We start from the raw sequence: 50,735 nt of genomic DNA, 5'->3' as shown, positions 1-50,735 counted from the left end.
TCAGGGCGTTGTCCACGGCGATCTTGCCGAGCTGGGACGGCTGCTGCGCCACGGACGCGTACAGCGTGCCGCCCTCGACCGCCTTCAGTCCGTCATCGGTCGGGGCCTTCGCACGTCCACGGAGTCTGCGAGAGCGCCGCCGCCACGGCACCAGGAGGATGGCGATCACGCCCTGATACCGCACATGCATCTGATACGGCACACGCATCACAGGCCCTGCCACAGCACACGCCGCACGGCACCGACCGCGGACACCAAAAACCCCCGGCCTACTGACCGGGGGTCTTCGTGCTGGTGGGGCTAACAGGATTTGAACCTGTGGCCTCATCCTTATCAGGGATGCGCTCTAACCAACTGAGCTATAGCCCCGCCGCGCTCTGCGGTGTGTGTCCCGCGCGCTGACTCCTGAAGATTAGCGCACGACATGGGCAGTCCCAAAATCGGTTGTCGGAGCACCGTCAGCGGGACACCCGCAGCACGTCGGAGGGACGTCACTCGTCCTCGGCGAGCGTCAGCTCGACACCGCCCACGAACCCCGCGGAGAGGTTGTAGATGAACGCGCCGAGCGTCGCGAGGGCCGTCGCCAGGACGACGTCGATGACCGCGATGATCGACGTGAACATCAGGACGTTGGGCAGCGACAGGAAGGCCTGCAGGTCGAAGCCGTTGGACTCGTTCGAGCCGGTCGCCTCGGAGATCGTGCCGCCGACCGTGGAGAAGACGCCCATGGCGTCCATGACCATCCACAGCACGGCCGCCGCCACGATCGTGCAGATGCCGAGCGCGATGGAGAGCAGGAAGCTGACCTTCATCACCGACCACGGGTCGGCCTTCGCCACCCGCAGCCGCGCCTTGCGGACCCGGGGCGTGGTGCGCGCGCCCGTGCGCGGACGCCGTACGGCAGCCGCGGCGGCACCGGGAGCCGCCCCCTGCTGCGCCGGGTAGGCCTGCGGCGGGTGGTACGGCCCGGCCGGCTGCTGCGTCTGCCGCTCCCCCGGGAGCGGGGAGGCCGTGGCGCCGCCCTGCTCCTCCGCGGCCGGCTGCGGCTGCGGCTGGGCGCCGGAAGCCGCCGGGGCCGCGCCGCCCTTCTGCTGCTGTGTCTGCGGACCTCGCGTGTCCGTCACAGTTCCCCCCTGGGATTCCTGCCCGTCAGGCGAGGGCTCGTCCTTGGTCGGGGACTTGATCGCCTTCAGGTTGGTCGTGTGCGGGTCCGCCGCACGCGCGGCGGAGCCACGGCCGCCGTCGTCCGTGTCCGTACCCGTCGAGGTACCGCTCGGTCCGGCGCCCGTGGCTCCGCTCACGCTGACTCACTCCTCGTGCCTACTCGGCCGAGGGCGCCTCACCCTCGTCCGTGCCGGTGACAGCGGCACCCTCGGCGGACTCGTCGACGACCACGTCGCCGTCGACCTCCTCCGCCTCGCGTCCCGCCTCGGCGTTGCGAGCGATGCCCACGACGGCATCGCGCTTGCCCAGATTGATCAGTTGGACGCCCATGGTGTCACGGCCGGTTTCCCTGATCTCGTTGACTCGCGTACGAATCACACCGCCCGACAGCGTGATGGCGAGGATCTCGTCGGTCTCCTCGACCACCAGCGCGCCGACGAGGGATCCGCGATCCTCGACGATCTTGGCGGCCTTGATGCCGAGGCCGCCGCGACCCTGGACGCGGTACTCGTCGACGGCGGTCCGCTTCGCGTACCCGCCGTCCGTGGCAGTGAACACGAACGTACCGGGTCGAACAACATTCATCGAGAGCAGCTCGTCACCCTCGCGGAAGCTCATGCCCTTCACACCGGAGGTGGCACGGCCCATGGGGCGCAGCGTTTCGTCGGATGCGGTGAACCTGATCGACTGCGCCTTCTTGCTGATCAGAAGCAGATCGTCGTCGGACGAGACGAGTTCGGCACCGATCAGTTCGTCGTCCGAACCGTCCTCCATCGAGCGGAGGTTGATCGCAATCACACCGCCGGAACGGGGCGAATCGTAATCCTTCAGAGGCGTCTTCTTCACAAGTCCGGCCTTGGTGGCGAGCACCAGGTACGGAACGGCCTCGTAGTCGCGGATCGCCAGGATCTCGGCGATGGCCTCGTCCGGCTGGAAGGCCAGCAGGTTGGCGACGTGCTGACCGCGCGCGTCCCGGCCGGCGTCGGGCAGCTCGTAGCCCTTGACGCGGTAGACGCGGCCCTTGTTGGTGAAGAACAGCAGCCAGTGGTGCGTGGTGGACACGAAGAAGTGGTCGACGATGTCGTCTTCCTTGAGCTTCGTGCCCCGGACGCCCTTGCCGCCGCGCTTCTGGGCGCGGTAGTCGTCGGTCTTGGTGCGCTTGATGTAGCCGCCCCGGGTGACCGTGACGACGATGTCCTCCTCGGCGATCAGGTCCTCGATGGACATGTCGCCCTCGTAGGGGATCAGCTTCGTCTTGCGGTCGTCGCCGTACTTCTCGACGAGTGCGGTCAGTTCCGCGCTGACGATGCCCCGCTGGCGGACCGGGGAGGCCAGGATCTCGTTGTACTCGTTGATCTTCGCCTGGAGTTCGTCGTGCTCCTGGACGATCTTCTGGCGCTCCAGGGCGGCCAGTCGGCGCAGCTGCATCTCGAGGATGGCGTTGGCCTGGATCTCGTCGATCTCCAGCAGGCTCATCAGGCCGCCGCGGGCGATCTCGACGGTGTCGCTGCGCCGGATCAGCGCGATGACCTCGTCGATGGCGTCCAGGGCCTTCAGCAGACCGCGCAGGATGTGCGCCCGCTCCTCGGCCTTGCGCAGCCGGAAGCGCGTGCGGCGGACGATGACCTCGATCTGGTGCGTCACCCAGTGGCGGATGAACGCGTCGAGCGAGAGCGTGCGCGGCACGCCGTCCACCAGCGCCAGCATGTTGGCGCCGAAGTTCGTCTGCAGGTCGGTGTGCTTGTAGAGGTTGTTCAGCACGACCTTGGCGACCGCGTCCCGCTTCAGCACGATGACCAGGCGCTGGCCCGTGCGCGAGGAGGTCTCGTCGCGGACGTCCGCGATGCCGCCGATCTTGCCGTCCTTGACGAGGTCGGCGATCTTCTGGGCGAGGTTGTCCGGGTTGACCTGGTACGGGAGTTCGGTGACCACCAGGCACTGGCGGTTCTGGATCTCCTCGACCTCGACGACCGCGCGCATGGTGATGGAGCCGCGGCCGGTGCGGTACGCCTCCTCGATGCCCCGGCGGCCGACGACGAGCGCGCCGGTCGGGAAGTCCGGGCCCTTGATGCGCTCGATGAGCGCGTCCAGCAGTTCCTCGTGCGAGGCCTCCGGGTTCTCCAGGTACCACTGGGCACCGGCGGCGACCTCGCGCAGGTTGTGCGGCGGGATGTTGGTCGCCATGCCGACCGCGATGCCGGCCGAGCCGTTGATCAGCAGGTTCGGGAAGCGGGCCGGCAGGACGGTCGGCTCCTGGGAGCGGCCGTCGTAGTTGTCCGTGAAGTCGACGGTCTCCTCGTCGATGTCACGGACCATCTCCATCGACAGCGGCGCCATCTTGCACTCGGTGTACCGCATGGCCGCGGCCGGGTCGTTGCCCGGGGAGCCGAAGTTGCCGTTGGAGTCGACGAGCGGCATGCGCATCGACCACGACTGGGCGAGGCGCACGAGAGCGTCGTAGATGGAGGAGTCGCCGTGCGGGTGGTAGTTGCCCATGACGTCGCCGACGACGCGGGCGCACTTGTAGAAGCCGCGCTCGGGGCGGTAGCCGCCGTCGTACATGGCGTACAGCACGCGGCGGTGGACGGGCTTGAGGCCGTCACGGACGTCCGGCAGCGCACGCGAGACGATGACGGACATCGCGTAGTCGAGGTACGAGCGCTGCATCTCCGTCTCGAGCCCGACGGGCTCGACGCGCATGGCCAGGGCGTCACCCTCGGGCGTCGTCACGGGAGTGTTCTCGTCGGTCATTGCTGGTGAAGGTCCTTCCTGGTGCGGTCAGCTGAGACCGACTCAGATGTCGAGGAAGCGGACGTCCTTGGCGTTGCGCTGGATGAACGCGCGGCGGGCCTCGACGTCCTCGCCCATGAGGACCGAGAACAGGTCGTCGGCCTGGGCGGCGTCGTCGAGCGTGACCTGGCCGAGGACGCGGTGCTCCTGGTCCATGGTCGTGATGCGCAGCTCCTCGGCGTTCATCTCGCCGAGACCCTTGAAGCGCTGGACCGAGTCCTCGCGGATGCGCTTGCCGGCCTGGCGGCCCATCTCGATCAGGGCGTCGCGCTCGCGGTCGGAGTACGCGTACTCGAAGTCGTCCTTGCCCCACTTGATCTTGTAGAGCGGCGGACGGGAGAGGTACACGTGCCCGGCCTCGACCAGGGGCCGCATGAAGCGGAACAGGAAGGTCAGCAGCAGGGTGTTGATGTGCTGGCCGTCGACGTCGGCGTCCGCCATCAGGATGATCTTGTGGTAGCGGAGCTTCTCGATGTCGAAGTCCTCGTGCACGCCCGTGCCGAACGCGGAGATCATCGCCTGGATCTCCTGGTTCTGCAGGATGCGGTCGATGCGCGCCTTCTCGACGTTGAGGATCTTGCCGCGGATCGGGAGGATCGCCTGGTACTGCGGGTTGCGGCCGGACTTGGCCGAGCCGCCGGCGGAGTCACCCTCGACGATGAAGATCTCGCACTTGGTCGGGTCGTTCGACTGGCAGTCCGAGAGCTTGCCCGGCAGGGACGCCGTCTCCAGCAGGCCCTTGCGGCGGGTGAGGTCGCGGGCCTTGCGGGCCGCCACGCGCGCGGTGGCCGCCGCGATGCCCTTGCGGATGATGTCCGCGGCCTCGTTCGGGTTGCGGTCGAGCCAGTCCGCGAGGTGCTCGTAGACGACCTTCTGGACGAAGGTCTTGGCCTCGGTGTTGCCCAGCTTGGTCTTCGTCTGGCCCTCGAACTGGGGCTCGCTCAGCTTGACCGAGATGATCGCGGTCAGACCCTCGCGGATGTCGTCGCCCGTGAGGTTGTCGTCCTTCTCGCGGAGCAGCTTCTTGTCGCGCGCGTACTTGTTGATCAGCGAGGTCAGCGCGGCCCGGAAGCCCTCTTCGTGCGTACCGCCCTCGTGGGTGTGGATGATGTTGGCGAACGAGTACACGCCCTCGGTGTAGCCGCCGTTCCACTGCATGGCGACCTCGAGGGACAGCTGCCTGTCCTTGTCCTCGGCCTCCAGGTCGATGACGGTGGGGTGGACCGCCTCGCCCTTGCGGGAGTTGAGGTACTTCACGAAGTCGACGATGCCGCCCTCGTAGTGGTACGTGACGGTCTTGACGTCGGCGGTCTCGTCCGCGCCCGCCTCGTCCGCCCCGGACGTGGCCTTCGCAGACTCGCGCTCGTCCGTGAGCTTGATCGTCAGGCCCTTGTTGAGGAACGCCATCTCCTGGAAGCGCCGCGAGAGCGTCTCGAAGGAGTAGTCGGTGGTTTCGAAGATGTCGCCGTCGGCCCAGAAGGTGACCGACGTGCCGGTCTCCTCGGTGGCCTCGTGCTGGGCGAGCGGCGCCGTGGGGACGCCCATCTTGTACTCCTGCGTCCAGCGGTGACCGTCGGTCTTCACCTCGACGGAGACCTTGCTGGACAGGGCGTTCACGACGGAGACGCCGACGCCGTGCAGACCACCGGAGACCGCGTAGCCGCCGCCGCCGAACTTGCCGCCCGCGTGCAGCACGGTCAGCACGACCTCGAGGGCCGGCTTGCCCTCGGACGGGACGATGCCCACCGGGATGCCACGGCCGTTGTCGACGACCCGCACACCGCCGTCGGCGAGGATCGTCACGTCGATCGTGTCCGCGTGCCCGGCCAGCGCCTCGTCGACGGAGTTGTCGACGACCTCGTACACGAGGTGGTGCAGGCCGCGCTCACCGGTCGAGCCGATGTACATGCCGGGTCGCTTGCGGACCGCGTCCAGACCCTCGAGGACGGTGATGGCACTGGCGTCGTACGAGGCGGTGACCTCGCCGTTGGAGGTGATCGCCTCGCCGGTCACGCCTGCGTCGGTGGACGGGATGTTCTCGTTGGGGTTGCCGGAATCGGCCACGAAGCGCCCTTTCTGGCACAGCACGAGCCAGGCTCGTCGGCGGGTTGCCGGAGCGGCTGCGGCATGTTGCGTTGGTAAGCCTTGATCAGCGTTGCTCAGCTTTTCCCGGACGGTCCCCAGCGAGTGGGGCGGGATTGCTTCCAGTCTACCGGTAGCACTGACACTGATGGGGGTTTGCCGGTACCTGAGTCCGCATGTGCCGCCCTCGACGGGTCTTGTCCGACTCCCGATATGCGGATGGGGGCTCCAAGAGGCTCACGGAGCCACTCAGCGCTTCCGGCCGTCAACCCTTGGCTACTTCGGAGTCAGGTCGCGATTCGCAACCGTGTGCGGTGCCGCGAAGCGAGGTCCGCGCCCGCCGAACCGGCCCCTCAAGACGTGACGTAAGTCACCTGTAGGTGTCGCCAGGACCACTGCTGCCGGGGGCACGCAAGGGGCCGTAACGGCGGGTGGGACCGCCGGGTCCCATGACCTTGATCTGCCGCACCGTGCCGTGGCCCAGGTCCTCGTTGAGACGGGCGACCAGGGTGGGCGCGAGGAGCCGGAGGTTCGTCGCCCAGGCCGTCGAGTCGCAGCGCACGGTCAGCACGCGCTCGTCCTCGTCGTACCGCTCCGGCTCGCAGTGCTTGGCCACGTCCTCCCCGACGATCTGCGGCCAGCGGCCCATCACCCCGCCCACCGCGGCAGGGGCCTCCCAGCCGCGCTCGGTGATCAGCCGGTTGATCGCGGAGCCGAGCGCCATGGGGTCGCGGCCGTCGGCGCGCGCGCCGGAGCGCAGTCCGCCACCGCGGCGCGCCTGCTTCTTCTGCTGCGCCGCGTCGCCACGCGCGCGTGCGGCCTCCTTCGCCGCGCGGAGCGCCACGCGCGCGAGATCCACCCCGGACGGCTCGGGGTTCTTCTTCGGCTCCCCGGGGTTCTTCTTCGGTTCCTGTGGGCTCATACGCGCTCCACCGTCCCCTCGGACACGGCGAACCGCGCGCCGGTCAGCACGTGCGGTACGTCGTCGTCGACCGCGGCGGTCACCAGGACCTGCTCGCCGGGCGCGACCAGCTCGGCGAGGCGCTCACGGCGGCGGGTGTCCAGCTCGGCGAAGACGTCGTCGAGCACCAGCACGGGCTCGTTGCCCTCGGCTCGGAGCAGGTCGTAAGAGGCCAGGCGCAGCGCCAGCGCGTAGGACCAGGACTCGCCGTGGGACGCGTAGCCCTTGGCGGGCAGCTGGCCGAGCTTCAGCTGGAGGTCGTCCCGGTGCGGGCCGACCAGCGTGACGCCCCGCTCGATCTCCTGCTTGCGCGCCTCGGCGAGCGCGGCCATCAGCTGCTCGAACAGATCCTCGCGCGTGTGCGCCTCGCCCGGCGCGGACGGCTTGTACTCCAGCGCGATCGGGCCGCCGCCGGGGGCCAGTTGCTCGTACGCCTTGTCGGCCAGTGGCTGGATCGTGGCGATCAGATCCAGCCGCTGGGCGAGCAACTCGGCGCCGGCACGCGCGAGGTGCTGGTCCCACACGTCGAGCGTGGACATGTCCATGCTGCGGCCGCCGTGCCGACGGGCCAGCGCCGCCGACTTCAGCAGGGTGTTGCGCTGCTTGAGGACCCGGTCGTAGTCGGAACGGACCCCGGCCATGCGCGGAGAGCGGGCGGTGATCAGCTCGTCGAGGAAGCGGCGCCGCTCACCGGGATCGCCCTTGACCAGGGCGAGATCCTCCGGCGCGAACAGCACGGTCCGTACGATCCCCAGCACGTCACGCGGTCTGACCTGCGAGGACCGGTTGATCCGGGCCCGGTTGGCGCGCCCCGGGTTCAGCTCCAGCTCGACCAGCTGCTGCCGGTCGCCCTGCCGGACCTGGGCCCGGATGATCGCGCGCTCGGCGCCCATGCGGACCAGGGGAGCGTCGGAGGAGACCCGGTGGCTGCCGAGAGTGGCGAGATAGCCGACGGCCTCGACGAGGTTGGTCTTGCCCTGCCCGTTCGGCCCCACGAAGGCCGTCACCCCCGGGTCGAGCGGGACCTCGACCCGGGAATAGGAGCGGAAGTCGGCCAGCGACAGATGCGTGACGTGCATGGTCGTTTCGCCGACCTCCCAGGACCTCGGTGGTGCTTACTTCTTCTCGACCGCGTGGCCGCCGAACTGGTTCCGCAGCGCCGCGATCATCTTCATCTGGGGCGAGTCCTCCTGCCGGGAGGCGAACCGCGCGAACAGCGACGCGGTGATCGCCGGCAGCGGCACCGCGTTGTCGATGGCGGCTTCCACAGTCCAGCGTCCCTCGCCGGAGTCCTGTGCATAACCCCGGAGGCCGTCCAGGTGCTCGTCCTCGTCGAGCGCGTTGACCGCGAGGTCGAGCAGCCAGGAGCGGATGACCGTGCCCTCCTGCCAGGAGCGGAAGACCTCCCGGACGTCGGTCACCGACTCGACCTTCTCCAGCAGCTCCCAGCCCTCGGCGTAAGCCTGCATCATCGCGTACTCGATGCCGTTGTGGACCATCTTCGCGAAGTGGCCGGCGCCGACCTTGCCGGCGTGCACCGAACCGAAGTCGCCTTCCGGCTTGAGTGCGTCGAAGACCGGCTGCACCTTGGCGACGTTCTCCGGGTCGCCGCCGTACATGAGCGCGTAGCCGTTCTCCAGGCCCCAGACGCCGCCGGAGACACCGCAGTCGACGAAGCCGATGCCCTTGGCCGCCAGCTCCTCGGCGTGCTTCTCGTCGTCCGTCCAGCGGGAGTTGCCGCCGTCCACGACGACGTCGCCCGGCTCCAGCAGCTCGGCGAGCTCGTCGATGGTGGACTGGGTGGGCTCGCCCGCCGGGACCATCACCCAGACCACGCGCGGCCCGCTCAGCTTGCCCACAAGCTCCTGCAGGCTGTGGACATCGGCGAGGTCCGGGTTGCGGTCGTATCCGAAGACGGTGTGGCCCGCGCGGCGGATCCGCTCGCGCATGTTGCCGCCCATCTTGCCGAGGCCGACGAGACCGAGCTCCATCAGTTGTGTTCCTTAGGTTCTGCGACGTGGCGTGGCGGCACGTTCGTACCGCCAGGCACTTTCGTACCCACGTCCGAGCCTAGACCCGGACGCTCGCGCACATCTGTGGGCATACGCGCTCAGTCGCACGCCCTCACCTGCGGATTTGCCCCCAGCCTGTGGACAACGACTCCCGAGGAGAGCCTCAGCCGCTGAGGCGCACCGGCATGATCAGGTACTTGTAGGCCTCGTCCGCCTCGGCGTCCAGCGCGGGCTTGCCGCTGAGCAGCGCCGGCTTCGTCGACGTCGTGAAGGACAGCTGGGCCACCGGGGAGTCGATCGCGCTCAGGCCGTCCAGCAGGAACGTCGGGTTGAACGCGATCGAGATGTCGTCGCCGTCGAGCTGCGCGTCGACCCTTTCCACAGCCTGTGCGTCGTCGCTGGAACCGGCCTCCAGGATGAGCACGCCCTGCTCGAAGCTCAGCCGCACCGGGGTGTTGCGCTCGGCGACCAGGGCCACGCGCTTGACGGCCTCCACGAAGGGGGCCGTCTCGATCACGGCGACGCTGTTGAACTCCGTCGGGAACAGCGTGCGGTACTTCGGGAGGTCGCCCTCCAGCAGGCGGGTCGTCGTACGGCGGCCGGCGCCCTCGAAGCCGATCAGGCCCTCGCCCGAGCCCGAGCCGGACAGCGCCAGGGTGACCTGGTCGCCGCTCGTCAGAGCCTTGGCGGTGTCCAGGAGCGTCTTGGCGGGGACCAGGGCGACCGCGGAGGCCTCCGGGTTCTCCGGCTTCCACAGGAACTCGCGGACCGCGAAGCGGTAGCGGTCGGTGGACGCCAGCGTGACCGTGTCGCCCTCGATCTCGATGCGGACACCCGTGAGGACGGGCAGCGTGTCGTCACGGCCCGCCGCGATGGCCACCTGCGCGGCAGCGGAGGCGAAGACCTCGCCCGGGACCGTGCCCGTCGCGTTCGGCATCTGCGGCAGGGCCGGGTACTCCTCCACAGGCAGGGTGTGGAGTGTGAACCGCGAGGAGCCGCAGACCACCGTCGCCCGTACACCGTCTGTGGAAATCTCCACCGGGCGGTTCGGGAGCGCGCGGCAGATGTCCGCGAGCAGGCGGCCCGAGACCAGGACCGTGCCCTCCTCCTCGACCTCCGTCTCCACCGACACGCGTGCGGAGACCTCGTAGTCGAAGCTGGACAGGCTCAGCTGGCCGTCCTCGGCCTTCAGCAGCAGGCCGGCGAGGACCGGCGCCGGCGGACGGGCCGGGAGGCTGCGTGCCGCCCAGGCCACTGCCTCCGCGAGTACGTCGCGTTCCACCCGGATCTTCACTGTTGCCGCCTCCTGCTGTTGCCGGCGCTTCTCGCTCTGCCTGGCCCTCGTCGTCTGTCTCGGTGTCGACGGTCCCCGGGATGGGGAGGACACCGGGGACCAGTCTGACGCACGGCACTGACAGTAGGTGCCTCTCGGGGTCAAGTCGTGACGAGGGGCGGTCGGGCACCGGAGAGCGAGTTGTGCACAGGACCCGCTTCGAAACGAATTCCGCTCTCTCTCTAGTCGGACGTAGTAGTAGGGCCTGTGGATACCGTGGATAACCACGTTTTCCCAGCTCAGAGCGGAAATTTTGTCCACCGGGCCTGTGGGCGCGAGCAGTGGACAACCTGGTGTCGCTGTGGAGAACGGAAAGTTCTGCACACCCCGTGCACAGGGTGAGGCGAGTTCTCCCCAGCGCTGTCCCCAGCTTTACCCACCTTTCCCACAGACCAACCCGGCAGCTTCGTGTGACGCCTTTCACTCGACCCGGTGAGGGGGCGCGTCGGGTTGCCGAACAGTGGACAGGCATGTGGAGAAGCCGCTGATCGCTGGGGACAACCGACCACAGCCTGTGGGTTGCCCGTGGACAACTCGGTGCACAGCCTGTGGATCCCCGCTTCGTCCACAGTCTGTGGAGATCGTCCGTCCACGGATCCACAACCACCTGAGCTGGTCTGATGGTCTTTCAACAGCGCTCCCTGTGGACACGATCTGGACAACTCCCCGGTCCCCAGGATGTGGACGGCAGAAAGTCCGCGAATCTGTGGAGGGGGGCCGTAACGCGGCGGGTATTCGAACAGGGGGTTGCGATCGGGTGTCCGCCGCGGAGGCAGACATACGGAGGCGGAGGCAGGACGGCATACGGAGGCGGAGGCAGGACGGCATACGGAGGCGGAGGCAGGACGGCATACGAAGAGGGCGCCCCCTGAAGCCTCAGGAGGCGCCCTCAGCGGCGTACCGCCGGCGCTGTCAGCCGTTCTTGATGCGGTTGGTCAGCTCCGTGACCTGGTTGTAGATGGAGCGGCGCTCGGCCATCAGATTGCGGATCTTGCGGTCCGCGTGCATCACCGTCGTGTGGTCGCGGCCGCCGAACAGCGCGCCGATCTTCGGCAGCGACAGGTCCGTCAGCTCACGGCACAGGTACATGGCGATCTGCCGGGCTGTGACGAGGGCGCGGCCGCGGGAGGTGCCGCACAGGTCCTCCACGGTCAGCCCGAAGTAGTCCGCCGTCGCGCTCATGATGGCCGTGGACGTGATCTCGGGAGCCGAGTCATCGCCGCCGGGGATGAGGTCCTTGAGGACGATCTCCGTCAGCCCCAGGTCCACCGGCTGCCGGTTGAGCGAGGCGAACGCCGTGACGCGGATCAGCGCGCCCTCCAGCTCGCGGATGTTCCGCGAGATCCGGGACGCGATGAACTCCAGGACCTCCGGTGGCGCGTTCAGCTGCTCCTGCACCGCCTTCTTGCGGAGGATCGCGATGCGCGTCTCCAGCTCGGGCGGCTGGACGTCGGTGATCAGGCCCCACTCGAAACGGTTCCGCAGCCGGTCCTCCAGCGTCACCAGCTGCTTGGGCGGCCGGTCGCTGGACAGCACGATCTGCTTGTTGGCGTTGTGCAGCGTGTTGAAGGTGTGGAAGAACTCCTCCTGCGTCGACTCCTTGTCCGCCAGGAACTGGATGTCGTCGACGAGCAGGATGTCCATCTCGCGGTACCGCTTGCGGAAGCTGTCGCCCTTGCCGTCGCGGATGGAGTTGATGAACTCGTTGGTGAACTCCTCCGAGCTCACGTACCGCACCCGCGTGCCCGGGTAGAGACTGCGCGCGTAGTGCCCGATGGCGTGCAGCAGGTGCGTCTTGCCGAGCCCGGATTCCCCGTAGATGAAGAGCGGGTTGTACGCCTTCGCCGGCGCCTCCGCGACGGCGACCGCGGCCGCGTGCGCGAAGCGGTTGGAGGCGCCGATGACGAACGTGTCGAAGAGGTACTTGGGGTTCAGGCGGGCGGTGGGCTCGCCCGGGCCGGTCGCGGGCGCCGGCTGCGCGGCCAGCGGGCCGGGCGCGCCGGTCGTGGGCAGGTTCGGGCCGACCGGGCCGCCCCGGTGCACGTGCCCCGAGCCGGGCGGCGGCTCCGGCAGTTCCCGTCGGACCGGGTCACGCTGATCGTAGTCGGGGCGTGACGGCTCGTAGTCGGAGCGCGGCGGCTCGTAGGAGGGGCGCTCCATGGGCTGCGGACGGTAGTCCTGCGAGCCGTAGGACTGCTCCTTGGGGGCTCCGTAGGAATCCGGGGAGCCGTACTTGTCCTGATGGGCGTAGGAGTCCTGAGGGGTGTACGAGTCCTGTCCGCCGTAGGAGGAGTCCTGTGGGGGTGACGCGTACGGGTCACGCTCGGGGAAGCCGAGGCGCTGCTGCTGCCAGCCGTAGTCGTCCTGTCCCGGCCGCGGCCAGGCGCCGGGCTCGGGACGCTGGTACTCGGACGGGTAGGCCGGGCGGGCCGTCGGCAGCTGATCTGCGCGCGTAGGCGGATGCTGGTCGCCCGCCGTTCCCGGCAGCTGCTCGGCGCGGTGGCGGCCGTATCCCTCATAGCCGTCGCGGTCCTGGCGGGCGTCGTACGCGTCGCGGTCCGGGCGGCTGTCGTAGGCGTCACGTTCCTGGCCGCGGCTGTCGTAAGCGTCACGTTCCTGGCCGCGGCCGTCATAGCCCTCGCGGTCCTGGCGGTCCTGGCGGGCGTCGTACGCGTCACGGTCCTGGCGGCTGTCGTATCCGTCGCGGTCCTGGCGCGCGGAGGGGAGCTCGGGCTCCTCGTAGCGCTGCTGGGGGCGGGCGGGGGGTGCCGGTGTGGCCGGGGGGTCGCCCGCGGAGTCGTCGACGGTGATCGCGATCCGGATCGGGCGGCCGCACTCGCGGCTCAGCGTCTCGCTGACGATCGGCGCCAGCCGGCCCTCGAGCACGCCTTTCGCGAATTCGTTCGGTACGGCGAGCAGGGCGGTGTCCGCGACCAGCGCGAGCGGTTGACAGCGCCTGATCCAGTGCTCGTCCTTCACCTCGACACCCTGGCCGCGGCCCTCCCCGAGGAGCTGCTCCAATACGCGTGGCCACACTGCGGCAAGATCGGCAGGTACGTCAGCCACAGGGCACGCTCTCTCACAGGTCCCACGAACGTGTGGTTCTGGGACGGGTCGGGATGTAAATCGGGTGGGGCAGGGATAAGGGAACGAATCGGAGTTCCGTCACGGTAGTCAGGGCGGCCGGTGCGGTTCAAGTTGTTGTCCCCAGCCTGTGGACAAGTGTCTCCCGGCGACTCCTGGTTTGACCGGATGGCGTAGCCGCGCGTACCGTAACCAGGTCGAGTTGTCGATGGCTGCTGCCGCCTGCCTCCGATGGGCACAGATCATTTGGGTGATCGGTAAGCGGTGCACTCGGGCGTAACTGCGAGCTACTCGTGGGCGCACGGTGACAGCCAGGACGGCACCCCGCAACCACCGATTCTTTCTGGAGCCCCCGAGTGAGCAAGCGCACCTTCCAGCCGAACAACCGTCGTCGCGCGAAGACCCACGGCTTCCGGCTGCGTATGCGCACCCGTGCCGGCCGCGCGATTCTCGCGTCCCGCCGTAGCAAGGGTCGCGCCCGCCTGTCCGCCTGATCCCGATCAGGTCATGACGTCGTGCTGCCCACCGAGAACCGGCTGAGGCGGCGCGAGGACTTCGCGACCGCGGTGCGACGGGGTCGTAGGGCCGGCCGCCCTACCCTCGTCGTCCACCTTCGTAGCGGTGCCACGGACCCGCACGCGCCTGGGGAGAGCGCTCCCCCGACGCGTGCGGGTTTCGTCGTGAGCAAGGCAGTGGGTGGCGCGGTGGTCCGCAACAAGGTGAAGCGCAGGCTTCGCCACCTGATGCGCGAGCGAGTCGCCCAGCTGCCCCCCGGTAGCCTGGTAGTCGTACGAGCGCTGCCCGGATCGGGCGACGCCGACCATGCACAGCTGGCCCGAGACCTGGATGCCGCTCTTCAGCGGCTGCTGGGAGGGGGCGCGCGATGAAGTACCCGCTGCTGGCTCTGATCAAGCTCTACCAGTGGACGATCAGTCCGCTGCTCGGGCCGGTCTGCAAGTACTACCCGTCGTGCTCCCACTACGGCTACACGGCCATCGACCGGCACGGTGCCATCAAGGGAACGGCACTCACGGCCTGGCGCATCCTGCGGTGCAATCCGTGGTCGCTGGGCGGTGTGGACCATGTCCCGCCGCGCAAGCGTCCGCGGTGGCACGAAATGCTGCGTACCGCGTGGCGTGCACGCAAGGGCGGGCCCTCCGCCGCCGACCCGGCCATCGAGGGACAGACTTCTCCCACAAGTCCGTCCAGTCCTTCGAGCCCGGCCGCAGAGACACCGTCCCATGCCCAAGGAGCATGATTAGTGGACACGATTGCCAGCCTCTTCAGCTTCATCACCACACCCGTCTCCTGGGTCATCGTCCAGTTCCACACGGTGTACGGCGCCATCTTCGGCCCCGACACCGGGTGGGCCTGGGGCCTGTCGATCGTGTCCCTGGTGATCCTGATCCGTATCTGCCTGATCCCGCTCTTCGTGAAGCAGATCAAGGCGACCCGGGCCATGCAGACGCTCCAGCCCGAGATGAAGAAGATCCAGGAGCGCTACAAGAACGACAAGCAGCGTCAGTCCGAAGAGATGATGAAGCTGTACAAGGACACGGGCACCAACCCGCTGTCCTCGTGCCTTCCCATCCTGGCGCAGTCCCCGTTCTTCTTCGCCCTGTACCACGTGCTCAACAGCATCGCGTCGAACGACACCATCGGCGTGATCAACGAGAACCTGCTGCAGAGCGCCCAGAAGGCGCACATCGTCGGTGCGCCGCTGGCGGTGAAGTTCACCGACAGCTCGTCGAAGGTGGAAGCGCTCGGCGCCTCCCTCACCGACGTCCGCGTGGTCACCGCCGTCATGATCGTCCTGATGTCGGCGTCGCAGTTCTTCACCCAGCGCCAGCTGATGACGAAGAACGTCGACACCACGGTGAAGACGCCGTTCATGCAGCAGCAGAAGATGCTGATGTACGTCTTCCCCGTCATGTTCGCCGTCTTCGGCATCAACTTCCCCGTGGGTGTCCTCGTCTACTGGCTGACCACCAACGTGTGGACCATGGGCCAGCAGATGTACGTCATCCGCAACAACCCGACCCCGGGTTCCAAGGCCCAGGCCGAGTACCTGGAGCGCCTGACCAAGCACGTCACGCAGCACGACAAGGTCGGCCGGCGCCGCGACCGCGCCATCGTGAAGGCGATCGTCGCCAAGGGCCGCGACCGCAACGAGTTCGAGCGGAAGTTCATCAACGGTCTGAGCAAGGCCGGACTCGCCGCCCAGGCCGACGGCACGGTGATCAAGAGCGAGACCGCGGCCGCCGCCCAGGCCGAGGACGGTACGCCGACGGCCACCGGCACGCCGAAGCGTCAGCAGCCCAAGCGGCAGTCCAAGGCCCAGCGCCAGTCCGGCGCCGCCAAGGCGGCCGGTGAGCACGAGCCGAAGACGTCGCTGACGAAGTCCGACGAGCCCGAGGACGCCAAGCCCGCCGCCGCTGCCAAGAAGGGCGGCGCGAAGCCCGGCAGCGGTACCCGCAGCAAGGCCCAGTCCGGACAGCGCAAGGGTCCGCAGCGGCCCAAGTCCCCGTCCAAGAAGTAAGAAGGAGTCCATCCCGTGACGGAAGGCACCACCTCCGCCGCTGCCGAGGGTGCAGACACCCTGACCCGCCTGGAGCAGGAGGGCGAGATCGCGGCGGACTACCTGGAGGGTCTGCTCGACATCGCCGACCTCGACGGCGACATCGACATGGACGTCGAGGCCGACCGCGCCTCCGTCTCGATCATCAGCGACACGGGCAGCCGTGACCTGCAGAAGCTGGTCGGCCGTGACGGCGAGGTGCTGGAGGCGCTCCAGGAGCTCACCCGTCTGGCCGTGCACCGCGAGACCGGTGACCGCAGCCGCCTGATGCTCGACATCGCGGGATACCGCGCCCAGAAGCGTTCCGAGCTGTCCGAGCTGGGCGCCAAGGCCGCCGCCGAGGCCAAGAGCAGCGGTGAGGCCGTGAAGCTGAAGCCCATGACTCCGTTCGAGCGCAAGGTCGTGCACGACGCGGTCAAGGCCGCGGGCCTGCGCAGCGAGTCCGAGGGCGAGGAACCGCAGCGCTTCGTCGTCGTGCTTCCCGCCTGATCGGCCCGTACGTTCCCCGGCCCCGTCTGTTGCGCAGACGGGGCCGAACTTTGTCAGCCTGATAGTTCTGGTGGTTCTTGTGTCGGCGCTGGGTGCGTTGACGCGGTACGGAAGGACGGTCCCCGTGACGGAGGCAGCGGAGCTTCCCCCCGCGCCCGAGCAGGCGCGCGAGGTGTTCGGTGAGCGCTTCGCGGATGCGGTGCGGTACGCCGAGCTGCTCGCAGAGGCGGGCGTGCAGCGCGGTCTCATCGGCCCGCGCGAGGTGCCCCGCCTGTGGGAGCGGCACCTGCTGAACTGCGCGGTGCTCTCGGAGGTCGTGCCCCAGGGCGTGACGGTGTGTGACGTGGGCTCGGGTGCCGGCCTGCCCGGCATTCCGCTGGCACTGGTCCGGGAGGACCTGAAGATCACGCTGCTGGAGCCGCTGCTGCGGCGCACCAACTTCCTCACCGAGGTCGTGGAGCTGCTCGGCCTCGACCACGTGACCGTGGTGCGCGGCCGGGCCGAGGAGGTCATGGGGAAGGTCCAGCCCGTCCACGTCGTGACGGCCCGGGCTGTCGCGCCGCTCGACCGCCTCGCCACCTGGGGCATCCCGCTGCTGCGGCCCTACGGGGAGATGCTCGCGCTCAAGGGCGATACCGCTGAGGAGGAGCTGAAGAGCGCGTCGGCGGCACTGAGCAAGCTGGGTGCGGTGGAGACGTCCATCCTGCATGTCGGCGAGGGCGTGGTGGATCCGATGTCCACAGTCGTACGGGTCGAGGTCGGGGAGAGCCCCGGCGGTGTGCGCTTCGCCGCGAAGCGGGCCAAGGCGGCTCGTACGGGTCGCACACGCCGGCGACGCTGATCCGTCCTGCGGACGAGACGTACTCCACACAAGCTGCCAAACCTACGCATGCCGGAGTGTCGCGGCTGTCCGGCCACGGCTGCCCTGCATCGTGTTTCACGTGAAACGTCGCTCACTGCTGCACGGCATCATCAGTCGTGGCCGCGCTGCGGCCGAACCCCGCGACCGTAAGCCTCTCGGTTCACTCGATGAGGGACCTGAGTTGTCCACAGAGGTGGATTTCTCCACAGAACGACAGGCCTCACTGGTTCACGACCCCGAAGACATGGGAGGCTCTGTTCATTGCGAGCCTGAAGTCGAGGAGAGTGAATCCTTGCGGTCCGACGCCAACATCGCGGGACCGATGACCGATCCGGTCCCCGGTCCCCGTACCGAGTCGATGGGGGCGGATGTTTCACGTGAAACACCGCCTCCGATGGACGACACTCCCATCGGTCGTGCTGCCCAACTGGCGGTGGAGGCTCTAGGCCGCGCCGGCGAGGGCCTGCCACGGCCCGAGCAGACCCGAATCATCGTGGTCGCCAATCAGAAGGGCGGCGTCGGCAAGACGACGACGACCGTCAACCTCGCCGCGTCGCTGGCGCTGCACGGCGGCCGGGTTCTGGTGGTCGACCTCGACCCACAGGGCAATGCGTCCACCGCGCTGGGCATCGACCACCACGCCGAAGTGCCATCCATCTACGACGTGTTGGTGGAGAGCAAGCCGCTTTCCGAGGTCGTCCAGCCGGTCCCCGATGTCGAAGGCCTCTTCTGCGCCCCGGCCACGATTGATCTCGCCGGTGCGGAGATCGAGCTGGTGTCCCTGGTGGCGCGGGAGAGCAGGCTGCAGCGCGCCATCCAGGCGTACGAGCAGCCGCTGGACTACATCCTCATCGACTGCCCGCCCTCGCTCGGCCTCCTGACGGTCAACGCGTTGGTGGCGGGCCAGGAGGTCCTGATCCCGATCCAGTGCGAGTACTACGCGCTGGAGGGGCTGGGACAGCTGCTGCGCAACGTCGACCTGGTGCGTGGGCACCTCAACCCCGCCCTGCACGTGTCGACCATTCTGCTCACCATGTACGACGGCCGGACGCGACTCGCGTCCCAGGTCGCCGAAGAGGTCCGTACCCACTTCGGCGACGAGGTGCTGCGGACGAGCATCCCCCGATCCGTCCGTATCTCGGAGGCGCCGAGTTATGGGCAGACGGTACTGACTTACGATCCTGGTTCGAGTGGTGCCCTCTCCTATCTGGAGGCGGCACGAGAGATCGCGCTGAAGGGTGTGGGCGTCAGCTACGACGCGACGCACGCCCACATCGGCGTACAGCAGAACGACCCGAGCATGGTGGAGGGCATCCAGTGAGCGAGCGACGGAGGGGGCTGGGCCGTGGTCTCGGCGCACTGATCCCTGCTGCACCGACGGAGAAGTCGGTGGCCCAGGCCGCTGCGGGGGGCGCCGCTCCCGTATCCCCCGCGGCCGTGCCCGCACTGCCGAACGACCGTGGGGTCGCCGCAGCGAAGGTGACAACTCTGCCGACTGTTTCACGTGAAACAGAGGAACCGGCGCAGCCCAGCGCTCCCGCCGCTCCTGCGGCGCCCATCGGCGCGCACTTCGCCGAGATCCCCCTCGACTCCATCAAGCCGAACCCGCGGCAGCCGCGTGAGGTCTTCGACGAGGACGCGCTCGCCGAACTCATCACCTCCATCAAGGAAGTGGGTCTCCTCCAGCCGGTCGTCGTACGGCAGGTGGCTCCCGGCCGCTACGAGCTCATCATGGGTGAGCGCCGCTGGCGTGCCTGCCGTGAGGCGGGGCTGGAGGCGATCCCGGCGATCGTGCGGGCCACGGAGGACGAGAAGCTCCTCCTGGACGCTCTGCTGGAGAACCTGCACCGCGCCCAGCTGAACCCCCTGGAAGAGGCAGCGGCTTACGACCAGTTGCTGAGGGACTTCAACTGCACGCACGACCAGTTGGCGGACCGCATCGGCCGTTCCCGCCCGCAGGTCTCCAACACACTGCGTCTGCTGAAGCTCTCGCCGGCCGTGCAGCGCCGGGTCGCTGCCGGAGTGCTCTCCGCCGGTCATGCTCGGGCTCTGCTGTCCGTGGAGGACTCGGAGGAGCAGGACAGGCTGGCGCACCGGATTGTGGCCGAGGGGCTCTCGGTGCGGGCGGTGGAGGAGATCGTGACCCTGATGGGGTCGCGGCCCCAGAAGGCTCAGCGGCCCAAGGGCCCGCGGGCCGGCGCCCGGGTCTCGCCCGCGCTCTCCGACCTCGCCACTCGGCTCTCGGACCGGTTCGAGACGCGGGTGAAGGTCGACCTGGGACAGAAGAAGGGCAAGATCACCGTCGAGTTCGCCTCCATGGAGGACCTTGAGCGGATCCTCGGCTCTCTCGCGCCTGGCGAGGGCCCGGTCCTGCAGAAGAGTCTCCTGGAAGGCGACTCCGAGGAGGACGAGTCCTGAGTCTCCGGCAGGAGCCTCTGCTGTGCATCCGACAGAGCGGGCCGTGTCCGGTGTGTACCGGAACGTGGCCCGCTCTTTCCTTTCTGGCGGTATCGATGGAATCGCATCGTGGATACGATGCGTTCGGGTAGGGCGCGACCACCCGGCAGCACCTCTGAGACGGAGGCAGGGGCCATGCGAACGATGAGCCGCACCGGACTGGTGAGCGCCGGTTTGGGGCTGGGAGCCGTCGGTGGATTCATCGGCAGTCTCCTCAGGGAACGGAGCGCTCTGACAGCCGCCCGCGATGCGGCGGGCGAAGGAAGCGAGGATCAGCCTTCATGGGGCGCCGGCTCGTACCGCTCACGCTGGACAACCTTCAGGACCTTCCCAAGCGCTGCCGCACGTGTGTCTTCTGGGAACTCGACCCAGTCAGCGGCGAGGCCGCGGTAAAGGCGGGCACGCCGGCGCTGGAGAAGGAGGCCTGGATCTCGGCGGTCCTGTTGGACTGGGGGTCCTGCGGTCGGGTGGTCTATGTCGACGAGGTGCCGGTGGGCTTCGTGCTGTACGCCCCTCCCGCCTATGTGCCTCGCTCCACGGCGTTTCCCACGAGTCCCGTCTCCCCTGACGCGGTCCAGCTCATGACCGCGTTCATCCTGCCGGGCTACCAGGGGCAAGGGCTGGGTCGGGTGATGGTCCAGACGGTCGCGAAGGATCTGCTGCGGCGTGGCTTCAAGGCGATCGAGGCGTTCGGAGACGCGCGCTGGAAGGAACCGGCCTGCGTGCTGCCCGCCGACCATCTCCTGGCGGTGGGCTTCAAGACGGTCCGGCAGCACCCCACCCATCCCCGGCTGAGACTGGAGCTGAGATCGACGCTCTCTTGGAAGGAAGACGTCGAGATGGCGCTGGACCGGCTCCTGGGAGCGGTGCAGAAGGAGCCGGCACTCCGGCCGCTGTAGCAGAACGCGGTCACAGCAGCCAGCGCTCCGGCCGCTGCAGCGGGACGCGGCCAAACGCGAATGGGCCAACCCTTCCGGGTTGGCCCATTCGCGTTTCACGTGAAACATGCACTGTCGGGGCGACGGCTCAGCCGCCTTACTCGGCGATGAACTCCTCGAGGTCGCGAACGATCGCGGCCTTCGGCTTCGCGCCCACGATGGTCTTGGCGACCTCGCCACCCTGGTAGACGTTCAGGGTCGGGATGGACATGACGCCGTACTTGGCGGCCGTACCCGGGTTCTCGTCGATGTTCAGCTTGACGACCTCGATCTTGTCGCCGTACTCGGAGGCGATCGCCTCGAGGGACGGCGCGATCTGGCGGCACGGACCGCACCAGGCGGCCCAGAAGTCCACGAGGACGGGCTTGTCGCTCTTGAGGACGTCCTGCTCGAAGGAGTCGTCGGTCACATTCTTCAGGGTGCCGGCCACGGCGGGCTCCTTAACTGGTTGGTGCGTCGGGCGGGTAGGAGAGGTCAGACAGAGGTCTTCTCGGGCTCGGGCTGCTCCTCGTCCGCCAGGGCGGCAAGGTAGCGCTCGGCGTCGAGAGCGGCGGAGCAGCCGGTCCCGGCCGCGGTGATCGCCTGACGGTAGGTGTGGTCCACCACGTCGCCGGCACCGAAGACACCGGTCAGGTTGGTGCGCGTGGAGGGCGCTTCGACCTTCAGGTAGCCCTCTTCGTCCAGGTCGAGCTGACCCTTGAAGAGCTCGGTGCGGGGGTCGTGGCCGATGGCGATGAACAGACCGGTCACCGCGAGGTCCGAAAGCTCGCCGGTCTTGAGGTTGCGCAGCTTCAGGCCCGAGAGCTTCGGGTCGCCCTGGATCTCGGCGACCTCGCTGTCCCACACGAACGAGATCTTCGGGTCGGCGAAGGCGCGCTCCTGCATGGCCTTGGAGGCGCGCAGGGTGTCGCGGCGGTGGACGACGGTCACGGACTTCGCGAACCGCGAAAGGAAGGTGGCCTCCTCCATCGCGGTGTCGCCGCCACCGATGACGGCGATGTCCTGGTCCTTGAAGAAGAACCCGTCACAGGTGGCGCACCAGGACACGCCCCGGCCGGACAGCGCGTCCTCGTTCGGCAGACCGAGCTTGCGGTGCTGCGAGCCGGTGGCGACGATGACGGCCTTGGCCCGGTGGACGGTGCCGGCGGTGTCCGTGACGGTCTTGATCTCACCGGTCAGGTCGACGGCCACCACGTCGTCCGGGACGAGCTCGGCTCCGAAGCGCTCCGACTGGGCGCGCATGTTGTCCATGAGCTCGGGGCCCATGATCCCGTCCTGGAAGCCCGGGAAGTTCTCGACGTCGGTGGTGTTCATGAGCGCGCCACCTGCCGTGACGGCGCCCTCGAACACCAGTGGCTTCAGCGACGCGCGCGCGGTGTAGAGCGCCGCCGTATAGCCGGCGGGCCCGGAGCCGATGATGATCACGTTACGGACGTCGCTCACGGCTTGATTCCTCGTCTCTGGTCTACGTCGTACGACCGGTGGGAGCTTCTCGGAACTCTCACCCCACCCAACGGATCCTAAGGGGCGCGCATTCCCACTGTGTCCGGGCACACGGAGATGCGGATCCGTGCCGGACACCTCACAGGGAGAAGACGCAGCACTCTCGCGGGAGGAGAGGGCGGAGCCCCGCTCAGGCGGTCGGGTAGGAGCGCTCCAGGAGGACTTTGCCGCTGGCGGTGGACGCCTGGGGATCCACACAGGTCGCGTCGACGACGTAGGCCGTGACTCGGGTGGCGTCGTCGGCGTCGGGGAGCAGCACGAGCATGGCCTTCTTCCCCTGATACCTGCCGTTCTCGACAGCCAGAGCGGCGTCGTCGCGCCCGATGCCGTCGCGGACGCAGCCGGGCACCACGGGGTCCTCGGCGGCTTTGGGGCGGTTGGTGCCGGGGGCGGTCGCGGCGCCGAAGGGCGTACGGGAGTCGCCGCCCCCAGTCTTTTTCTCGGCCAGGAGGTCGGTGACCTGCTTCTGCAGCTTCCCCTCGGAGAACGTGTCCGCAGGGGTGGTCTGCGGGCCGCCCGCCGTGTCGTGGGGCGGCTTGTTGTCGCCGAGCGACGACAGCAGGACGGAGCCCAGTCCCAGGGCGGCGACCGTGAAGACGGTGCCCAGCACGGCGATCCTGCGGCGGCCGCTTCGCGTGCGGTTCTTGCGGCCCGGGCCGGTGGTGGAGGAGCGCGGGCGTCCGGCGGGTCGGTCGGCGGGCGTCGATGTTTCACGTGAAACATCCGCACCGCTGTCGTCCTCGGACCCGGACGGGGAAGCGTTCACCGGGACACGGTTCTCCGCGGACTCCGGCTCCGTGGCGTTCAGCAGTGCCTCGGCGGCGAGAGCGGCATCGATGCGGCCCGCGACATCAGCGGGCATGCGCGGCGGGCCCGGCAGGGTGCCGAGCAACCCGCGGATCTCCTCCAGGGAGGCGTAGACGTCCGCGCAGAGCTCGCACTCGTCCAGATGCCGGCGTACGTCGCTGGTCCGGGACGGTGGGAGGAGGCCCTCGGAGAGGTCGGAGATCTCCGCGACGTCCGGGTGCCCGGCCATGTCTGTCGTCGACGTCACGCTCGTCCACCTCCGCCCTTCACTGCAGCTGGGTCGCTCGGTCCTGTGTCCGGTGGTCCCGCGCGCTGCGGTCCCGCTGCGGGTGGGACGGCCGTCCCCGGCGTCCGGTTCCGTTCTCCGCCCGGCTTCTTCTCCCCACCGGTGCCATCCGGCCGGAGATGGGTGAGCAGCGGCAGGAGTCTGGCTCTGCCGCGGGCGCATCTGCTCTTCACCGTGCCGGTCGGCACATCGAGGATGCGGGCCGCCTCCGCGACGGGGTAGCCCTGCATGTCCACCAGGACGAGCGCCGCGCGCTGGTCGGCGGGCAGGGTGCCCAGGGCTTCGATGAGCTGCCGGTGGAGATCGTTGCGCTCGGCGGGTGCCGAGGCCGACTCGTGCGGCTCCAGCAACTGCTCCAGACGCTCGGTGTCGTCGACGGGAGAGGTCTTGCGGGAGGCCACCTTGCGGGCGCGGTCCAGGCAGGCGTTCACCGTGATCCGGTGGAGCCAGGTTGTGACGGCCGACTGGCCCCGGAAGGTGTGGGCGGCCCGGTAGGCGGAGACGAGGGCGTCCTGCACCGCGTCAGCGGCCTCCTCGCGGTCCCCCAGCGTCCGCAGGGCGACGGCCCAGAGCCGGTCGCGGTGCCGGCGCACGATCTCACCGAAGGCGTCGGGGTCGCCCTCGACATGCCGGGCGAGGAGGTCCTGATCACTTGCACCGCTGTGCTCGGCGCGGTCCGCCATCGAACCCCCTTCCCTCGGTCGGCACTCAGCCCGTGAACTTCACTTCGGTGATCGCCTGCTTGTAACCCGCGTCGCTGAAGTTGGACGGGTCGGCGCCCGAGTACGGCAGCGCCGTCAGCCAGACCAGGACGTACCGGCTCTTCACCGGCTTGTCGACGGTGACCTTCGCCGAGGTGCCGCTGGTCGTCACCGTGCCGAGCTTCTTCATCGAACTCAGCGGAGTGGACGAACCGAGGGAGTCGGTCGCGTACAGCTCGACCGTGGTGTGGTCGCTGCCGTACCGCAGCGACAGGGTCGCGGCCGACACTTCCTTCTCGGAGCCGAGGTCGTAGACGATGCCGACGCCCGGCTTTATCACCATCTTCGGGCCGTCCAGGTAGCTGTTGGTGCGCCAGCCCGTGGACGTGTTGCCGTCGTAGGTCTTGTTCACGTCGGCGGGGTGCTGGGCGTCGCCCTTGGCGACGTACTCCTCGGCGCCCTTGATGGCGAGGGGCTTCGGTGCCTCGGACTTGCCGTTCTTGTCGTCGTCCTCGGTGTTCTGCGTCTTGTTGGGGTCGTCCGTCTTGCCGCCCTGGTCCATGAGCGCGTCCGCCAGCTGCCAGCTGCCGAGACCCAGCGCCGCGATCAGGAGAGCGGACACGGCCCACTTCAGGGCCTTGCCGGTACGGCTCTGCAGCGGGGGCGGCGGGGTCGGGACCGGCTGGGTGGCGCCCGGGCGCGCCGACGAGCGGCCGTACGTGCCCTGCTGGTACGTCGTGCGCTGGTACTCGGGCGGGGCGGTGAACGCCGGCTCCGGCGGGCGGATGCGGGGCATCTCGCCGATCGCCTTCACCAGCTCCTCCGGGGTGGTGCACGGCGACTCGTGCCGGGAGGCGGTGGCTCCGTCGTTGACGAGTGCGCGCATGGAGAGCTCGGACAGGCCGCGGTGCACACCGGCCCGCACCTGATCGGGTGCGATGAGGCCGATGTCCTTCGGCAGGCCCGACAGCCCGTAGGCGTCGCTCTCGTACGGCCAGCGCTGGGTGAGCGCGGCGTACAGCAGGGCGCCGATGGCCTCCGTGTCGGTGCGCTGCGGAGTGTCGGACGAGACGCCCCGCAGGGCGGCGTTCACCGCGAGGCCGCGGATGCGCCACTGGCCGGTCGAGGTGCGCAGGACGGCATTGGGGTTCAGCCGGAGATGGGCGAGGCCCTCACGGTGGGCGGCGGCCATGGCGGCGGCGATCTGGCTGACCATCTGGTAGGCGTCGTACGGCTCCAGGGGCCCGGAGGCGAGGAGCGTGGTCAGTTCCGTCGCGTCGGGAAGCCACTCGTGGACGACGTAGACGAGGTCGTTCTCCTCCACGGCGTCCAGGACCTGGACGAAGCGCGGATCGCCCAGCAGGGCGGAGGAGCGTGCGGCGGCCAGCACGGAGCGGGCCCGCGAGTGGTCCGCGGGCAGGATGTGCACGCCGACGGCGCGGCGGAGCTTCTCGTCCACGGCCCGCCAGCTGCTGAAACCGTCCAGACGGGTGACGCACTCCTCGAGGCGGTAGCGTCTGGCGAGCTTGTGACCACTGTGCAGCTCTGGCGGCGAGGTCTTTCCGGAACCGTCGGTCCGGGTGCTCTCCTGTACCTCGTCGCTGTCCGTGTCCCGCTCCCGGTTCTTGGCCACCCCGTCGGCCGTGGACTGGTCCGCCTGTGCGGTCAGCGACGTCTCGTCGCTGTTGTCTGCCACGTCGACGGCAGCCGTACTCCGTTCCGCCACCGTCGTTCCTGCCTCCCCATCCATTGCGCGCCGGCCGGTATCCGTTGCGCGCCGTCCGACGCCGAAACCAATTGTGCCCACAGTCCGCCGCTATGCACGACACGCGGTGGCTGACGATGGTTGTGCGCCTACCCCCCGTCTCAGCGTCCCAGGCGTCCGCGGACCATGCCGACCAGCGAGTTGAGTTCCTCGATGCGCATGCGGCGGGCGGCGACGAAGAAGATCCCGAGGAGAACGGCCCCGCCGGCGAACACTGCGGCGAGCGAGCCGGCGACGCCCTGGCCGAGCGTGTGGCCGATGCCGTAGCAGGCCGCTCCGCTGAGCAGGGCGGCCGGGACCGACGCGATGCACAGCCGGGCGTAAGTCCGCAGGACCCGGGCGCCGTCGAGGTCCCCGCCCAGCCGCTTGCGCAGCCGGCGCCAGGCGACACCGACGCCGATCGCGTAGGCCAGTCCGTACGAGGCCGCCATGCCGACCACGGCCCAGCGGGACGGGATGACGAAGTAGCAGACCGCCGAGGCGCCGGCGTTGACCGCGGCCACGATGACCGTGTTGTAGAAGGGAGTTCGGGTGTCCTCGTAGGCGTAGAAGGCCCGCAGGACCACGTACTGCACGGAGTACGGAATCAGACCGAGACCGAACGCCATCAGCATGTAGCCCATGTTGGTGGCCTCGCTGGTGCCGGAGGAGCCGAACATCAGCGTGCACATGGGAATGCCGAGCGAGAGGAAACCGAACGCGATCGGCACGATCGCCACGGCCGTGTTGCGCAGGCCCTGGGAGATGTCGTCGCGGACGGCACCACCGTCGCCCTCGGCCGCCGAGCGCGACAGGCGCGGCAGCAGGGCGGCCATGAGGGAGACCGTGATGATGGCCTGCGGCAGGCCCCAGATCAGCTGCGCGTTGGCGTAGGCGGCGAAGCCGGTGCCGTCGACGGGCGAGGCCTTGCCCGCCGCGGTGGACAGCTGGATGACGATCATGGCGCCCGCCTGGTTGGCGAGGACGAACAGGACCGTCCACTTGGCGAGCGTGACGGCCTTGCCGAGGCCCTGGCCCTTCCAGTCGAAGCGCAGCCGCAGCCGGAAGCCGGTCTCGCGCAGGTAGGGGATCATCGCCAGCGCCTGCACCACGAGGCCGAGCAGGACGCCGATGCCGAGCAGGCGCTGGCCCTCCGGCGGGATGGTCGTGACCTTCATCCCCGAGTCGGCCGCGGTGCCGTAGACGTAGATGAACATGCCCAGCGTCACGATGATGACGATGTTGTTCAGGACCGGGGTCCACATCATCGCGCCGAACTTCCCGCGGGCGTTGAGGATCTGGCCCATCACCACGTGGACGCCCATGAAGAAGATCGAGGGCAGGAAGTACTGGACGAAGGTGATGCCGACGCGGTTCGCCGCCGGGTCGCTGGCGACCGGGTCGGAGAGCAGGCGGATCAGGAGCGGCGCGCCGAAGATCGAGAGTGCGGTGAGCGTGCCGAGCGTCACCATGACCAGGGTCAGCAGGCGGTTGGCGTAGGCCTCGCCGCCGTCCTCGTCCTCCTTCATGGCGCGCACGAGCTGTGGCACGAAGACGGAGTTGAGTCCGCCGCCGACGGTGAGGATGTAGATCATCGTCGGCAGCTGGTAGGCGACCTGGAAGGTGTCACCGAGGAGGCCGACGCCCAGGGCCGAGACGATGAGCGCGGAGCGGATGAAGCCGGTGAGGCGGGAGACCATCGTGCCCGCGGCCATCACGGCGCTGGACTTCATCAGGCCCGCGGCGCGGCCGGTCTTCTTGGGGGCGGGTGAGACGGCGGGCTCCTGGGCGGACGTCTCGTCCACGGGGGGCGGTGTCGCCGCGGCCTGGTCGGGTGCCGCGTACTGGCCCTGGGCCATGGGCGCCGGGGACTGGCCGGGGACCGAGGGCGGCTCGTACGACGGGTGTCCGCTGCTCTGCTGCTGGTCCCTGAAGAGGTGCGCGAAGGCGTCCGGCTCCTGGCGTGGCTCGCCCGCCTGGGAGACGAGGTCGTCCACCCCCACGAACTGGGTGGTGCGGGGGTCGTCGCCGTACGGCAGGTGCCGGGTCGGGCCCTCCGGCTCCGGTGCGGGGGTCTGGGCCCACACCCGGGGGTCGGGGGCGTACGGCGACTGCGGTGGCTGGGCGTACATCTGATGCGGCGGGTACGTGCCCGGAGGGGGCGGCGGGTGCGCGGCGCGGTCGTAGAGCGCCTCGGCGACCGGGTCCTGGGCGGAGAGGTCCTGTGCCCGGTAGGGGTCCTGGGCGTAGGCGTCCTGGAGGTACATGTCCGCGGGCGGCTGCGGCGGCACCTGGCCGTGCTGGGGCGGCGCGCCCTCGGGCCCGCCGGACTCGGGGTAGCCCGAGTCGCCCACGGCACGGCCGTGGTCACCGTCGTACGGCGCGTTCATGGTTACCCCACCTCATCGTCCCGGGCCCACCGGCCACGACATCTCAACGGTCCACTCTCTCACCCGTGCCGGACGGGTCGGCGCTTTCCGCTGCGGTGTCCGGGGCCGGGTCACTCGGCTGCTCGGGGGCGTCTGCCCGGGAGCCGGCCTCGGACTCCTCCTTGAGACGGTCGCCGGGAGCCTGCGGGTTCTGCCGGGTGCCGGCGGGGTCCTGCGCGGTGTCGGCGTCGTCGTCCGTCCCGGCGGCGCCGTCCTCGGCGGCCTCCCGGGCGGCCGCGCGCTTGCGCTGGGTGTACATCCGGAAGCCGGCCAGGACCAGGAGCAGGACGCCGCCGCCGATGACCAGCATGACGGTGGGCGTGACCTCGGTGACCTTCACGTCGAAGGTGACGGCGGCACCGTACGGCCGGCCGTCCTCCGTGTACAGCTGCGCGACGACCTTCGCCCGGCCGTTGGCGTTGGCGGACGTGGTGAACTTCACCGACTGGCTGTGGCCGCCGTTGACGGTGACCTGCTGCTCCTCGTACGCGTCACCGCCGATCTTGAGGCGGGTCGGGTTCTGCGACGTGAGCCGCAGCTCCAGGTGCTCGACGCCCTGGACCAGGTTGTTCTGGACGGTCACCGGGATCGTGGCGCTGCGGCCGGAGAGCTTGGTCTCCGACTTCTCGATCAGCTTCACGCTGTCGATGAGCCCGTCGAGGTACGACTCGATGCCGGTGCGGTAGGTCAACGCCGCGCCCTCGTCGTCGCGCCACGACGTGGACATCTCGCGGTTCATGGCCCGTCCGAAGGGGGTCACGACCCGGGACTGGCGGGTCAGGATCACCTTGAACTTGTCGAGCTTGTCCTGCGTCTTCGCGATCTGCTCGAACGCGGCCTGCGGGAGCTCCTGGGCGCGCAGCGAACGGGGGTAGGTGGAGGCCGGCGGCACCTTCGTGTTGGCCGCGGGGTCCGGCTTGGCCTTGGCGGCGGCGGAGAGGTCCTGCGGCTCGGACCAGTTTCCGCCTTCGAGGGCCGCCAGCGCCTCGGCCATGGCCTGGGCCTGGCTGACGGACGGCATGCGCTGCGGGGCGACGACGACGCTGCGCTGCTTGCCGGTCTGCAGGCCGAGCGTGAGGCTCTGGGCGAGGAAACGCTGCACGGCGAGCGTGGAGGCGGAGGCCTTCGTCAGGTTGCCCTGGAACGCCGTGGACAGCCTGGAGTCCGCGACGACCGCCGTGGTGCCGCCGCCGATGGGCCGGGCCGCGGAGGGCGTGTACGACAGGTTGTCCTGGAGGCTGTCGCTGCGGGCGATCACCTTGTCGGCGCCCGCGGAGGTCGCGACCTTCACGATCGACGGGTCGACGGCGCCGTCCACGGGCCACGCGAAGTCCGTGGACGGTGTCACGTGGAGGATCGTCTCCACCGTGTCGTCGACGACGTCGGTGGCCTCCTTGAGGTGGCTCAGGGAGCCGGTGACCTTCGTGCCGTTGTGGGCGAGGGAGGCCAGGTCCGGGTCGCCGAACGGCAGGGCGACGACATCCTTGCCCGCGACCGCCTGCTGGAGCTCCGCGAGCCAGTTCTTGGCGATCTCCTGGCTCTTGCCGGGGGTGGTGGTGCCGTCCGCGCCGCGGATCTCGTAGCTCTTGGTCATCGCGTCGACGGAGGCCAGCAGGTCCGGATCGACCACCCACGTGACGTCGAGGCCCTTGCCCAGGGACACCATCTGGTCGAGGCGGCCGCCCGGCGCGATCTCCTCGGCCAGCTTGTCGTCGCGGAAGACCGGCGTCTGCTGCTCGTTCGACCCCGTCTCGGCGGCCATGTGGGCCGTGGAGACGAGCGGCCAGAGGAAGGTGGTCTTCGTCTTCGTGCCGGCCTCTTCCGGCTGCCACGGCAGGAACGTGCGCTGGATGCCGAGGACCTGGTCCCAGGGCTGCGCGGCGGTCTCCCCGGAGAGCGCGACGGCCAGCTGGTAGACGCCGTCCCGGCCGAGGTCCAGCTCGTCGACCGGTACGGAGATGTTGAAGGGTTCCGCCACGCCGGGGGTGAGCTTGGGGAACTTCTCGGCGTATTTGTCGCCGACACCTTCGCCGGCGGGGCCCTGGACGTCGCCGCTCTTCTTGGCGAGGGTGTCGATGGACGAGCGGGTGTCGAGCGAGGGTCCCACCCGCAGGTCGACGTGGGCGTCGGTGACGGGCTGCTTGCCGTTGTTGGTGACCGTGCCGGACACGGTCACCGTGTCCCCCTCCGTGGGGGCGCTGGGGCTGAGCGAGTCGACAGCTACCGACACCGAGCCCGCGCCGGAGACAGCCTGCGGGGACTCCTGCCCTGCCGCGTCCGCAGAGGTCGCGGCGGGCAACTGGAGGAGTCCGGCCAGCAGGGGCGCACCGGCGAGCAGTGCTCCGGTGCGCCGCAGCCACCGGCGGGCAGGTGAGGCACTGGTCCCCTGGAAGTCTGCCGCCTCGGCCACGCGCTCGCCCGTCCCTCGTCGTCGTCAGTGGTCGTCGGAATGTGCGTCCACGCATGGTAACGATGCGCGCTGAGGGGAAGTGCCGCGGTCCGCTCGACAAGATCGCGGGCAGACTGTGAGCTGTCCGGTATGCGGCCTATGGGGATGAGAGGTCTCCAACATCTCGAGGGCGGGCCTTGTGCGCGTATTGATGGACGTGTCCGCACAGGTAATGGGGGAGCTCGCGGTCGCCCCGGCCACGTACCCTCTTCTGTTGTGCCGAACGCCAACGAAGAAAAGTCCAGTGCCCTGAGCCAGGTGCAGCACCGTGCGGTGAGTGAACTGCTGCGGGTCGCTCCTGTCGCCGACGACCTCGCCCGCCGCTTCCAGGAGGCCGGGTTCTCACTTGCCCTGGTCGGCGGCTCGGTCCGGGACGCGCTGCTGGGCCGGCTCGGCAACGACCTGGACTTCACGACCGACGCCCGCCCCCAGGACGTGCTCAAGATCGTCCGTCCCTGGGCGGACGCCGTCTGGGAGGTCGGGATCGCCTTCGGCACGGTCGGCGCCCACAAGGGCGGCTACCAGATCGAGGTGACCACCTACCGGTCGGAGGCGTACGACCGCACCTCACGCAAGCCCGAGGTGTCCTACGGCGACTCCATCGAGGAGGATCTTGTCCGCCGTGATTTCACGGTGAACGCGATGGCCGTCGCGCTGCCGGAGAAGGAGTTCGTCGACCCGCACGGCGGGCTGGAGGATCTCGCGGCGCGTGTGCTGCGCACCCCTGGCACCCCTGAGGAGTCTTTCTCGGACGATCCGCTCCGGATGATGCGGGCCGCGCGCTTCGCGGCTCAGCTCGACTTCGAGGTCGCCCCCGAGGTCGTCACGGCCATGAAGGAGATGGCCGGACGCATCGAGATCGTCTCGGCCGAGCGGGTGCGGGACGAGCTGAACAAGCTGATCCTCTCCCCCCACCCGCGCAAGGGCCTGGCGCTCCTCGTGGAGACCGGTCTCGCCGACCACGTGCTGCCCGAGCTGCCGGCCCTGCGCCTGGAGCGTGATGAGCACCACCGGCACAAGGACGTCTACGACCACACGCTGATCGTCCTGGAGCAGGCGATGGCGCTGGAGGACGACGGCCCCGACCTGACGCTGCGGCTGGCCGCCCTGCTGCACGACATCGGCAAGCCGCGCACACGGCGCTTCGAGAAGGACGGCCGGGTCTCGTTCCACCACCACGAGGTGGTCGGGGCGAAGATGACCAAGAAGCGCATGACGGCGTTGAAGTACTCCAACGAACTGGTGAAGGACGTCTCACGGCTGGTCGAACTCCACCTGCGCTTCCACGGCTACGGCACCGGCGAGTGGACGGACTCGGCGGTCCGCCGCTATGTCCGTGACGCCGGCCCGCTCCTCGACCGCCTGCACAAGCTGACCCGCTCGGACTGCACCACGCGCAACAAGCGCAAGGCGGCGGCCCTGTCGCGGGCGTACGACGGCCTGGAGGAGCGGATCGCCAAACTCCAGGAGCAGGAGGAGCTGGACTCCATCCGTCCGGACCTCGACGGCAACCAGATCATGGAGATCCTGGGTGTCGGTCCCGGCCCGGTCATCGGCCGCGCGTACCAGCACATGCTGGAGCTGCGGCTGGAGCGCGGACCGATGGAGCATGACGCAGCGGTGGCCGCTCTCAAGGAGTGGTGGGCCGGCCAGGGGGGCTGAGGCTGAGAAACGGGGTCATGTTTCACGTGAAACATGACCCCGTGGAGACAGATCGAGGGGCGGTGTTTCACGTGAAACACCGCCCCTCGATCTGTCTGTCTTACTTCTTGTGGTCCTTCAGGCAGAGCAGGAAGTCCTTGCCGTCACCGCTCTGGGTGTACACGTACTGGAAGTCCTTCGCCTCGGCCTCGCACTTGCTGGAGGCCATGGCGTCCGTGAGGAACTTGCCCTCGACCTTGGCGAGCACCTCGTACTGGGCCTTCGCGTCACCGCAGTCGACGACCTCGAGGTCCGGGTTGTCGTCATTGGCGCTGCCGCGATGCATGCAGTCACCGACCGCTGCCGTGTTGGCGTCGTCCCGGCTGGCTATGTAGCCGCCGATGGCCACGCTCGCCACAGCCATGACGATCACGATGTTCTTGATGGTCTTGAAGCTGAGCTTGCGGCCGGACGGCTGCGGCGGAACCGGGGCGTAGGGAGCCGCGCCCTGGGGCGGGAAGCCGGGCTGGCCGGGCTGCTGGGGGTAGCCGCCCTGCGGCGGGTACGGAGCCTGGGGCTGACCCGCGGGCTGGCCCTGTGCGAACGGGTTGCCCTGGGGCGGCGGAGTAGTCACTTGGGGGTCCCCCTAGAACATGGAAGAGTGACGCGAACATGTCGCGAGATAAGACCCACGTAAGGTAGCGGTCCCCACTGACAGCGCAGTAGCCAGAAGTGGCTCTGTGTCATTGATGTGACACTTACTGGCGGCCAAACCGCCCCATAGCCACCGCTACTGACGCGTAGATAACGGCGATCGTGATCACCAGGGGCACGGACCGGCCGTCCGGCGGCAGCATCATCGCGGCGACGGCGGCGGCTCCGACGAAGAAGACGTTGAAAAGGACGTCGTAGACCGAGAAGATCCGGCCACGGAAGCCGTCGTCGACGGACGACTGGACGATGGTGTCCGTGGCGATCTTCGCCCCCTGGGTCGTCAGGCCCAGGACGAAGGCCGCGGCCAGCAGCGGGGCGGTGGCGAACGGCAGGCCGAGAGCCGGCTCCAGCAGTGCGGCGGCGCCCGCGCACACCACGATCCAGCGTCCGGGTCCCAGCCTCCCCGCGCTCCAGGGCGTCACCACGGCGGCCGCGAAGAAGCCCGCGCCGGAGACGCCCAACGCCAGCCCCAGCAGCGCGAGTCCCTCGTCCGTGGACGAGGTGAGCGCGTATCGGCAGAGCATCAGGAGCATGACCAGCAGGGCGCCGTAGCAGAACCGCATCAGCGACATCGCCGCGAGCGCCCAGGCGGCCTCCCGGCGCTGCGGCGCGGCCAGGTGACGTACCCCCGCCACCAGGTCGCGGACGGTGCCCGTGATCGCCGTCCCGATGCGCACGCGCGACAAGGTCCGGTCGGGACCGAGGAGTTCCCGCGCCATGCTGAGTGAGGCCAGGGCCGCGCAGAGGTACAGCCCGGCCGCCACGAGCACCACGGCGGCGTCGGAGTCCGCCACCACCAGGCGGACGACGAAGGCGAGACCGCCGCCGGCCGTCGCCGCCAGCGTTCCGGCGGTCGGGGAGAGGGAGTTGGCGAGGACCAGGCGCTCGGCGTCCACCACACGCGGCAGGGCAGCGGACAGGCCCGAGAGCACGAAGCGGTTGACGGCGGTGACACACAGGGCGGAGACGTAGAAGAGCCAGTCCGGTACCGGACTGAGTATCAGCACGGCCGTCGCCGAGGCGAGCAGGGCGCGCAACAGGCTGCCGTACAGCAGGACCTGGCGGCGTCGCCAGCGGTCCAGCAGGACGCCGGCGAAGGGGCCGACGAGCGAGTACGGGAGCAGCAGCACCGCCATCGCCGAGGCGACCGCGGTCGCCGAGGTCTGCTTCTCCGGTGAGAAGACGACGTACGCGGCGAGCGCGACCTGGTAGACGCCGTCGGCCCCCTGGGAGAGCAGGCGCACGGCGAGCAGGCGCCGGAAGCCCTGGAAGCGCAACAGGACGCGCAGGTCACGGACGACGGCCATGGGGCACAGCCTCACATACGGGGAGGGTCCCCGGGTCGTACGACCCGGGGACCCTCACAGCCCTGGCAGGAGCGATCAGTTGCGGCGCGTCAGCGCTCGACCTCACCGTTGATGAACTTCTCGACGTTCTCGCGGGCCTCGTCGTCGAAGTACTGCACGGGCGGGGACTTCATGAAGTAGCTCGACGCCGACAGGATCGGGCCGCCGATGCCGCGGTCCTTGGCGATCTTCGCGGCGCGCAGGGCGTCGATGATGACGCCGGCGGAGTTCGGGGAGTCCCAGACCTCGAGCTTGTACTCCAGGTTCAGCGGGACGTCACCGAAGGCGCGGCCCTCCAGACGGACGTAGGCCCACTTGCGGTCGTCCAGCCAGGCGACGTAGTCGGACGGGCCGATGTGGACGTTGCCCTCGCCCAGTTCGCGGTCGCGGATCTGGGAGGTGACGGCCTGCGTCTTGGAGATCTTCTTCGACTCGAGGCGGTCGCGCTCGAGCATGTTCTTGAAGTCCATGTTGCCGCCGACGTTCAACTGCATCGTGCGGTCGAGGATGACGCCGCGGTCCTCGAACAGCTTCGCCATGACCCGGTGCGTGATGGTGGCGCCGACCTGCGACTTGATGTCGTCGCCGACAATCGGGACGCCCGCCTCGGTGAACTTGTCCGCCCACTCCTTGGTCCCGGCGATGAAGACCGGGAGGGCGTTGACGAAGGCGACCTTGGCGTCGATGGCGCACTGGGCGTAGAACTTCGCCGCGTCCTCGGAACCGACGGGCAGGTAGCAGACGAGGACGTCGACCTGCTGGTCCTTGAGGACCTGGACGACGTCGACGGGCTCCTCGGCGGACTCCTCGATGGTCTCGCGGTAGTACCGGCCGAGGCCGTCGAGGGTGTGGCCGCGCTGGACCGTCACACCGGTGCGGGGGACGTCGCAGATCTTGATGGTGTTGTTCTCGGAGGCGCCGATGGCGTCCGCGAGGTCGAGACCGACCTTCTTGGCGTCCACGTCGAACGCGGCGACGAACTCGACGTCGCGGACGTGGTAGTCGCCGAACTGGACGTGCATCAGGCCCGGCACCTTGGACGCCGGGTCGGCGTCCTTGTAGTACTCGACTCCCTGCACCAGCGATGCGGCGCAGTTGCCCACGCCGACGATGGCTACGCGAACCGAACCCATTCCGGTTGCTCCCTGTGTGTACGAGTGAGGCCCTCGGCGGGCTCTCACGTGGCGGTGTCGTCGGGCGTATCCGGACGGGGGTCGTCCCCCGGCCGGGGCAGGCCGCCCGACGCTCCAGATGTGGTGTCACGCGAGCCGGGCTCTCCGGAGGCGGGGCCCTTGAGGTCCCGCCCCGCCCGCTCGCTCTCGATGAGCTCGTTCAGCCAGCGCACCTCGCGCTCCACGGACTCCATCCCGTGGCGCTGAAGCTCAAGCGTGTAGTCGTCGAGGCGCTCCCGGGTCCGGGCCAGGGAGGCGCGCATCTTCTCCAGGCGCTCCTCCAGCCGGCTGCGGCGGCCCTCCAGCACGCGCATGCGTACGTCGCGTGAGGTTTGCCCGAAGAAAGCGAAACGGGCGGCGAAGTGCTCGTCCTCGTATGCGTCGGGCCCGGTCTGCGAGAGGAGCTGCTCGAAGTGCTCCTTACCCTCTGCCGTCAACCGGTAGACGATCTTGGCGCGGCGGCCGGTGAGGGGGACGGCCTCGGCGTCGTTCCCCTGTTCCTCGATCAACCAGCCGTTGGCGACCAGCGTCTTGAGGCAGGGGTAGAGCGTCCCGTAGCTGAACGCACGGAAGACGCCCAGCGATGTGTTGAGTCGTTTGCGCAGCTCATAGCCGTGCATCGGAGATTCGCGGAGCAGGCCGAGGACGGCGAACTCGAGGATCCCGGATCGCCGGCTCATCGTCGCCTCCTCTCTGCCGCGGTGCGCATGTATCCGCTCGATGTGTCGAGCTGATGTATCGACTCGATACATCACGACGATAGAACGGCCTTCCGCATGCGACAAGAGGGGGTGTGGTGAACGGGATCACATCACCGATTCATCGGACACGAGTTGCCTGATTTGAGGTGAACTTTGGGGCTCGGCAGGTTTTGGCGGTGCGTAGTCTGTGCGCCATGCACATCACCGGGAACCAAGTGACGTCTGAGAGCGTCGTCGTCTTCGGTGTAGTACGGGTGCATGCGGGACCGATGAATGCGGAGCCGACCGCATCCGTACTTCGGGGGGACCGGAAACCAGCCGCCGTTTCCAGGCGCGCAGGAGTGCGCCTGCCCGAGGAGTAGTCGTTCGATGAGCGAGCACCGTCGCAAACCGCCGCAGTCGCAGGAAGGCGGACGTGCCGCGGCCCGACGCGGCCAGTCCGGCCCGTCCTCCGGCCGCCGCGCGGCACCGCGAGGCGCCACCGAGTCTCCGTCCGACTCCTATGGGTCGGGTTCCTACGGCTCGGGGGGTGAGGAGCGTCCGTACGGCGGCCGTGCCGAGGCCCGGCGTGCGGCGCAGAGAAGCGGAGGCGGCCGACGCAGAGCCGCCGAGCCGGCCCGTGGTGGCCGGCGCGCCGCTCTCGGCGCCTCGGCCGGGCCGGGGCGGGGCCGAGGGCGCGCAGCCGTCTCCGACAAGAAACGGCTGATCGACTATCCGCGGGCCGGCAAGTACGGCTGGCAGCGCTGGGTGCCCTCCTGGAAGCTCGTCTCTGGCCTGTGCATCGGGTTCTTCGGCGGCCTGGTGGCCGTGGCGGGCATCGGATACGCCATGGTGGGTGTCCCCAACGAGGAGAACGCGGCGGCCCTGTCGCAGAACAACGTCTACTACTGGTCCAACGGCCAGCAGATGGTGGCGACGGGCAGCGGCCAGAACCGGCAGAACGTCACGATCGACCGGATCCCCAAGGCCATGCAGCAGGCGGTGATCTCGGCCGAGAACAAGACCTTCTACAAGGACTCGGGCGTCGACCCCATGGGTATCGCCCGCGCCCTGGCGAACATGGCCCGGGGCGGCGACACCCAGGGTGGCTCGACGATCACCCAGCAGTTCGTCAAGAACACCTACCTGAGCCAGGAACAGACGGTCACCCGTAAGTTCAAGGAGATGTTCATCTCGATCAAGGTGGGCACGAAGCTCTCCAAGGACGAGATCCTCCAGGGGTACCTGAACACCTCGTACTACGGGCGTGGCGCCTACGGCATCCAGGCCGCCGCACAGACTTACTACGGCAAGGACGCGTACCAGCTCAAGCCGAGCGAGTGTGCCTTCCTCGCCGCTCTGCTCAAGGGTCCGACGTACTACGACCCGGCGGGCAACGAGAGCCTCGACCAGTCGGCGAACAAGGACGCCAACCTCAAGCGGTCCAAGGAACGCTGGGGCTGGATCCTCCAGCAGATGCACAACGACAACAAGCTCACGGACGCCCAGTACCAGGAAGCGATCAAGGAGTACCCCATGCCGCAGGGTCGCAAGGCGACCAAGGGCATGAGCGGCCAGATCAGCTACCTGGTGGACACGGCCAAGAAGTACGTCCTGAACCACTCCAACATCACGGAGCAGCAGTTCGATCAGGGCGGCTACCAGATCAAGACGACCTTCGAGAAGAGCAAGGTCGAGGCGCTGGCCAAGGCCGTCAAGAAGGTCGAGGACGAGAAGCTCGATCCGGAGAACCGTGAGCTGGACAAGCATGTCCAGTTCGGCGCGGCGTCGGTGAAGCCCAAGGACGGCGCGATCGTCGCGCTCTACGGCGGCGCGGGCTACGAGAAGGGCCACTTCAACAACAACGCGGACACCTCGGGTGTCCCCGTCGGTTCGACGTGGAAGCCGTTCGTGCTCGCCGCGGCCATGGAGCACGGCACCTACCGCAGCGACGGTCCCCTCTCGCCGCTCAGCAAGTACAACGGCAACGACCACCTCAAGGTCAGGAACAACGACGGCACCTGGGTCCTGAAGAAGGACAACACGCCCTTCTACCAGGAGAACGAGAGCGACCACCCCTGGGGCTACATCAGCCTGCGCAAGGCGATGGAGCAGTCCGTCAACACCCCGTTCGTGCAGCTCGGCATGGACGTGGGGATGAGGAACGTGCGGGACGTGGCCGAGAAGGCCGGCATCCTGGACGCCAGCTTCGCCACGCTCAACCCGTCGTTCGCACTCGGTACCTCGACCCCCAGCGCGATCCGCATGGCCGACGCCTACGCGACGTTCGCCGCCGCCGGCAAGCAGGCCGCCCCGTACTCGGTGACCAGCGTCAAGTTCAACGGGCAGGAAATCGACGGCTTCGACAAGCCGCGCATCACGCAGGCGATGCCCGAGAACGTGGCGAACAACGTCACGAACGTCCTGGAGAACGTCATCCAGAACGGTACGGGTAAGAAGGCACTGGCCCTGGGCCGTGCGGCAGCCGGCAAGACCGGTACCACGGACGAGAACAAGTCCGCCTGGTTCGTCGGCTACACCCAGCAGCTGTCGACCTCGATCGCGATGTTCCGTGAGGACCCCAAGAGCGCCAAGCTGCTCTCCATGAACGGCACGGCGGGTGAGAAGTCCATCCACGGTGGTGACACCCCCACCGAAGTGTGGACCGAGTACATGAAGGCCGCGCTGCAGGGCAAGCCCGACCTCGGCTTCCCGGAGGCCGAGAAGATCGGCGAGGTCCAGGACGCGGTGGGCGCTCCGTCCCCGACCCCGAGCCCGAGCGTGGAGCCCAGCGAGACTGCGTCCGAGTCGCCGAGTGCGACGCCCAGCGAGAGCCCGACGCTCCCGTCGCCCTCGCCGAGCGACACCTGTGGCTTCTTCGGCTGCGAGAGTGACGGCGGCGGCCAGAACGGTGGCGCGGACAGTGGTGGCGCGGACGGAGGAACGAGTCCCGAGCCCACGCCGACCGACACGAATCTGGACGGTGGCAACACCAGAGGCAATGGCAACGGAGGCATCTTCGGAGGTCCCGCCGGATAGCCGACCGATCGTCCGGCTTGGGTGTTTCACGTGAAACGTCAGGCTGTTTCACGTGAAACGAGGGCCGCCGCACCCACTGGGTACGGCGGCCCTCGGCGTATTGCTAGACACGTACGGCAGGATGTGCGGCATGCCCAGTGCAGATTCGACGCGAGCGAGCGTCCACGAGCCGGAGCCGGTGCGGCCGACCAAGGAGGACGAGGTCGCCGCGGCCGGCAGCGAGCTGATCGGCGGCCCGCTCGGGCGGCGCGCCCTGCTCGGGGCGTCCTGGTGGACTCCGGTGCGAGTGATCGCGCTGGTGGCGATCGGCATGTTCGCCCTCGGCCTCGTCCAAAAGGCGCCCTGCTACAACGGGGCCTGGTTCTTCGGTGCGAGCTCCCAGTACACGCACGCCTGCTACTCGGACATCCCGCACCTCTACCAGGGGCGTGGCTTCGCCGACGGGCTCGTGCCGTACTTCGACCGGCTCCCCGGCGACATGCAGTACCTGGAGTATCCGGTGCTCACCGGTGTCTTCATGGAGGTCGCCTCCTGGCTCACGCCCGGCAGCGGCACCATCCAGTACCAGGAGCAGTGGTACTGGATGGTCAACGCCGGGATGCTCATGGTGTGCGCGTCGGTCATCGCCGTCTGTGTGACCCGCACCCACGCCCGGCGTCCCTGGGACGGCCTGCTGGTCGCCCTGGCGCCCGCCGCCGCGCTGACGGCCACCATCAACTGGGACCTGCTGGCGGTCGCTCTGACGGCCGCGGCGATGCTGATGTGGTCGCGTGGCCGTTCCCTGGCGTTCGGCGTCCTGCTGGGGCTCGCCACGGCGGCCAAGCTCTATCCCTTCCTGCTTCTCGGGCCGCTGCTGGTGCTGTGCTGGCGCGCGGGCAAGTGGCGGGACTTCGCCAAGGCCCTGGGCGGTGGGATCATCGCCTGGGTCGTCGTGAACGGGCCGGTGATGCTCTTCGCCTTCGAGGGCTGGTCGAAGTTCTACACGTTCAGCCAGGAACGGGGCGTCGACTTCGGTTCCTTCTGGCTGATCATGGCCCAGAACTCCGACAACCCGCTCGGCACCGAGATCGTCAATACGCTCGCCACGCTGCTGATGCTGGTGTGCTGCGCGGGTGTGGCGGCCCTCGCCCTGACCGCACCGCGCCGCCCGCGCTTCGCCCAGCTCGCGTTCCTGATCGTCGCGGCGTTCATCCTCACCAACAAGGTCTACTCACCGCAGTACGTGCTGTGGCTGGTGCCGCTGGCCGCGCTCGCCCGGCCGAAGTGGCGGGACTACCTGATCTGGCAGGCCTGCGAGGTGGCGTACTTCCTGGGGATCTGGATGTACCTCGCGTACACGACCAGCGGAGACGCCCACAAGGGCCTGCCCACCGACGGCTACCACTGGGCCATCGGCATGCATCTGCTGGGGACGCTGTACCTGTGCGTCATGGTCGTGCGGGACATCTTCATGCCGGATCGGGACCCGGTGCGCAGGTCCGGCGAGGACGACCCCTCGGGCGGGGTGCTCGACGGTGCGCAGGACGTCTTCGTCCTCGGTCCCGCGGCCCGGCCCCGGCAGCACGAGGGCGCCCGGTTCGACGGGCCGCCGGTCGAGTGGGGCAAGCAGGGCGCCTCGGACGGTTCACTCTGAGCGAACGGCCCCAGGCCGACTCCCTGAAAGCAGAAGGCCGTACACGGAAGCCGTGTACGGCCTTCTGCGCTGAACCGCGTCGGTCAGCGGTCCACGATCCGGTCGAACTGCGTGGTGGTGTGCCGCAGATGGGCCACCAGTTCCTCGCCCACCTTCGGCTCCGGCGCGTCCGCGGGCACGAACAGGATCGAGACCTGCATGTGCGGCGGCTCGGCGAACCAGCGCTGCTTGCCGCCCCAGACGAACGGAGAAAGGTTCCGGTTCACCGTCGCCAGGCCGGCGCGGGCGACGCCCTTGGCGCGCGGCATGACGCCGTGCAGCGCCTTGGGGGCCTCCAGGCCCACCCCGTGGGACGTGCCGCCCGCCACGACCACCAGGAAGCCGTCCGAGGCGGCCTTCTGCTGCCGGTAGCCGAAGCGGTCGCCCTTGGCGACGCGCGTGACGTCCAGGACCGCGCCCCGGTACTCGGTGGCCTCGTGGTCCCCCAGCCACAGCCGCGTGCCGATGCGGGCACGGAAGCGGGTCTGCGGGAACTGCTGCTGGAGCCGGGCGAGTTCCTCGGCCTTGAGGTGGCTGACGAACATGGTGTGCAGGGGCAGCCGGGCCGCACGCAGCCGGTCCATCCAGCCGATGACCTCCTCGACGGCGTCCGAGCCGTCGGTGCGGTCCAGCGGCAGGTGGATGGCGAAGCCCTCCAGGCGGACGTTCTCGATCGCGGCGTGCAGCTGGGGCAGGTCCTGCTCACTGATGCCGTGGCGCTTCATCGAGGACATCACCTCGATCACCACGCGGGCGCCGACGAGACCGTACACACCGTCTATCGACGAGACGGAGCGGATCACGCGGTCCGGGAGCGGCACCGGCTCCTCGCCGCGCCGGTACGGCGTCAGCACCAGCAGGTCACCACCGAACCAGTCCTTGATCCGGGCGGCCTCGTACGTCGTGCCGACGGCGAGGACGTCCGAGCCCAGCCGTGTGGCCTCCTCCGCCAGCCGCTCGTGCCCGAAGCCGTAGCCGTTGCCCTTGCAGACCGGCACGAGGCCCGGGAACTGCTCCTGCACGTGCTTGTGGTGCGCCCGCCAGCGCGCGGTGTCGACGTAGAGCGTGAGCGCCATGGCCGGACCTGGAACCTTTCTCGTGGTCGCCGTGTATCAGCGGTTGCCGTGTGTCGGGGGTTGCGGTGTCAGAGGTTGCGATGTCAGAGGTATGGAAGCACTGAACGTGACGTCAGCGACGCGACATGTAGATGTCGAGCGCCTTGTGCAGCAGCTTGTTCAGCGGGAAGTCCCACTCGCCGAGGTACTCGGCCGCCTGACCACCGGTGCCCACCTTGAACTGGATCAGGCCGAAGAGGTGGTCGGTCTCGTCCAGCGAGTCGGAGATGCCGCGCAGGTCGTAGACGGTGGCGCCGAGCGCGTAGGCGTCCCGCAGCATCCGCCACTGCATGGCGTTCGACGGCCGCACCTCACGGCCGATGTTGTCCGAGGCGCCGTAGGAGTACCAGACGTGGCCGCCGACGATCAGCATCGTCGCCGCCGACAGGTTCACGCCGTTGTGCCGGGCGAAGTACAGCCGCATGCGGTTGGGGTCCTCGGTGTTGAGGGCCGTCCACATGCGCTGGAAGTACGACAGCGGGCGCGGCCGGAAGTGGTCGCGCACGGCCGTGATCTCGTACAGCCGTTGCCATTCCTCGAGGTCCTGGTAGCCGCCCTGGACGACCTCGACGCCGGCCTTCTCGGCCTTCTTGATATTGCGGCGCCACAGCTGGTTGAAGTTCTTGTGGACTTCTTCCAGGGAGCGGTTCGCCAGCGGCACCTGGTAGACGTAGCGGGGCTGCACGTCGCCGAAGCCGGCACCGCCGTCCTCGCCCTGCTGCCAGCCCATGCGGCGCAGCTTGTCGGCGACCTCGAAGGCGCGCGGCTCGATGTGGTCGGCCTCGATGTCACGCAGCCGCTTGACGTCGGGGTTCTGGATGCCCTGCTTGATGGAGGCGGCCTCCCAGCGGCGGATGATCACCGGGGGGCCCATCTTCACGGAGAAGGCGCCCTGCTGCTTCAGGTGCGCCAGCATCGGCTCGATCCATTCCTGCAGATTCGGCGAGAACCAGTTGATGACCGGGCCCTCGGGCAGGTACGCGAGGTAGCGCTTGATCTTGGGCAGCTGCCGGTAGAGGACCAGACCGACACCGACCAGCTCGCCGGTGCGGTCGTCGAACCAGCCGAGGTTCTCGGAGCGCCACTCCGCCTTGACGTCAGCCCAGGCCGGGACCTGCATGTGGCTCGCCGACGGCAGGCTCTGGATGTAGGCCAGATGCTGCTCTCGACTGATGGTCCTCAGGGTCAGGCTCATTCGGGGCGCTCCTCGGGCTGGTGTGTCCCCATGGGTTCAGGGGCTCCGGCTCTCGCGCGAAGCCTACTGCGCCTTGGGAGCGCCCCGGTTGGGCGTACGGCACCTTCGCCGCGGCCGTGGGCGGCCGTGGCGTCACCCGGTGTTCGAAAGGAGTGCCCCTGGCGTCAGTCGATGAGCCCACCGAAGAGACCGCCGTGCGCCATGCCCAGGAAGAACCCGACGCCCGCCGCGCCCAGCCCCAGGATCAGGCCGAACCGCTCACGGGTCGTCTCCGAGATCCACTGGCCGTACGCGCCGGTGAGAATGCCCACCAAGCCGGTCCAGGAGCTGAGCAGGTGCAGGTCGTCGTCGACCAGTGCCGTGACGAACGACGTGATGCCCAGCACCAGGGTCACCGCGAGCAGGGTGTCCTGGAGGGGGTGGGGCTTTCCGTCCGTGGCGAAGAGGCCGCCGGCGGTGTTGGGTCGCAATGCCTGTGCCATAGGGCACCTCCTGCGAAAGTCGGCGCATCGTAGCGCCATACACACCCGATGTGTACAGATTGGCTGCCCTCGCGACCGGATTTCAACCGCAAGCCGCTGTGCGGGTAGTCTGTACCGTCCGCACCGGTGTCTGCCCATGTCACGGCAAGGGCTTCTCCACAGAACCCCTGATTGTCAGTGGTGGCCGATACCGTTGCCTACGCATCACAACCCTCCTGCCACGGAACGACCGTGGCCGCTGAGTCCAAAGGAGGTGGGTTCCACATGCGTCACTACGAGGTGATGGTCATCCTCGACCCCGACGTCGAGGAGCGCGCTGTCTCCCCGCTGATCGAGAACTTCCTCTCTGTCGTCCGTGACGGCGGCGGAAAGGTCGAGAAGGTCGACACCTGGGGCCGTCGTCGTCTCGCGTACGAGATCAAGAAGAAGCCCGAGGGCATCTACTCGGTCATCGACCTGCAGGCCGAGCCTGCGGTCGTCAAGGAGCTCGACCGCCAGATGAACCTGAACGAGTCGGTCCTCCGGACCAAGGTCCTCCGTCCCGAGACCCACTGAGCCCACACGCTCAGCTGATCCCGGGATTCGAGTAGCAAGCAGCCAGAGCAAACCCGCCGAGAGGTTCCCCCATGGCAGGCGAGACCGTCATCACGGTGGTCGGCAATCTTGTCGACGACCCCGAGCTGCGCTTCACCCCCTCCGGTGCGGCCGTCGCGAAGTTCCGTGTCGCGTCCACTCCCCGCACCTTCGACCGCCAGACGAACGAGTGGAAGGACGGCGAGAGCCTCTTCCTGACCTGCTCGGTCTGGCGTCAGGCGGCGGAGAACGTCGCCGAGTCGCTCCAGCGAGGCATGCGCGTCATCGTGCAGGGCCGGCTGAAGCAGCGGTCCTACGAGGACCGTGAGGGCGTCAAGCGCACGGTCTACGAGCTGGACGTCGAGGAAGTCGGCGCCAGCCTGCGCAACGCCACGGCCAAGGTCACCAAGACCAGCGGCCGCGGTGGCCAGGGCGGCTACGGCGGCGGTGGCGGCGGTGGCCAGGGTGGCGGCGGCTGGGGCGGCGGCCCCGGTGGCGGCCAGCAGGGCGGCGGCGCTCCCGCCGACGACCCGTGGGCGACCGGCGCTCCCGCCGGTGGCAACCAGGGCGGTGGCGGCGGCTGGGGTGGAAACTCCGGCGGCGGTGGCGGCGGCTACTCGGACGAGCCCCCCTTCTAAGGGCGGGTTCGTACCCACACTTCTTGATCACACAGGAGAAACACCATGGCGAAGCCGCCTGTGCGCAAGCCGAAGAAGAAGGTCTGCGCTTTCTGCAAGGACAAGGTCACGTACGTGGACTACAAGGACACGAACATGCTGCGGAAGTTCATTTCCGACCGCGGCAAGATCCGTGCCCGCCGCGTGACCGGCAACTGCACGCAGCACCAGCGTGACGTCGCCACGGCCGTCAAGAACAGCCGTGAGATGGCGCTGCTGCCCTACACGTCCACCGCGCGATAAGGGAAGGGTGACCGACTCATGAAGATCATCCTCACCCACGAGGTCTCCGGCCTCGGCGCCGCGGGCGACGTCGTCGACGTCAAGGACGGTTACGCTCGCAACTACCTGATCCCGCGGAAGTTCGCGATCCGCTGGACCAAGGGTGGCGAGAAGGACGTCGAGCAGATCCGTCGTGCTCGCAAGATCCACGAGATCCAGACCATCGAGCAGGCCAACCAGGTGAAGGCCCAGCTCGAGGGTGTCAAGGTCCGTCTGGCCGTCCGCTCCGGCGACGCCGGTCGTCTCTTCGGTTCCGTCACCCCGGCCGACATCGCTTCCGCGATCAAGGCTTCCGGTGGCCCCGAGGTCGACAAGCGCCGCATCGAGCTGGGCTCGCCGATCAAGACGCTGGGCGCCCACGAGACGTCCGTGCGTCTGCACCCCGAGGTTGCCGCCAAGGTCAACATCGAGGTCGTCGCGGCCTGAGTGCCGCGCTCGCTGAAGCAGTGAGCGATGGGGCCGCACCCTGCGGGGTGCGGCCCCATCGTCGTGTCTGCCGAGTGGCTTCCTGTTTCCCGTCTCCGTCTTCTCTCTCGGTGTTCCCGTCTCGGTGTTCCCGCCTCTGTGTTTCACGTGAAACACCGCGTTCTGGGCAACACACGTTCTGCGCGCACACCCGGTTTCACGTGAAACAGTCGGCCTGTTTCACGTGAAACGGTCAGCGGGTCGCGCCCGTCACGATCCAGCGGCCCGAGCGGGTACGGAGCCACAGGGTGAGCATCCGCACGGTCATCATCAGCGTCATCGTGGCCCAGAGAGCGGTGAGCCCACCGCCCCACACCGGGACCAGCAGGGCGGCGGGCGTGAAGACCGCCAGGGTGAGCAGCATTGCCCAGGCCAGGTAGGGGCCGTCGCCGGCGCCCATCAGCACTCCGTCCAGGACGAAGACGATGCCGGAGATCGGCTGCGAGAGGGCGACGATGACCAGGGCGGGCAGTGCCACGTCCTTGACTGCCGGGTCACTGGTGAACAGGGGCAGGAACACCGGTCGGGTGACGACGACGAGGACGCCGAGGAGGACGCCGACGGCGATACCCCACTCCACCATGCGACGGCATGCTTCCCGGGCGCCTTGTGTGTCACCGGCTCCGAGGTAGCGCCCGATGATGGCCTGACCCGCGATGGCGATGGCGTCGAGGGCGAAGGCGAGCAGGCTCCACAAGGACAGGATGATCTGGTGCGCGGCGATGTCGGCATCTCCGAGGCGAGCGGCGACCGCGGTGGCGATCATCAGAATCGCCCGCAGGGAGAGCGTGCGCACGAGCAGAGGCACACCGGCTTGAGCGGAAGCTCTGATCCCGGCGGCATCCGGACGCAGCGAGGCACCGTGCTTGCGCGCTCCCCGCAGGACCACCACGAGGTAGGCGAGCGCCATGCCGCACTGGGCGATGACCGTGCCCCAGGCGGAGCCGGCGATCCCCAGGCCGGCGCCGTAGACGAGTCCCGCGTTGAGAGCGCCGTTGGCGACGAAGCCGGCGATGGCGACGTAGAGCGGGGTCTTGGTGTCCTGTAGGCCCCGTAGGACACCGGTCGCGGCGAGGACGACGAGCATGGCCGGTATGCCGAGCACGGAGATGCGCAGGTACGTGGTCGCATAGGGGGCCGCCGCGTCCGAGGCACCGAAGAGGTCCACGATGTGGGGTGCGGTGGGCAGTGCCACGGCAACCAGGGCGGCGCCGAGGAGCAACGCCAGCCAGATGCCGTCCATGCCCTGGCGGATGGCGGCCTGGAGGTCCCCTGCGCCGACCCGGCGGGCGACCGCCGCGGTGGTGGCGTAGGCGAGGAAGACGAAGACGCTGACGAAGGTCATCAGCAGGGCCGAGGCGACGCCGAGGCCGGCGAGTTGGGCCGTGCCCAGATGGCCCACGATGGCGGTGTCGGCCATGAGGAAGAGGGGCTCGGCGACCAGCGCGCCGAAGGCCGGAACGGCCAGTGCGACGATCTCTCGGTCGTGCTGTCTCCGGCCGGCTCGGCGGCGCGCGGGGGCCTGTGTCATGTGCACCAATCTAATCGTCCACAGGTAAGAGATGCAAAGGTTTTGCGACCCTTACTTTCCGTCCAGCGGTACGCACTCCTGTGCACCATTCGAAGCGATCTTGGCCCGGTTGGGGAAGTTTTTCTTCTGCACAGCCGGTGGACGGTAAAAGTGCAGGTCAGGGTCGTCTGTCTGATGTTGCCCAAGGCTTGTTCACAGGGCTGTCCACCGGGTCGTGCACAGGTTTCGCGGAGTTCTCCACAGCATCTGGGCCGTCGTCCACATGGCCTGTGGATAACCAGATTGGCTGACGGTGCCGACGGGCCTACGGTGGTCCGGCGCCCGCTCCGTCCGCCGGTTTTCAAAACACCACAAAACCGGCGTCCGTCAAACGGAGTTGGGCCTCTCATTTGTCAGTGCCGTGCCGTAGAAAAGAGGGGCATGGCGAGGTCTGCTGCGGCGGACGGGAGGAGGTGGCTCGGTTGAGCATTTCCGAGCCCTTGGACGACCCGTGGGCCGACAGCGGTCCCAGTGATCGTCTGCCCGCCTCCCGCCGCCGGGGCGATGGAGGCCGCGGCCGCGACGAGCAGCACGAGCGAGGCCGGGACAACGGGGGGTGGGACGGCGGCTCGAGCCCGTCGTTCGAGCGGGTACCGCCGCAGGACATCGAGGCCGAGCAGTCCGTCCTCGGCGGCATGCTCCTGTCCAAGGACGCCATCGCCGACGTCGTAGAGATCCTCAAGGGCCACGACTTCTACAAGCCGGCCCACGAGACGATCTACCAGGCCGTCCTCGACGTCTACGCCAAGGGCGAGCCGGCCGACCCCATCACGATCGCGGCCGAGCTCACCAAACGCGGCGAGATCAACAAGGTCGGCGGTGCCTCGTACCTGCACACGCTCGTCCAGACGGTTCCGACGGCGGCCAACGCCGCCTACTACGCGGAGATCGTCCATGAGCGGGCCGTCCTGCGCCGCCTGGTCGAAGCCGGCACGCGCATCACACAGATGGGATACGCGGCCGACGACGACGTCGACGAGATCGTCAACCGCGCCCAGGCGGAGGTCTACGCGGTCACCGAGCAGCGGACCAGCGAGGACTACCTGCCGCTCGGCGACATCATGGAGGGCGCGCTCGACGAGATCGAGGCGATCGGTTCACGCAGCGGCGAGATGACCGGTGTGCCCACGGGGTTCACGGACTTCGACTCGCTCACCAACGGGCTGCACCCGGGTCAGATGATCGTCATCGCCGCACGTCCCGCCATGGGTAAGTCCACGCTCGCGCTGGACTTCGCGCGAGCCTGCTCGATCAAGAACAACCTGCCGAGCGTGATCTTCTCCCTCGAAATGGGGCGCAACGAGATCGCGATGCGTCTGTTGTCCGCCGAGGCCCGGGTCGCCCTGCACCACATGCGGTCCGGCACGATGACGGACGAGGACTGGACGCGTCTGGCCCGGCGCATGCCCGACGTCTCGGCGGCGCCGCTCTACATCGACGACTCCCCGAACCTGTCGATGATGGAGATCCGTGCCAAGTGCCGCCGCCTCAAGCAGCGCAACGACCTCAGGCTGGTCGTCATCGACTACCTCCAGCTGATGCAGTCGGGCGGGTCCAAGCGGGCCGAGAGCCGGCAGCAGGAGGTCTCGGACATGTCCCGTAACCTCAAGCTGCTGGCCAAGGAGCTGGAGATCCCGGTCATCGCGCTCTCCCAGCTGAACCGCGGTCCCGAACAGCGCACGGACAAGAAGCCGATGGTGTCCGACCTGCGTGAGTCCGGCTCCATCGAGCAGGACGCCGACATGGTCATCCTGCTGCATCGCGAGGACGCCTACGAGAAGGAGTCGCCCCGCGCGGGCGAGGCCGACCTGATCGTGGCCAAGCACCGAAACGGCCCGACGGCGACGATCACGGTCGCCTTCCAGGGCCACTACTCGCGATTCGTGGACATGGCGCAGACCTGACAGCCACAAATGTGCTCGACGCGGGTACGCCGGGCCGGGTGGACTGGGATCCATGACATCTCAGGGAGAGCTGCTTCCCGGCACGCGTCGCGCGCTGCTGCACCGGATCGCCGTCGCCCAGGCCGAGGGACGGGCGCCGTCACTGGTCGCGGCCGTCGTGCGGGACGGGAAACCGGTGTGGACAGGCGCACGGACCTCGGTGGAAGGCCATGCGCCGGACGAGAACGTGCAGTACCGGATCGGCTCCATCACCAAGACCTTCACCGCGGTCCTCGTCCTGCGGCTGCGCGACGAGGGTGCCCTGGACCTCGGCGATCCGCTGGAGAAGCACCTGCCGGGCACCGGCGTGGGGGAGGCGACCATCGCCGAACTGCTCGCGCACAGCGCAGGGCTGGCGGCCGAGACCCCGGGGCCGTGGTGGGAGCGGAGTCCCGGATCCCTGCGGCCCGAGATCGCGGACGTGCTGGGCGAGCGGCCCTCGCTGTCCCCTCCCGGCCGCCGGTTCCACTACTCGAACCCCGGTTATGCGCTGCTCGGCGCCCTCGTCGAGAAGCTGCGCGGCGACTCATGGGAGGACGTCCTTCGGCGCGAAGTGCTCGAACCTCTGGAGCTGCATCGCACGAGCGTGCGGCCGCAGGCGCCGCATGCGGGTGGCTGGGCCGTGCATCCCTGGGCCGATGCGATGCTGCACGAGCCCACCGAGGATCTGGGACGCATGGCCCCGGCCGGCCAACTCTGGTCGACCACGGGTGACTTGGCGCGGTTCGCGGCCTTCCTGGTCAACGGCGACGAGCGGGTGCTGAGCCCGGAGTCGCTGCGGGAGATGAGGACACCGGCAGCGCCCCACGAAGCGTCGGACGTGGCGAGCGGTTACGCCTACTGTCTGGGCATGGAGATCCGGCGACGGGACGGACGGTCTCTCGTCGGTCACAGCGGTTCGCTGCCCGGCTTCCTCGCCTGCCTCATGATCAGTGTCGAGGACGATGTGGCGGCGGTCGTCCTGGCCAACTGCACCTCCGGTCCGCTGCTGTTCACCGTCGCCTCTGACCTGGTCCGTATCGTCGCCGAGGCGGAACCGCGTATCCCCGCACCGTGGAAACCGCTGCGGGAGGTCGATCCGTCCGTGCTGGAGCTCACGGGCCAGTGGTACTGGGGGACTCATGCCTTCGCGCTCCGCCTCACGGCCGACGGAATCCTCTCGCTGGGGCCGCTGTCCGGCGGTGGCCGCGGTTCGCGGTTCCGTCCGAACGGCGACGGCACCTGGACCGGCCTGGAGGGCTACTACGCCGGAGAGCTCCTGAAGGCCGTACGGCGGCCGGACGGGTCCGTGAGCCACCTGGACCTCGGATCCTTCGTGTTCACGCGTCAGCCGTACGACGAAGGGGCTCCTGTGCCAGGTGGCGTGGATCCCGAGGGCTGGCGGGGGATCGGCTAGGCGGTGACATGAAGGGGCGGCCTGTTTCACGTGCACTGCTCGGTGCCCTGGTCACCTCACCCACCAACCGCCGGCGCGTCGGCCATCTGCTGGACACCGTCCGC

The 50,735-nt window shown here is 68.7% G+C and carries 41 protein-coding genes and 1 tRNA gene; 18 read left to right on the top strand and 24 right to left on the bottom strand.

Features of this window, described 5'->3' with window-relative positions; all coding sequences use genetic code 11:
* Positions 1 to 292: 292 nt before the first annotated feature.
* The 9 genes from ABZ948_RS31980 to dnaA all read right to left on the bottom strand — a co-directional run bounded on the left by ABZ948_RS31980 (position 293) and on the right by dnaA (position 13,408).
* Positions 293 to 369 (bottom strand) — tRNA-Ile (locus ABZ948_RS31980).
* Positions 370 to 491: 122 nt separating this feature from the next.
* Complete coding sequence (locus ABZ948_RS31975) at positions 492 to 1,301, bottom strand: DUF3566 domain-containing protein (protein ID WP_359765410.1); 810 nt, start codon at positions 1,299 to 1,301, stop codon at positions 492 to 494.
* Positions 1,302 to 1,320: 19 nt separating this feature from the next.
* Positions 1,321 to 3,915, bottom strand: coding sequence for a DNA gyrase subunit A (gyrA, locus tag ABZ948_RS31970; RefSeq protein ID WP_359765408.1), 2,595 nt, complete (start codon positions 3,913 to 3,915; stop codon positions 1,321 to 1,323).
* 42 nt (positions 3,916 to 3,957) lie between these two features.
* Positions 3,958 to 6,018 carry a DNA topoisomerase (ATP-hydrolyzing) subunit B gene (gyrB, locus tag ABZ948_RS31965; RefSeq protein ID WP_359765406.1) on the bottom strand — a complete coding sequence of 687 codons (2,061 nt, stop codon included), beginning with the start codon at positions 6,016 to 6,018 and terminating at the stop codon, positions 3,958 to 3,960.
* Between the two features lie 388 nt (positions 6,019 to 6,406).
* A complete protein-coding gene (locus ABZ948_RS31960; RefSeq protein ID WP_359765404.1) occupies positions 6,407 to 6,958 on the bottom strand; it encodes a DciA family protein in 552 nt (183 codons plus the stop codon).
* Positions 6,955 to 8,076 (bottom strand): DNA replication/repair protein RecF, encoded by a 1,122-nt coding sequence (recF, locus tag ABZ948_RS31955; RefSeq protein WP_359765402.1) that lies wholly within the window; start codon positions 8,074 to 8,076, stop codon positions 6,955 to 6,957. The genes ABZ948_RS31960 and recF overlap by 4 nt, the downstream gene beginning before the upstream one ends.
* A 36-nt stretch (positions 8,077 to 8,112) precedes the next feature.
* Positions 8,113 to 8,988 carry a phosphogluconate dehydrogenase (NAD(+)-dependent, decarboxylating) gene (gene gnd, locus ABZ948_RS31950; RefSeq protein ID WP_359765401.1) on the bottom strand — a complete coding sequence of 292 codons (876 nt, stop codon included), beginning with the start codon at positions 8,986 to 8,988 and terminating at the stop codon, positions 8,113 to 8,115.
* A 184-nt stretch (positions 8,989 to 9,172) separates the two neighbouring features.
* Positions 9,173 to 10,303 (bottom strand): DNA polymerase III subunit beta, encoded by a 1,131-nt coding sequence (gene dnaN / locus ABZ948_RS31945; protein ID WP_031115173.1) that lies wholly within the window; start codon positions 10,301 to 10,303, stop codon positions 9,173 to 9,175.
* A 951-nt stretch (positions 10,304 to 11,254) separates the two neighbouring features.
* Positions 11,255 to 13,408 carry a chromosomal replication initiator protein DnaA gene (gene dnaA / locus ABZ948_RS31940; protein WP_359765398.1) on the bottom strand — a complete coding sequence of 718 codons (2,154 nt, stop codon included), beginning with the start codon at positions 13,406 to 13,408 and terminating at the stop codon, positions 11,255 to 11,257.
* A 374-nt stretch (positions 13,409 to 13,782) separates the two neighbouring features.
* Here dnaA and rpmH point away from each other — a divergent pair, with 374 nt between their 5' ends.
* From rpmH to ABZ948_RS31895, 9 genes are all read left to right on the top strand, one after another.
* Positions 13,783 to 13,920, top strand: a complete 138-nt coding sequence (gene rpmH / locus ABZ948_RS31935; protein ID WP_003956500.1) for a 50S ribosomal protein L34 — start codon at positions 13,783 to 13,785, stop codon at positions 13,918 to 13,920.
* A 21-nt stretch (positions 13,921 to 13,941) separates the two neighbouring features.
* A complete protein-coding gene (gene rnpA / locus ABZ948_RS31930) occupies positions 13,942 to 14,313 on the top strand; it encodes a ribonuclease P protein component (protein WP_078650725.1) in 372 nt (123 codons plus the stop codon).
* Positions 14,310 to 14,684 carry a membrane protein insertion efficiency factor YidD gene (gene yidD / locus ABZ948_RS31925; RefSeq protein ID WP_351340482.1) on the top strand — a complete coding sequence of 125 codons (375 nt, stop codon included), beginning with the start codon at positions 14,310 to 14,312 and terminating at the stop codon, positions 14,682 to 14,684. Before rnpA ends, yidD begins: the two co-directional genes overlap by 4 nt.
* Before the next feature lie 3 nt (positions 14,685 to 14,687).
* The gene (yidC, locus tag ABZ948_RS31920) at positions 14,688 to 15,965 is read left to right on the top strand and encodes a membrane protein insertase YidC (RefSeq protein WP_359765394.1); all 1,278 of its coding nucleotides are present in this window, start codon (positions 14,688 to 14,690) and stop codon (positions 15,963 to 15,965) included.
* Between the two features lie 15 nt (positions 15,966 to 15,980).
* A complete protein-coding gene (locus ABZ948_RS31915; protein ID WP_359765392.1) occupies positions 15,981 to 16,493 on the top strand; it encodes a Jag family protein in 513 nt (170 codons plus the stop codon).
* A gap of 124 nt (positions 16,494 to 16,617) precedes the next feature.
* Complete coding sequence (rsmG, locus tag ABZ948_RS31910; RefSeq protein ID WP_359765390.1) at positions 16,618 to 17,334, top strand: 16S rRNA (guanine(527)-N(7))-methyltransferase RsmG; 717 nt, start codon at positions 16,618 to 16,620, stop codon at positions 17,332 to 17,334.
* Between the two features lie 265 nt (positions 17,335 to 17,599).
* A complete protein-coding gene (locus ABZ948_RS31905) occupies positions 17,600 to 18,676 on the top strand; it encodes a ParA family protein (RefSeq protein ID WP_078650734.1) in 1,077 nt (358 codons plus the stop codon).
* Positions 18,673 to 19,773: a ParB/RepB/Spo0J family partition protein gene (locus ABZ948_RS31900; protein WP_359765388.1), complete on the top strand. Its 1,101-nt coding sequence runs from the start codon at positions 18,673 to 18,675 to the stop codon at positions 19,771 to 19,773. Before ABZ948_RS31905 ends, ABZ948_RS31900 begins: the two co-directional genes overlap by 4 nt.
* Positions 19,774 to 20,093: 320 nt before the next feature.
* Complete coding sequence (locus ABZ948_RS31895) at positions 20,094 to 20,711, top strand: GNAT family N-acetyltransferase (protein WP_114254122.1); 618 nt, start codon at positions 20,094 to 20,096, stop codon at positions 20,709 to 20,711.
* A 136-nt stretch (positions 20,712 to 20,847) separates the two neighbouring features.
* Here the strand turns inward: ABZ948_RS31895 and trxA are convergent, their stop codons facing one another.
* The 7 genes from trxA to ABZ948_RS31860 all read right to left on the bottom strand — a co-directional run bounded on the left by trxA (position 20,848) and on the right by ABZ948_RS31860 (position 30,630).
* The gene (gene trxA / locus ABZ948_RS31890) at positions 20,848 to 21,180 is read right to left on the bottom strand and encodes a thioredoxin (protein ID WP_010032728.1); all 333 of its coding nucleotides are present in this window, start codon (positions 21,178 to 21,180) and stop codon (positions 20,848 to 20,850) included.
* Positions 21,181 to 21,224: 44 nt separating this feature from the next.
* Positions 21,225 to 22,193, bottom strand: a complete 969-nt coding sequence (gene trxB, locus ABZ948_RS31885) for a thioredoxin-disulfide reductase (RefSeq protein WP_359765385.1) — start codon at positions 22,191 to 22,193, stop codon at positions 21,225 to 21,227.
* A 190-nt stretch (positions 22,194 to 22,383) separates the two neighbouring features.
* Positions 22,384 to 23,307: an anti-sigma factor family protein gene (locus tag ABZ948_RS31880; RefSeq protein WP_359765383.1), complete on the bottom strand. Its 924-nt coding sequence runs from the start codon at positions 23,305 to 23,307 to the stop codon at positions 22,384 to 22,386.
* Positions 23,304 to 24,029, bottom strand: coding sequence for an RNA polymerase sigma factor SigM (sigM, locus tag ABZ948_RS31875; protein ID WP_359765381.1), 726 nt, complete (start codon positions 24,027 to 24,029; stop codon positions 23,304 to 23,306). Before sigM ends, ABZ948_RS31880 begins: the two co-directional genes overlap by 4 nt.
* Before the next feature lie 25 nt (positions 24,030 to 24,054).
* Positions 24,055 to 25,773: a protein kinase family protein gene (locus ABZ948_RS31870; RefSeq protein WP_359765379.1), complete on the bottom strand. Its 1,719-nt coding sequence runs from the start codon at positions 25,771 to 25,773 to the stop codon at positions 24,055 to 24,057.
* Between the two features lie 140 nt (positions 25,774 to 25,913).
* Complete coding sequence (gene murJ / locus ABZ948_RS31865) at positions 25,914 to 28,181, bottom strand: murein biosynthesis integral membrane protein MurJ (RefSeq protein ID WP_359765377.1); 2,268 nt, start codon at positions 28,179 to 28,181, stop codon at positions 25,914 to 25,916.
* A gap of 43 nt (positions 28,182 to 28,224) precedes the next feature.
* Positions 28,225 to 30,630, bottom strand: a complete 2,406-nt coding sequence (locus ABZ948_RS31860; protein WP_359765375.1) for a DUF6049 family protein — start codon at positions 30,628 to 30,630, stop codon at positions 28,225 to 28,227.
* A gap of 255 nt (positions 30,631 to 30,885) precedes the next feature.
* On the opposite strand from ABZ948_RS31860, the gene ABZ948_RS31855 reads away from it, so the two are divergent.
* Entirely contained in the window at positions 30,886 to 32,331 is a 1,446-nt protein-coding gene (locus ABZ948_RS31855; protein ID WP_359765373.1) for a CCA tRNA nucleotidyltransferase, read from the top strand.
* A 100-nt stretch (positions 32,332 to 32,431) separates the two neighbouring features.
* Here ABZ948_RS31855 and ABZ948_RS31850 read toward each other — a convergent pair whose 3' ends face one another.
* The 4 genes from ABZ948_RS31850 to ABZ948_RS31835 form a co-directional block, all read right to left on the bottom strand.
* A complete protein-coding gene (locus ABZ948_RS31850) occupies positions 32,432 to 32,944 on the bottom strand; it encodes an LppU/SCO3897 family protein (protein WP_359765372.1) in 513 nt (170 codons plus the stop codon).
* 124 nt (positions 32,945 to 33,068) lie between these two features.
* Positions 33,069 to 34,331, bottom strand: coding sequence for an MFS transporter (locus tag ABZ948_RS31845; protein WP_359765370.1), 1,263 nt, complete (start codon positions 34,329 to 34,331; stop codon positions 33,069 to 33,071).
* 89 nt (positions 34,332 to 34,420) lie between these two features.
* Positions 34,421 to 35,503: an inositol-3-phosphate synthase gene (locus tag ABZ948_RS31840; protein WP_359765368.1), complete on the bottom strand. Its 1,083-nt coding sequence runs from the start codon at positions 35,501 to 35,503 to the stop codon at positions 34,421 to 34,423.
* A gap of 44 nt (positions 35,504 to 35,547) precedes the next feature.
* Positions 35,548 to 36,222 carry a PadR family transcriptional regulator gene (locus tag ABZ948_RS31835; protein ID WP_037760038.1) on the bottom strand — a complete coding sequence of 225 codons (675 nt, stop codon included), beginning with the start codon at positions 36,220 to 36,222 and terminating at the stop codon, positions 35,548 to 35,550.
* 390 nt (positions 36,223 to 36,612) lie between these two features.
* Between ABZ948_RS31835 and ABZ948_RS31830 the strand changes: the two genes are divergently transcribed.
* Positions 36,613 to 39,261 (top strand): transglycosylase domain-containing protein, encoded by a 2,649-nt coding sequence (locus tag ABZ948_RS31830; protein ID WP_359765365.1) that lies wholly within the window; start codon positions 36,613 to 36,615, stop codon positions 39,259 to 39,261.
* Positions 39,262 to 39,382: 121 nt separating this feature from the next.
* On the top strand, positions 39,383 to 40,894 hold the full coding sequence (locus ABZ948_RS31825) for a glycosyltransferase family 87 protein (RefSeq protein ID WP_359765412.1): 1,512 nt from the start codon (positions 39,383 to 39,385) through the stop codon (positions 40,892 to 40,894).
* An 83-nt stretch (positions 40,895 to 40,977) separates the two neighbouring features.
* On the opposite strand, the gene ABZ948_RS31820 is transcribed toward ABZ948_RS31825, so the two are convergent.
* The 3 genes from ABZ948_RS31820 to ABZ948_RS31810 all read right to left on the bottom strand — a co-directional run bounded on the left by ABZ948_RS31820 (position 40,978) and on the right by ABZ948_RS31810 (position 43,725).
* Positions 40,978 to 42,009 carry an alanine racemase gene (locus tag ABZ948_RS31820; RefSeq protein ID WP_359765363.1) on the bottom strand — a complete coding sequence of 344 codons (1,032 nt, stop codon included), beginning with the start codon at positions 42,007 to 42,009 and terminating at the stop codon, positions 40,978 to 40,980.
* A 112-nt stretch (positions 42,010 to 42,121) separates the two neighbouring features.
* Positions 42,122 to 43,243: a peptidoglycan bridge formation glycyltransferase FemX gene (gene femX / locus ABZ948_RS31815; RefSeq protein ID WP_359765362.1), complete on the bottom strand. Its 1,122-nt coding sequence runs from the start codon at positions 43,241 to 43,243 to the stop codon at positions 42,122 to 42,124.
* Positions 43,244 to 43,407: 164 nt separating this feature from the next.
* Complete coding sequence (locus tag ABZ948_RS31810; RefSeq protein WP_031115198.1) at positions 43,408 to 43,725, bottom strand: hypothetical protein; 318 nt, start codon at positions 43,723 to 43,725, stop codon at positions 43,408 to 43,410.
* 264 nt (positions 43,726 to 43,989) lie between these two features.
* On the opposite strand from ABZ948_RS31810, the gene rpsF reads away from it, so the two are divergent.
* The 4 genes from rpsF (at position 43,990) to rplI (ending at position 45,683) form a co-directional block, all read left to right on the top strand.
* The gene (gene rpsF, locus ABZ948_RS31805; RefSeq protein ID WP_003991486.1) at positions 43,990 to 44,280 is read left to right on the top strand and encodes a 30S ribosomal protein S6; all 291 of its coding nucleotides are present in this window, start codon (positions 43,990 to 43,992) and stop codon (positions 44,278 to 44,280) included.
* A gap of 71 nt (positions 44,281 to 44,351) precedes the next feature.
* The gene (locus ABZ948_RS31800) at positions 44,352 to 44,936 is read left to right on the top strand and encodes a single-stranded DNA-binding protein (protein ID WP_094054814.1); all 585 of its coding nucleotides are present in this window, start codon (positions 44,352 to 44,354) and stop codon (positions 44,934 to 44,936) included.
* A gap of 45 nt (positions 44,937 to 44,981) precedes the next feature.
* Complete coding sequence (rpsR, locus tag ABZ948_RS31795) at positions 44,982 to 45,218, top strand: 30S ribosomal protein S18 (RefSeq protein WP_003949403.1); 237 nt, start codon at positions 44,982 to 44,984, stop codon at positions 45,216 to 45,218.
* An 18-nt stretch (positions 45,219 to 45,236) separates the two neighbouring features.
* The gene (gene rplI, locus ABZ948_RS31790; protein ID WP_010032778.1) at positions 45,237 to 45,683 is read left to right on the top strand and encodes a 50S ribosomal protein L9; all 447 of its coding nucleotides are present in this window, start codon (positions 45,237 to 45,239) and stop codon (positions 45,681 to 45,683) included.
* 232 nt (positions 45,684 to 45,915) lie between these two features.
* Here rplI and ABZ948_RS31785 read toward each other — a convergent pair whose 3' ends face one another.
* Positions 45,916 to 47,253: an MATE family efflux transporter gene (locus ABZ948_RS31785; protein WP_359765358.1), complete on the bottom strand. Its 1,338-nt coding sequence runs from the start codon at positions 47,251 to 47,253 to the stop codon at positions 45,916 to 45,918.
* A gap of 461 nt (positions 47,254 to 47,714) precedes the next feature.
* Between ABZ948_RS31785 and dnaB the strand changes: the two genes are divergently transcribed.
* The gene (gene dnaB / locus ABZ948_RS31780; protein WP_359765356.1) at positions 47,715 to 49,196 is read left to right on the top strand and encodes a replicative DNA helicase; all 1,482 of its coding nucleotides are present in this window, start codon (positions 47,715 to 47,717) and stop codon (positions 49,194 to 49,196) included.
* 52 nt (positions 49,197 to 49,248) lie between these two features.
* Positions 49,249 to 50,631, top strand: coding sequence for a serine hydrolase domain-containing protein (locus ABZ948_RS31775; RefSeq protein ID WP_359765354.1), 1,383 nt, complete (start codon positions 49,249 to 49,251; stop codon positions 50,629 to 50,631).
* The last annotated feature ends 104 nt before the right edge of the window (positions 50,632 to 50,735 follow it).

The sequence above is a fragment of the Streptomyces olindensis genome (assembly GCF_040645895.1).
Classification (GTDB): Bacteria; Actinomycetota; Actinomycetes; order Streptomycetales; family Streptomycetaceae; genus Streptomyces; species Streptomyces olindensis.
This window is presented reverse-complemented; position numbering and strand designations above follow the sequence as displayed.

What these genes read in the sequence shown, in the direction of transcription:
- gyrA (WP_359765408.1), bottom strand. Translation starts at nt 3,915, where the DNA reads ATGACCGACGAGAACACTCCCGTGACGACGCCCGAGGGTGACGCCCTG.
- ABZ948_RS31960 (WP_359765404.1), bottom strand. Translation starts at nt 6,958, where the DNA reads ATGAGCCCACAGGAACCGAAGAAGAACCCCGGGGAGCCGAAGAAGAAC.
- recF (WP_359765402.1), bottom strand. Translation starts at nt 8,076, where the DNA reads ATGCACGTCACGCATCTGTCGCTGGCCGACTTCCGCTCCTATTCCCGG.
- gnd (WP_359765401.1), bottom strand. Translation starts at nt 8,988, where the DNA reads ATGGAGCTCGGTCTCGTCGGCCTCGGCAAGATGGGCGGCAACATGCGC.
- yidD (WP_351340482.1), top strand. Translation starts at nt 14,310, where the DNA reads ATGAAGTACCCGCTGCTGGCTCTGATCAAGCTCTACCAGTGGACGATC.
- ABZ948_RS31905 (WP_078650734.1), top strand. Translation starts at nt 17,600, where the DNA reads ATGGGAGGCTCTGTTCATTGCGAGCCTGAAGTCGAGGAGAGTGAATCC.
- ABZ948_RS31895 (WP_114254122.1), top strand. Translation starts at nt 20,094, where the DNA reads ATGGGGCGCCGGCTCGTACCGCTCACGCTGGACAACCTTCAGGACCTT.
- sigM (WP_359765381.1), bottom strand. Translation starts at nt 24,029, where the DNA reads ATGGCGGACCGCGCCGAGCACAGCGGTGCAAGTGATCAGGACCTCCTC.
- murJ (WP_359765377.1), bottom strand. Translation starts at nt 28,181, where the DNA reads ATGAACGCGCCGTACGACGGTGACCACGGCCGTGCCGTGGGCGACTCG.
- ABZ948_RS31845 (WP_359765370.1), bottom strand. Translation starts at nt 34,331, where the DNA reads ATGGCCGTCGTCCGTGACCTGCGCGTCCTGTTGCGCTTCCAGGGCTTC.
- ABZ948_RS31840 (WP_359765368.1), bottom strand. Translation starts at nt 35,503, where the DNA reads ATGGGTTCGGTTCGCGTAGCCATCGTCGGCGTGGGCAACTGCGCCGCA.
- ABZ948_RS31835 (WP_037760038.1), bottom strand. Translation starts at nt 36,222, where the DNA reads ATGAGCCGGCGATCCGGGATCCTCGAGTTCGCCGTCCTCGGCCTGCTC.
- ABZ948_RS31830 (WP_359765365.1), top strand. Translation starts at nt 36,613, where the DNA reads ATGAGCGAGCACCGTCGCAAACCGCCGCAGTCGCAGGAAGGCGGACGT.
- ABZ948_RS31825 (WP_359765412.1), top strand. Translation starts at nt 39,383, where the DNA reads ATGTGCGGCATGCCCAGTGCAGATTCGACGCGAGCGAGCGTCCACGAG.
- ABZ948_RS31820 (WP_359765363.1), bottom strand. Translation starts at nt 42,009, where the DNA reads ATGGCGCTCACGCTCTACGTCGACACCGCGCGCTGGCGGGCGCACCAC.
- femX (WP_359765362.1), bottom strand. Translation starts at nt 43,243, where the DNA reads ATGAGCCTGACCCTGAGGACCATCAGTCGAGAGCAGCATCTGGCCTAC.
- ABZ948_RS31810 (WP_031115198.1), bottom strand. Translation starts at nt 43,725, where the DNA reads ATGGCACAGGCATTGCGACCCAACACCGCCGGCGGCCTCTTCGCCACG.
- rpsF (WP_003991486.1), top strand. Translation starts at nt 43,990, where the DNA reads ATGCGTCACTACGAGGTGATGGTCATCCTCGACCCCGACGTCGAGGAG.
- ABZ948_RS31800 (WP_094054814.1), top strand. Translation starts at nt 44,352, where the DNA reads ATGGCAGGCGAGACCGTCATCACGGTGGTCGGCAATCTTGTCGACGAC.
- rpsR (WP_003949403.1), top strand. Translation starts at nt 44,982, where the DNA reads ATGGCGAAGCCGCCTGTGCGCAAGCCGAAGAAGAAGGTCTGCGCTTTC.
- rplI (WP_010032778.1), top strand. Translation starts at nt 45,237, where the DNA reads ATGAAGATCATCCTCACCCACGAGGTCTCCGGCCTCGGCGCCGCGGGC.
- ABZ948_RS31785 (WP_359765358.1), bottom strand. Translation starts at nt 47,253, where the DNA reads ATGACACAGGCCCCCGCGCGCCGCCGAGCCGGCCGGAGACAGCACGAC.
- ABZ948_RS31775 (WP_359765354.1), top strand. Translation starts at nt 49,249, where the DNA reads ATGACATCTCAGGGAGAGCTGCTTCCCGGCACGCGTCGCGCGCTGCTG.